The sequence below is a fragment of the Pseudoalteromonas sp. NH0006-46 genome (genome assembly GCF_057547735.1).
This window is the reverse complement of record NZ_BAAJML010000005.1, coordinates 1-57,671: the sequence shown is the minus strand read 5'-3', so window position 1 is coordinate 57,671 and position 57,671 is coordinate 1. Positions and strand designations below refer to the sequence as shown.

Here is a 57,671-nt window from a genome sequence, read left to right as displayed (position 1 = left end):
AAGAAAGCTTTCTCTGGTGAACTGGTAGCACAAGACCCCAATGATGAACCAGCTAGCGAGTTATTAAAGAGAATAGCGATTGAAAAATCGGAACTCGCAGAGAAAGAGAAAGCAGAAAAGGCAGCCGCCCGAAAAAGTAAAAGCCAAGCAAAAGCTGCGGCCAAGAAAGCAAAAGCATAATATTACGATAGGTCACGCTAAGTATGATTATTCATAAGTAAGTGACTTTCCCAAAAAAGAATTAAGTGAAAAAAATGAACGCACAAAGCATAGTATCTAAAGTTTGGAGTTTTTGTACCACCTTGCGTGATGATGGTGTCGGCTACGGTGACTACCTTACCCAACTAACTTACCTGATTTTCCTAAAAATGGCAGATGAGTATAGTAAACCACCTTATAACCGAGATGTCGGTATACCTGAAGAGTTTAACTGGCAGAGTCTTAAAAATGAAACAGGCTCAGATCTTGAAGTGCACTATGTAACTACACTAAGAGAGCTAGCGAAAAAACCTGGCATGTTAGGGCAGATATTCACCAAGGCCCAAAATTACATTCAAGATCCTTCTAAATTAAAGCGCCTAGTTGAAATGGTTGATGATGTTAACTGGGTAATGATGGGGTCTGACACTAAAGGCACCATTTATGAAGGTCTATTAGAGAAGAATGCTGAAGACACTAAGTCCGGTGCAGGTCAATACTTTACGCCTCGCGATCTCATCAAAACGATAGTTTTATGTATGAGACCAGCGCCAAATCAAACTATAGCTGATCCGGCATGTGGTACGGGCGGATTTTTCTTACATGCATATGATTTCATTACTGATCCTAATAATTACAAATTAGATAAACAGCAAAAAGCATTTCTTAAAAATGAAACTTTCTTTGGCAACGAAATTGTCGCCAATACTCGCCGCCTATGTTTGATGAACATGTTTTTACATAACATTGGTGAAATTGACGGTGAAAGCTTGGTAAGTGGAGATGACTCACTAATATCTCAACCGTCTCGCACGGTAGATATGGTTCTTGCTAACCCACCATTTGGCAAGAAAAGTAGCATGACGTTTACCAATGAAGAAGGTGAACAAGAAAAAGACGACCTAACCTATAACCGTCAAGATTTCTGGGCGACTACCTCAAACAAACAAGTTAACTTCGTTCAGCATATACGCAGTATGTTAAACACAACTGGTCGCGCCGCAGTGGTTTTACCCGACAACGTTTTATTCGAAGGCGGTGCGGGTGAAACAGTCCGTAAAAGGTTGATGGAGAGCACTGAGCTTCATACCATTTTACGTCTGCCAACAGGTATCTTTTACGCAAATGGTGTAAAGGCGAACGTTTTGTTCTTCGACAACAAACCTGCACAAAAAGACGCATGGACAAAAGATATCTGGTTCTTCGATTATCGTACCAATGTTCATCACACGCTGAAGAAAAAGCCAATGACAATGGCTGACCTTCAGGAGTTTGTAGATTGTTATAACCCTGAAAATAGGCATGACCGAACAGAGACGTGGAACGAAGAAACAAACCCAGAAGGTCGATGGCGCAAATACACTCACGAAGAGATTTTAGCTCGTGACAAAACTAGTCTAGATATCTTCTGGTTAAAAGATAAATCGTTAACCGACTTAGAAAACCTGCCAGAGCCGGAAGAGTTAGCTGGTGAAATAATTGAAAACATGGAAGCTGGCTTAGACAGCTTTCGCCAAGTATTGGCCGCATTACAATAATAAGGATATAAGATGCAAATTGAGAACTTTTCAAACGACTGTGAAATAGTCATCGGGTTAGTTGCTCCCGTTGGTGTTAACTTAGATGATGTACATAACCGCTTCGTTTCATATTTCAATCAATTCAGATACGAAGTTAACTATATTCACCTTTCTCAAGTTGCAAAGGAATTTCAAGGTATTGCGACAGGCCCTTACACTGAGCAAAGCCGTCTAGACACTGCCATGAATACGGGTAACTCCCTAAGACAAGCAAGTGAACGTGGGGATTTATTTGCGCTATTAGCAATAAATGAAATTAATAAAAAGCGCTTGGGTGAAACACCTGAACCATTGCCAAGACACGTTCATATTATTAGATCACTTAAGCATCCTGATGAAGTTGAAACGTTGAGGCAAGTCTACGGCCCAGGCTTTATCCTTTTAGGCATATCTTCTAGTATAGAAAGCAGGAAGCGCTACTTAAAAGATGAAAAAGGAGTTCCTGAAGAAGAGCTGGAAAGGTTAATTGAAAGGGACGATAAAGAATCTGATTCATTTGGACAAAGTACAAGAGATGTATTCCAAATAGCTGATGCATTTGTGACATCAGATGACGCACATTCATTATCGACCCAAATAGGCAGAACGCTCGACTTATTATATTCCAAACCCGTAGTCCCACCGACTGCTGATGAATATGCGATGTTTATGGCATATGCTGCATCTCTTCGCTCTGCCGATTTATCTAGACAAGTGGGAGCTGTTTTAACTAATCAAGAGTCAGATATTTTAGCTACAGGTGCTAATGATGTGCCCAAATCAGGAGGTGGCTTATATTGGCCTGTTGATGGTGAAGATAATAGAGATTATGAATTAGGTAAAGATTCAAACGAAGAGCAAAAAAATAAAATCATATTAAACATCATGAAAAAGTTTAGTAACCCTGAAGAAACAACTGACGAGGAGTTATTAAAAGAAGGCAAAAAGAAGCTTAAAGACACGGGATTATTAGATATTACCGAGTATGGACGAGCTGTTCATGCTGAGATGGAAGCACTTTTATCCTCAGCAAGAAATGGAATTTCGACTAGAGATGCTAATTTATATACAACAACTTACCCTTGTCATAATTGTGCTAAACACATTGTAGCTTCCGGCGTGAAAAGAGTTTTATATATAGAACCGTATCCAAAGAGCTTTGCGACTATACTTCACAATGATTCTATCAATGCTGAAGGCAGCCCAGGTGAGTCAGAAAAAGTGATGTTTGAACCATTTGTTGGCATAGGGCCAAGAAGGTTTGTTGATTTATTTTCAATGAATTTAAGCAGTGGCAGGAAGTTGAAACGTAAGGAAAATGGTCTGTTAAAAGAATGGAACCGGAGAGACTCAGAGCTACGAGTTCCTATGACTCCCTTGTCTTATTTAGATGCAGAGGTTATGTTAATAGAGCAGCTTGATGAAATTAAAGAATCAGCGAAGGAAAATAAAAATGACTAGCACAGAGAAAAACATTACAAGAGCAAAACAAGTCGTTGATGGTTGGCCTACATGGAAGAAAAACATACAGCTAACCAAGTATAAATCTGCTTCAAAAGAAAACTCTCAAACCACTCACAAGCAACCAGAGCTTCAATGTGGTTAACTTTTTTAGCTAAATATTAGCGGCATACATTTTGCCGCTAATTAATAATAGTTTTTAAGATATATTTGAAAGCACAGGAGCCGCTTAGCTCCCGTGATGAATTAGTCTCTTTTTCAAAGTTCAAATCTCCACTTAACAGAGTTGGCAATACTCTGTTACTTTCTGATGTATCTTTTCTTTTTTTGTCATAAAAATAAAGGGAATTAGAGTTTTGTCAGAGATTGATCTAGAAGAGTTAAGGCCAACATCACATAGGAAAATTATAGAGCTTGTTGAAGAGGCAGGTATTGATGTTTCTGATTGGGAAAATTTCAAAGGTGGTGCAGAAAAAGCTTCAATGAACCCGAAATATTGTTATGAGTGGTCATTTGAAGAACGAGAAAACAATATTTTTGTATTAAACCTTTGGTTTGATAATTGTGAAATTATTGATGATTTTGTAGTTCAGCAACTTAATTTAATAAGTGAAGCCGAAGAGTTCAAAGGAATACAGAAACGCCGCGCTTTTAATATGGACTTTTCATTGCAAAATGCTGCAAGGTTGAATGCTCCAATAAGGGTTATCATGTGTGATGAAAACCCAAAACTTAAAAAGCTTGATACCAAATCTAATGCGGATAGGAGACTCCTAGATCCCATTAATTGGTATATAAAAAAGTATGGAGATAATGGCGACTGTCTTCTTCAGCGAGGGGAATTAGCCCCAGCCTTCATTGACCAGTTTTCACTTCGAGAACTAGAATCCATTCAACCCGAAAAGCAAGAGTCAACTACTACAAGTTACCCTAGAAGTAAAGCCGTTAGAGAGCAAGCGTTGGTTCGTGCTAATGGTCATTGTGAGTATTGCGGTGTAATAGGTTTCAAAACCAAAGCTGGTTCTCTTTACCTAGAAAGCCACCATATCATTCCTCTGTCTGAAGATGGTGTAGATCATCCTAGTAATGTTATTGCTTTGTGCCCTAATCACCATAGAGAAGCTCACTATAGTGAATCTTCACTGGGCCTTAGAAGCGTATTTTTGGAAAAAATTGGACAATAATACACTTATGGAAAAGTTACTTATTGGTTCAGCTGCTCTTCTTGATGAACTAAACCCGATAATTTCTCTTGGCCCAAACCAGAGTATTAAAAGGTGGACGGGCAGTTGGGTGATGTGTGATATTGCAATTGAACATGCTCACTCTCTACAAAACTTAATGAAGATTGGTAACTGCACTTCAGCAATATCGTTGTTACGGCTTCAATTTGATGCTTTGACAAGATCTGTATGGCTACTCTGGGGAGCTTCTGAGAAAAAAGTTGATCGGATTATGCAAGACTTATCTATAGATACGGCTAATGCTGATAATGGCCTACCATCGCATGTCGAAATGATTAAGCAGATTGATGGCAAAGCACCAGCTGAAGCTACTCGAATGCTGACTGAGTTTAGAGATGTTACTTGGAAAGCTTCAAGCTCTTACGTACACGGTGGAATTCATGCGATGAAACGACACGGTGAAGGCTATCCGTTGCAGTTGTTGGAACAAATACTGATTAATTCAAATGGATTAGTAATGTTATCAGCAGTCCACCTAGCAACGATGACGAGTAACATGCATGTAGTAAATGACATTAGCCGTATCAGAGAAACTTACCGAAATATCCTACCAAAGCTAAATTTGGAGTAAGAGGTATCTAGGGCCTATTTCTCAACTGGCTGAGAATCTCATTTCGAATGACAGATACCAGTTGTGTAAGTTAATACGCCCAAACGGACATGAGTCCGTGCGATATATCTTACATTGACGTGAGAGTAATCAGTTAAAGGTGACTATTCAGTCGCCTTTTTTAATTTAACTTATTGTTTTTCATTGGTTTATAAATTTGTTCTTTTTTATGACAAAGAATTATTTTATCTCACATACTACTTCCTCCTCCCGTTTGCTCTAAACTTTACCTTGTCAAGAAGACATAGCTTAACGAATAAGCTACTGCCACGGATAAGGAATAGGCAAAACAGCAGATGCTAGCAGGATGCAAAAAGGACAAGTTAACAAGGACAGCAAGGATGAACAGGAAGTGCAAGATGCACTAAGTGGCAGGAGCTACTTTAGGGATATAAAGGATAAAGTTGCAGGACGCAGCCGCGTATTAGATTGTACGTGAATGCCGGGAAAGCGAAGGGACGCCGCAGGATGCACAAAGTGGCAGGGCGCTACTTTAAAGGATTAACATGGATGACGCTATAGATTTAGCCAAGTGTTAGTTTACGTGGGTTTGCCAAGGTGGCGATGGATATTGCATGATGCAATGTGAGGGTAAACAGGGTTGTTTACTCGTTCAGGGGATGAAAAAACGGATTATAGATAGTGGATATCTAGCAGGAAGCAGTCCAATTGGGGCGTAACTTTAGTTACGCCTTAGTTTTTTGTGCTATACAATTGTAATAATTTTATACATTAAATGCATAAGATCACTCAGATTTTGTGTGGTGGAACGACAACACTTTTTAAAAACTCATTTTCCATAATAAGCATTCCCTGATACGCATTTTCACCGTCACTTGAAAACTCAAATGAAAACTCACTTTTTATTCCAGGTTTACCACTTTTTAGAAAACCAAAACGACGCTTTGTGCAAGCAACACTCATAAGTTGCACATTTAATTGCTCACATTGACGTTTAGCATGAACATTAGCCGCTTCGGCAACTTTTCTATTTAGCCAAAACAAATAAATAACACTACCAATTAATATAAACGTCCATAAACTTGCCATTTAAGAGAATAACCTTCCAATTGCACGAGCGAGGGCTTCGCTTCGATCTTCTTTTCGTAATAAACCTAATAGGTGAGGTCGAATGGTCGGTATTGCAACTAAATCCGCAAAAATACTTGGAAAAAGCGCCTCTATTTTTTGATGTTGTGCACAGTTATCCATAAATATATGCAATCGTTCGGGGTCTTCTAACTGTATAAAACAACGCCCAGCAATAGTTAAAAGTACGTCCGAGTTGCTTTTAAGCGATGAGTTTAATGTTGCATCAACAAGTTGTGCGCATAGGCCTTGCGCCTGACCTTTAGAGATTGAGCGAAGAGCAGCGGTTAAAGCTACGGTATCATTTTTCTCAATCGCTGCTAGACCGTGCACCAGCAAAAGCTCGCTCAACGTTGGCGGTATTTCTACATGTTCAAGCATTGCGCTAAGTGGTTGCAATACTTCAAGGGGTAAATGCGTCCACGCTTTTTTCAAGTTACTTAAGTTTTGATCGTTATCAAGACGCAGAGCAAAATCAGCAATGCCTTGCAGTGCAACAGTTTGCCAATTATCAAAGCCCAACTTTGCGCTAAAGTATAGCTGCGCGTATTCGTAGTATTGAGAAGCGGGTTGTTTTAGTAACACTTTAACTTGCGCGTTAAATGCAGCCAGTTTATTTGCGTTAGGTGTAAATACATAAGGGTTATTATCAAGCTTCCCCTCTGCTTTTTCACCCGTAATTTCAGTGCCAATTGCTTGAATAACCATATCGGCAAAGTGATCACGACTTGCACTGACTAATTTACTCTGCTCATCAAGCGGAAATTTTAAAAACCACACATAAGGTTCTTTACTCGCTTTGGCATCCCAAAATTGAATTGCAAGCCATGCATGACCAGCAAGCGGGTAAGGGTAAGGTACTTGAGCTTGTTCAATAGCTAAAAATTGTTGTTTATCGAGTTTAGTAATGTGCCTGCCAATATCAAAAGCCCGCCATTGCGTGCCAGCACCATCTAAAAGTTGGCCTAAGGTTGCTATTTGATCACTCATTGTATTCCCGATTGTTTTTTTACTGCAAATTGGGCCGATTATACGCCATAGCGAGCTGTGTGGGAACAGGGTATAATTGCCGTATAACTTAAAAAGAGGGTGGTTATGTACCAACAAACCCAAGCTTTTTTAGTGCAATTGAAGGCACTATTACAAAAGCATCAACTTTGGCAATCTGAGCCAATTTCAGCAGAAGCACTAAATTCTAGTGTTCCTTTTTGTCACGATTCGATGGCGTTTGAACAGTGGTTGCAGTTTGTGTTTATTGAAAAAATGCAGCATTTAATCACTCATAATCAACCACTACCGCGAAACTTTGCTATTGCCCCCATGGCTCAAATGACCTTGATTAATAAATCAGGGAGTGATGAAATTATAGAGGTGCTGACACAGTTAGATACACTATTAGGGGAACCGCATGAGTGAGCGCCTAGCGCCAACTGAATACGGCGAACTCGACATTTTGTACCAAGACGAAAACTTTGTTGCCATTAATAAACCGTCAGGGCTATTGGTGCATCGTTCCTTTTTAGATAAACATGAAACTCAATTTGCGATGCAAATGTTGCGCGATCAGTTAGGTCAGCACGTTTTTCCTGTTCACAGGCTTGATAGGCCCACGTCAGGAGTTTTAATTTTTGCACTTAGCTCAGAATCTGCTCGCGATATAAATCAGCTTTTTATTGAGGGCACTATTTCTAAACGATATTTAGCTTTGGTTCGGGGATTTGCCCCTGAGTCGGTTTTTTTAGATAAACCTTTAAAAGAAGAGCTTGATAAAATTGCCGATAAATTTGCAGATCAAAACAAAGCGCCACAGGAGGCGCAAACCCAGTTTAATTGTTTGTATCAAGCTGCATTGCCCATTCCTATAGGCAAATACCCAACGGTGCGGTATTCATTAGTCGAGTGTTTTCCTAAAACAGGGCGCAAGCATCAGATTCGTCGGCATTTAAAGCATTTATCGTTACCTATAATTGGTGATGTTAATCATGGCGACAACCAACACAACCAATTTTTTAGGGATCACTTTGAATTACGGCGCTTAATGCTGTTTGCAACTGAGCTGAGTTTTGTGCACCCTTACACTAAAAAACCAACAACGATTAAAGCGCCACTAGGTCATGATATGCTACAAATTTGTGAGCAACTTGGTTGGCCGAACGAAGAAAAGGATTATTAATGGCACATATTAGTATTTTTGTAGGCACTGTAAATGGTGGTGCTGAACGTTTAAGCGGTGATATAGCAGCCTGTATTGAACAAGCAGGTCATAGCGCCACGCTCATCACAGAGGCTTCGCTTGATGATATTAAAAACGCATCAAACATATTAATTGTTACCTCAACGACAGGGCAGGGTGACGTGCCAAGTAACCTAGCTGGCTTATATTATGCGCTTAATAGTAGTTTTCCTATGCTTACAGATAAGCCATTTGGAGTGGTGGCTATGGGCGACAGAAGCTATGGTGATACTTTTTGTGGTGCAGGTCGAAGCTTTGATGAACTTTTACGTGATTTACAAGCAAAACCTGTCGGTAACCGTTTAGAGATTGATGCGTGTGAGGATTTTGAGCCTTGGCCAGTGACAGAGCCTTGGTTAAAAGCATGGCTTGAAAAGCTACCAAGTTAATTTTTATTGGTATACAAAAAGGAGCGCATGCGCTCCTTTTTGTTTGCTGTAGTTAACTACTTCTTACATCCACTTTAAGCTTTAATTTTTGCCCCGGTTGTAAGTACTTTTGACCAGCTAAATTATTCCATTTAATAATCTCGCTTACCGTTAAATTAAACTTAGACGCAATACGCGCAAGTGAATCGCCTCTTCGCACTTTGTACGTAATCGTGCGGTTAGTGCTTTTAGTTGCGCTGGCCGTTGTATTTTGTGATTTATACACTGTGAGCTTTTGATTTAAGCGCAGCACTGCATTTTTTTTAAGCTTATTCCACTTTGCCAATTCATCCATTGTGACATCGTATTCGCGGCTAATGTCCCATAAGGTATCGCCACTTTTTACGGTGTGAGAAAGCTTAGTGCGTGATGTTTTATTAGCAGCCATACGCATTTGCTTTGGTAGGTGCTCGCTATTTATTGCACCGTCGGTTAACGGCACTAATAGCTCTTGTCCAATGCGTATTGTATTCGAATCAAGCTTGTTTAGAGATCGAATCGCGCTGGTGCTAGTGGTAAACTTTTTAGCAATCACAGACAAGCTATCGCCGCTTTTTACCACGTATCGTTGCCAACGAAGCCTATTTTTAATATCAGTATTGGCAAGTTTTTCAGAAAACTGCTGTGCTTTATCAATGGGTAAAAGTAAAGAGTGCGGGCCATTTGGATCAGTAGCCCAACGATTAAACCCCGGGTTTAATCTGTAAAGCTCGGTTAATGTCATGTCTGCCATTTCGGCAGCAAGAGCAAGGTCTATTTGTGAGCCTACATCAACAACGTCTACCACTTGGGCGTTGATAATAGGTTTCCAGGTTACATTAAATTCATCCGAGCGTTTTAATAAGTCAGCAAGTGCCAGTAGCTTTGGTACATAAGCCGTGGTTTCTCTTGGTAAATCTAATGACCAAAAATCGGTAGGCAAATGCTTTTTACGATTTTTTTTAATTGCGCGCATCAAGCGCCCTTCACCGGAGTTATAAGCGGCTATGGCATTGAGCCAATCACCTTCAAGTGTTTTGTGAAGATAAGACAAATAATCTAATGCTGCACGGGTTGATTGCACAATATCTCTGCGACCGTCGTACCACCAATTTTGTTTTAAATCAAAACGTTCACCTGTTTGTGGCATAAATTGCCAAATACCGGAGGCCGTTCTATGAGAATAGCCAAAGGGATCAAATGCGCTTTCTACAATAGGAAGGAGCGCAATTTCGATTGGCATCTCGCGTTTTTCTACTTCTTCAACAATAAAATGAAGGTACGGCTCTGCACGCTTTGAAATACGGTCTAAATAACGTTGATGCTTTGCGTAATAGTTACGCTCGGTCACAACTGGGCGGTTTTGAGGAACATTAATCGATAGTTGGTAACGAATTCGCTCCCATACATCGTCAAACACAGGCGCTTCTAGTTCATCGCTATCTAGTTGTTGATATTGCGCGTTTACCATTAATGCATTGTTAATATCATTTGGGCTCGCACCTTCAAGCTGCTCACTGGCTTGATTTGCTTCTTGAGAGTTTGAGTCTAAGGTGGTCAATATTTGACAACCACTTAGCGCAAGCGCCAAGGTTATTATAAGAGGAGATTTATTCATAAATACCAATACATCGGGTAAAAAAACTCGGCAAATGTTACCTTTTATAAACTAACATTACCACTTTATGACAATTACAGCACTTAGTCGGAAGTGTTCATATATTTCAAGTTAATGATTTTAAATATTAAACGCATATGCGCTAAAAATTATCTTTGAACTTTCTAAGAGCTGCAAAGTTACGCCAAGGTTCATTGTTTTTTGTAACTAAGATAAATTCTTCAGGTACTTCTTCTGTAATAGTTGGAATGTCGCTACGCATAAACGGATTTATTTTAAGCTCTTTTCCGATTGTGGTTGGTAAGGAAATTTTATCTTCTTTCCTTAGCTCATCTACTAACTCACTATGCGCAATTAACGCAGGGTTGCGTGGCTCAACGGCTTTGGCAAAGGCTAAATTTGCTTGTGTGTATTCGTGAGTGCAAAATATTTTACACGCTGCAGGCAGTGCTTTTAGCTTGTTAAGAGAATGCCACATTTGTTCACTGGTTCCTTCGAATAAACGGCCACAGCCACCACTGAATAAGGTATCACCAGTAAATGCTATGTTGTTATTCACAAAACAAATATGATCCAGTGTGTGCCCTGGGGTGGTTAACACTTTGAAGCTAATACCTAAAACTTCAATATAATCGTCATCAACCAATGGGTGCGTTATGCCTTTAAATGGACTGTTTTTAGGTCCGTATACGTTAACTGTCGGGTTTTGCTTTATTAGTTGCGCAACTCCATCGGTATGATCGTAATGGTGGTGGGTAATTAAAATGCCACCCAATGTTAAATTTTGTGCTGCAAAATGCGCGAGCACAGGCTCAGCCTGCCCAGGGTCAACGACCCATGCTTGAGAGCTATTTTCAGTGGTTAAACACCAAATATAATTATCAGAAAAGGCTTTAATTGCTTTGACTTGCACCATGTTAAATTGCTCTATAAAGTGACACTTAACGCATAGTATAACGAGCTCATAAAATGAAACCAGCCCTTAGTTTTCAAGAAGGACCCAAACCACTGTCGTGGCAGCAGTTCCCTCACGGGGATTATTTGCAAGCTGATATTGAACGTAAAATGCAATATTGGCTACCACGTATGTTTGGTTACCATATGCTTAAGTTAGGTAATTTAAGCGGTGAGTTAAATACAAGTTTAAGTACCATTAAGCACCAAGTGTGTGTCGCAGAGCCGGGACCTTCTACGGGGGTTGTGGCAGACATAGACGAATTGCCTTTTTATGAGCATAGCGTTGATGCGTGTATTTTAAGCCATTGCTTAGAGTACCATTCAGATCCGCACCACATTTTACGAGAAGCTCATCGAACACTTATACCTGGCGGCTACGTTTTAATTACAGGGTTTAATCCGCTGAGTTTGTGTGGGCTAGCGCAAATGTTGCCGTTTAGCGGGCAAAAACTACCTTGGACAGGACGATTTTTTACCCCTGCAAGAGTAAAAGATTGGCTAAATTTATTGGGGTTTGAAATTGTAAGTGACGAGCGATTTATTTACTCATCGCTAGCGAGGGGGAACAGATTATCACGGTTTGAATTTTGGCGATCATTTGCCAAGCAATATTTAAAACCAATGGGCAGTGTTTATATGCTGGTGGCTCGAAAACGCGTTGCCCCACTTACACCGATAAAGCCTAAGTGGCATGCTCGACCACAGTTTGTGCCTGTGAAAGGGGCGGGGCTTAGGCAAACCTCCAAGCAGCATTATAAAACGTGTGACCAAAAAAGTGACAACCGCTAGCAGCAAATAAATTAAGGTTGGTAGCCTACATCTTCGAGTAAATCTTTGCTGCCAGCTGCATCGCGAGCTAAATCGTCAACTATTTCGTTGTACTTATGGCCGCTATGACCTTTAACCCACTTCCAATTTACTGTGTGTTGGCTGCAAGCTGCATCTAGGCGCTTCCACAAGTCTACATTTTTAACTGGCTTTTTAGCTGACGTTAACCAGCCACGTTTTTTCCAATTTGAAATCCATGACTCAATACCTTGTTTTACGTATTGACTATCTGTTGTTAGGTTTATAACACAAGCACGGTTAAGTGATTCAAGTGCCACTATAGCCGCGAGCATTTCCATGCGATTGTTAGTGGTGAGCTTATAGCCTTGGCTTAATTTTTTTTCATGGGCGTCATAAATCATAAAAATACCATAACCACCGGGGCCTGGATTACCTAAACATGAGCCATCGGTGTAAATCTCTACGGTTTTTTGCACTGTTTTACCTTGATCTTATGTACAATAAAGTGATTATAGAAAGATACCAGAGTCAGGCTTAATTCGATATGGCACGTAGACAAATAGTTTTAGATACAGAAACCACCGGCATCGACCCTAAACAAGGGCACCGGATTATAGAAATTGGTTGTGTAGAGTTAGTAAACCGTCGTTTAACAGGTAATAACTTTCATGTTTATATTAATCCGCAACGTAGCATAGAAGAAGAAGCGATTGACGTTCACGGTATTACTAATGAATTTTTACGCGACAAACCGCTTTATCGCGATATTGCACAAGAGTTTTTTGACTATATAAAAGGCGCTGAGCTTGTTATTCATAATGCCCCGTTCGATGTGGGCCACATGGATAATGAATTTGCATTGCTTAATCAAGGCTTTCCAAATACCCATGATTACTGTCAAGTTCTCGACACGCTTAAAATGGCGCGTGATTTGCATCCTGGTCAAAAGAATAACCTAGATGCGTTATGCCGACGTTACGACATAGACAACGCCAAACGGACCTTACACGGCGCGTTACTGGATTCTGAGATTTTAGCTGATGTTTATCTTGCCATGACAGGCGGACAAACAAAGTTAAACTTAAATCAAAACAAAGATGATGGTAGCGAGCAACAGCAAGGTGGTATAAGACGTTTAACCAGCGAAAGAGCGCCATTGGTTGTATTACACGCCACAGATGAAGAGCAAAGCGCACACGAAGCCAGATTGGATCTTGTAAATAAAGAAGGCGGCCAATGCCTATGGCGCGCTGAATAAGGCCTTATAATGAGAATAATGTATTTTGTAATCGTGTTATGTGCACTAAGCTTGTTACCAAGTAATGCTTACAGCGCAGAGCAAGTTGAAGTATTAAAACGGGATGGCCTGCAAAATGAAATCCCCTTACTCGACAACCGCTTTCGAATTGACAGCCAAATAGACGAAATCACATTACTCTTTTTCAGAAAACCAGGAACACCTGCCGTTATCTTAGTTAGGCCTGATGGCAGTAAGTATTTTGCCACCAACGCAGTTAGAGATACGAATATTGAATGGTTTGACGAGCTTAGCTATGACCTTGTCACTATAAAAAAACCAATGCCAGGTCCGTGGCAAGTTATAGGAAGTATTTCACCAGATAGCAGAATTGTTGTACTGGGTGAAATATCGCTTAAGGCAGAGCCGTTACCCCCCATGCTTTTTAGAGGCGAGACTATAAAAGTAACTGGCCAAATATTAAATGATGGTGAACCCATTAACGCAAATCTATTTAGAGACGTTGTGAGTCTTAATGTTGACTTTGTAAGTACGAATAACGATAGCTTTGCAAACTTTGGCGCAGGTGTTCAAGAGGTCGCCGAATTTAAAGACGACGGGCGTGGATTTGATGAACGGCCAAAAGATGGCGTATTTACCGGTGAGTTCAAACTTGTGTTTCCTGAAGGTGAGTGGATACCTGAACTTTACATTTCAACTCCTTTACTGCAACGCAGGGTCGTTCAAAACACCATCATTGTGCATGAACCACCGTTTGGTTTCGATATTGCACTTGCAGATGAAAATATTGATGAACATAAATTAACGATCGCAATAGACAATAAAATAGTTAAATCTGAGACCGTTATTTTTCAGGGTAAGATTTACTACCCAAATAACGAAGAGCAAATGTTTACAATTAACGCTACGCAAAGTGAAACCAGAGAGTTGATAATTAAAAACTATGATTGGGGTCGATACAGTGTAGAACTGTCTGTTTTTGGTACTAACAATAACGGCCGTGAATTTATGGCCACTTTACCAACCTATAAATTTGAAATAGCCCGGCCAATAGAAGCCGTGCCAGAAGTTGATCCTGCAACAGTTGTTGCAGCCGAACAAGCCACACCAATTGAGCCTGAAGAAGAAAAAATGGCCACATCAACTATTGTGAGCTTAATAATTGGCTGTAATATTTTAATTATATTACTTGGCTGGTTAGCTATTCGAATATTTGTACAAAAAAAACCGATTAAAATTAAACTATCGTTACCTTTTTTAAATAAAAAGAAACACGCGAATCAAGATGCAGACGACACAGAAAAAAATCAAGTTGACAAAAACGGTTCAAAAAATGACAAATCAGGTGAAATTTTAAACCTTTCGATGTCAGATGACTAAAAAACCTGTAAAAAAACAAAAAAGCCCTTGACGAAGTAGGGGCTGGTTCGTATTATTCACGCCGCTGTCAGGGAGACCTAAACAGCAACGAAAATGCGGAGTGGTAGTTCAGTTGGTTAGAATACCGGCCTGTCACGCCGGGGGTCGCGGGTTCGAGTCCCGTCCACTCCGCCAATTTTCGACAATTTGTAAGTAAAAGCTGGAGTGGTAGTTCAGTTGGTTAGAATACCGGCCTGTCACGCCGGGGGTCGCGGGTTCGAGTCCCGTCCACTCCGCCAACACTTACACAACATATGGTTGTAAAACATATTCTTATTATGGAGTGGTAGTTCAGTTGGTTAGAATACCGGCCTGTCACGCCGGGGGTCGCGGGTTCGAGTCCCGTCCACTCCGCCAATAAGAAAAAATAACAGTTTAAATACGCGCTGGAGTGGTAGTTCAGTTGGTTAGAATACCGGCCTGTCACGCCGGGGGTCGCGGGTTCGAGTCCCGTCCACTCCGCCAACTATTTAAACACTGTTATATTACAAAAATTTGTATGCTGGAGTGGTAGTTCAGTTGGTTAGAATACCGGCCTGTCACGCCGGGGGTCGCGGGTTCGAGTCCCGTCCACTCCGCCAACAAATTAAGTAATGGCAAGTAAAAAGATATCTCTGCGGAGTGGTAGTTCAGTTGGTTAGAATACCGGCCTGTCACGCCGGGGGTCGCGGGTTCGAGTCCCGTCCACTCCGCCATTTGATATCGTAACAAAGTTAGTAAGTGCATTACCCCATGCACATACCACTGCGGAGTGGTAGTTCAGTTGGTTAGAATACCGGCCTGTCACGCCGGGGGTCGCGGGTTCGAGTCCCGTCCACTCCGCCACTTGTTATTTCCTCAATAACAAGCAATAAATAATTTCCTTATTAATAGATCTAAACATAATTTTTTATAAGCTATAAGCTATAAGCTATAAGCTATAAGCTATAAGCTATAAGCTATCAGATCGACTCTTTTATACTAACCTGCTAATATTCCTTATTATTCTTCATTATTCAGCTTCATATATCTGCATGAATTACCAAGAATCTAACCTCACTTTTAAAAAGGAAGCATTAAGATGAGCACATTAGGTCAACAATTAAAGCAGCTACGAAATGATAAAAAACTGAGTCAACCAGAGTTCGCTCAGCAAGTGGGGATAGAGCAGAGTTATTTATCAAAACTTGAAAACGATAAATCAATTCCCTCGAATGAAATATTTAGAGCCTTATTAATAGCATTAAATCTTTCAATTGATGAGTTTATGAAGCCGCTTGTATCGAGCCTTGATAAAGCTAGGCTGATGCAAATACCCGATGTAGAAGTGTGGTTTAAAAGTAAAGCTGCAAAGAGTTCTGCTACACAGCGAAAAATTATATATCTCGCAATGTTTTTGATATCTATTGGTTGTGCATTGTTTTATGCAGGACATAAAAACTATGTTTTCAATGAACGCTTTTACGAATACAAATCTCTAGGTGTGATCAAAACAGAAGAACCTCTGAATATTTTTATTCATTGGAGAAATTATATCATTGAATCAAACCGAGAGAAAAGAGAGGGGAAAAATCGGGAAATGCTAGCCAGAAGAGTCCCAGTTTTTAAGTTAATGGATGAGTATGTTGGTGAGTCATTTGTCGAAGACGTTGAGGGCGGTAAACGTGTTTATAATGCAAATGAACTTCCAAGGACCTTGTCACATGCGGGTAATAGTTGGTTTGAATTTATCGGCATATTTGCTGCTGTGTTTGGCTTGGTTCTCGCTGTACTTGAGCCAAAATTAACACGCCACCTACACTAAGTATTTAAATTAAAATACGCAGTTTAACTTTCAGTTTAGCCCGCAGCTTCGTGTGACTTGGGTAATTTTATAAGTAACTATACAATCAGCTCGATAAGTCGCTAATACTTAAAATATTTAAGGATAATATTTAAATTACTTTAAAGAGTGTATGTGCTTTGTAACTGAGTCAAAGCACCTTATCTGTTTAAACTATCTTGATTATGAAAAAGCACAAGGGTAGTCGCTGTTAACGGTATAGGTGGTTTTAGGGCTCCTAATGCCGTTAGTGTTATCTGTAGCTGTTGTGATGGGCTTTGTTTCTCATTAAAATTTTATACTATAACGCTAATTTAAAAGGATATTTTATGATTGAAGTCGTTGGCTTAAATAAACAGTTTTTCAACAATGTAGTTTTCAAAAATTATAATCAGGTTTTTTCAGATCAAAAACTCTGTATAGAAGCGCCTAATGGCCACGGTAAAACTACATTACTTATGATGTTAGCAGGGCTTGATAAACCACAAAGTGGCTCATTTTTATTTGCCGGCAGTACTTTAAGTGAGCCTACAAAAACAGTAGCGATTGCCAGTGACCGAATTACGTTACCTGATTTTTTAACAGCTAAGCAAATCATTGATTTGTCTGTTCGCACAGTCGATTGCCAGTGGCCACATGAATTAGTTAAAGGGTTTAGCTTTACTGAATTTTTAAATACTCGATTTAGTGCCTTGTCTTCGGGCAATCAAAAAAAGTGTCAGCTTATTTTAACGCTAATGCGAAAGTCACCTTACTTATTTCTTGATGAGCCAAGTGCTGCACTTGATCAAATGAGTATTCAGTACCTTTTAAACTTACTCGATGTTTATTTGATTGATAAGCCGAATGGGCAAATTATTATTACTTGTCATGAGCCTGCAGTGTTTACCACACATGGTTTCAGATGTGTGCCGTTATGAGTTTTGTGAGCGTAAAAAGCAGGCTTGAGCAGTACCATGCGTTTATAAGCTATCGGTACTTAGCGTACACGCTTGAGCTTAAGCAGCTGCTAGTGCAGTTAAAGAGCTTTGGTTTGATATTTTTAGTGGTGTTGGGTTCATCCATTTTGGGCTTGGTGCTGTTGCTCTTTTTAGGTTTAGGGAAAATTATAGACAGTACAGATGCGCCTTTAAGTGGTGCTCAAATGGCGCTGTTTTATTTGTTATTGCAAAGCGTGATGTTAAGCGCAATGAAACCGGCAATTAAGAATAGCAATCAACGGTTATTTCAGTGCACAATCGCTCGTCCAAGCTGGTTAAATTTAGCAGATATAAAATTGCTACTTATTAGCAATGGCTGGCTTATAGCGAGTCTGCTGGTAGCACTTGATTTAACCTTAGTACAGTGGATAAAAGTACCGCACTTTATCGTTTTTATATGCCTTCAGTTAGGTTTAGGCATTATCTGTTTATACAAACCTAGTGCACTCGTTTATGGGTTTGTTTTTAGCACTTTATTTTTATTAACTTCTGTTGAGTTATCACCGCTTATTTATCATCTGGGTTTTGCAATTATCTTTTTCTTTAGCATTTTTATACCGGTAATTAATATAAATAGGATGGTGAGTGTGCGGTCTTTGTTTGGTTTTTGGTTTTGTTACTTCATAAACCATAGCTGGACGTTGGTATGGCGTATATCGTTACTTTTATGTGTATTTATGGCATCGGCTGCTTTATTAGAAAAGCGTCCAGATCTTGTAAATATACTAGACACTGTGGCAATTGCTTTTATTGTACTTTTTAGCAGCTCATTACAATTTGATTGCACGAAGGTTTATGAACAATACCGCTTGTTTTTCAAAATGACTCATAAGGCGCGAGCGTTTAATATCAGCCAGTTTATACCCAGTATACTGTTGCTTTTAGGAGCCTTTATAACCTATAGCATTACGTTTGAGAGATTAAACAGTATGTTATTAAGCTTGGGTTTTATGTGGTGTTTATTGCAGGTTTATTTTGCACAAAAAAAACCAGCGCATTATGCGCTGGTTTGGATTATTTCTACCGTTGGGCTGCTTGCTTTACTAAATTAGTTAAGCAGCATCCACTTTTGTAATAACACTATCTCGAGCGGCTTTGCCTGCAAGCAAATCAGCAGGGTCAAAGTCATCTACGTTAATTACGTCTAAACGAGCCTGTTCTACAGCGGCTAACTTATCCGCTTCGGCTTGGCTTAAAATGCCCGCTTCAAGACCCATTTGCGCTACTTTATCAAGTTGGAAGAACGGTAGTTTCACACCTTTCTCTTTACATACTCTTTCAAATAAAGGCTCAACTTCTAGCACGTCTTTCAGCGTTTGCTCCTGACGGCCTACAAGGTTAAGTGGCTCATTTGTTAAGTAAACATAACTTGCTAAGCGGTTACGCGTTTCGCTAGGCACTTGTAAGATTTGAGCTAGTTTATGCTCTAACTTATCAGTAGGCTTGCGCACCGGGCGACCAAACGGGAACAATAACACTTTCAATACGCCACGAAGTGGTGCAGAAGGCATGTTGTTAATCAAGTCAGCAAGCGCACGTTGACAGTGGTAAAGGTGATCCTGACAGCTCCATTGAACTAACGCAAAATCTTCTTTCTTACGGCCTTCGTCGTTGTAACGTTTAAGCGTTGCAGATACTAAGTATAGGTAGCTTAATAAATCACCTAAACGTGCAGAAATACGCTCTTTACGTTTAAGAGAGCCGCCAAATACAGCCATGCTAATATCTGACATAAGTGCTAAAGAAGCACTAAAGCGCGACGCTATACGGTAAAACTCAGCTGTTTCGTCATGGTAAGGCACACTTGTAAAGCGAGCACCTGTAAGGGCAAGCCACTTAGTACGCACTAGGTTCGACATAGTAAAGCCAATATGACCCATTAGCGCTTTATCAAATACGTTAAGCGCTTCTTCGCGGTCTTCAATTTCGCACGCACCTAGCTCGGTTAGTACAAATGGATGACAGCGAATGGCACCCTGGCCGTAAATAATCATATTACGGGTCAGGATGTTTGCACCTTCAACGGTGATGGCAATAGGTGCACCTTGATAGCCACGGCCTAAATAGTTATTTGGACCAAGCATGATCCCTTTACCGCCAAGAACGTCCATTGCATGGATTGTTGCATCGCGCATTTGTTCGGTTAAGTGGTATTTAATAATCGCTGATACAACAGATGGTTTTTCACCTAAATCAACCGCACCAGTCGACATACTTACTGCGGCGTCTGAACTGTATGCGTAACCGGCTAGTTTAGCCATTGATTCTTCAACACCTTCCATTTTACCAATTGGCAAACGGAACTGACGACGAATACGGCTGTATGCACCCGTAGCGGTTGCAATCATTTTAATGCCGCCGGCAGAGTTAGACGGTAATGTAATTGCACGGCCTACCGATAAACACTCAACTAGCATGCGCCAGCCTTGGCCAGCCATATCAGGGCCACCAATAATGTAATCAAGAGGTACAAAAATGTCTTTACCGCGAGTAGGACCATTTTGGAATGGTACGTTAAGCGGGAAGTGACGACGACCAATCTCTACTCCAGGAGTATCTGTTGGGATCAACGCACAGGTAATACCTGGCTCTTTCACATCACTTAATAAGCCATCTGGATCTTGTAATTTAAATGCAAGCCCAAGTACCGTAGCTACAGGCGCAAGCGTGATATAGCGCTTATTCCACGTTAGGCTTATACCTACAACTTCTTCACCGTTCCATTGTCCTTTACACACAACACCGTAATCAGGGATTGAACTTGCGTCAGAGCCTGCTTCTGGTGATGTTAATGCAAAACATGGAATTTCATGGCCGCTAGCTAAGCGCGGTAAGTAATGGTCTTTTTGCTCTTTTGTACCATAGTGTTGTAATAATTCACCTGGACCTAATGAGTTTGGAACACCAACAATTGACGAAAGTAATGTTGATTTACTCGTTAGTTTTTGAAGTACACAAGACTGAGCAAACGCAGAAAACTCTAAACCGCCGTATTCTTTTTTAATGATCATGGCAAAAAATTTATTATCTTTGAGGTATTGCCATACATCTTGCGGTAAATCAGTTAACTCGTGTGTTGCTTCCCAATCGTCTAGCATGCTACATACTACTTCAACAGGGCCGTCTATAAAGGCTTGTTCTTCAATAGTAAGTTTAGGCACAGGGTATTGATGTAGCTTTTTCCAATCTGGGTTACCGCAAAATAAATCAGCTTCCCACCAAGTTGTACCCGCATCGATTGCTGACTTTTCAGTGTCAGACATGCTCGGAGTTACTTTTTTGAATACCGTAAAGATAGGTTTGATGATGTATTGCTGGCGAATACCAGTAACTGAAAGAGGCACTGCGATGACCAAAAAGATCAACCAGCTAATTAAACCAAAAGCACCCGCAAAGGTACCAATTAATAACGTTGCAGCAGAAACACCAAGTGCTGTGTTCCAACTCGCTCTGTGGTAAATCGCAGTGCACAGCAGTACGATTAAACCGAGTGTAAATATGAGTGTCATTTTAATTCCTTAATAGAGGTCAGACCACCTCATTTAGAGTAGCGCTAGTCAGCTCAAGTTTCAAGTAAATTAGCGTGTAAAATTATAGTAAAAAGTCAGAAGTTTTGCTTTACAAAATACCTTTTAAGGGGACGAATAGTGCTTTTTGCCATACACATTATGTTTTTTATTAATTCAGAGCGTTAAAAATTTATAATTCAGGTAGTCATAATGATTTTTTTAAGTAAATATGCAACTAATCTAGCAAAATTTTTTTTGTAAAATGTACTGCTATTTATCCGTATTTTTTAAGGGCTATTTATAAATGTGTGAATTACTTGGCATGTCAGCCAATGTACCTACTGATATCTGTTTTAGTTTTTCTGGTCTTTTGGAGCGAGGCGGTAATACAGGTCCGCATAAAGATGGCTGGGGTATTACTTTTTATGAAGGTAAGGGCTGTAGAACATTTAAAGATCCTGAGCCCAGCTATAAATCTGAAATTGCTAAGCTTGTTAAAGCTTATCCTATAAAAAGCGTTTCGGTTATCAGCCATATACGCCAAGGTAATCGAGGTCGGGTATGCCTAGAAAATACTCATCCGTTTACGCGTGAGCTGTGGGAGCGCGAAATAACCTACGCACACAATGGCCAGCTTTCTAATTATCACGATTTAAAACCCGAATATTATCGCCCAGTGGGCAACACCGACAGTGAACTCGCTTTTTGTTGGTTGCTGGATAAAATTCGTGAAAAATACCCAAAGCGACCTTCTAACATGGCGTCAGTATTTAGATACGCAGCAAAGCTTTCGCATACGTTACGTGAAAAAGGTGTATTTAATATGCTGATGACCGATGGTGTATTTGTTTTAGCGTATTGCACAAATAACTTACATTACATAACGCGCCGTGCGCCGTTTGGTAAAGCTACATTAATTGATGCTGATATGGTGGTTGATTTTCAAAAAGAGACAACCCCAAACGATGTGGTCACTGTCATTGCAACAAGGCCGCTCACAAACGATGAACGTTGGAAAAAAATGGAGCCAGGAGAGTTTTCGTTATTTAAAATGGGTGAGCTTATATAGCCCACCTATTTTACAAATAAAACTTCAGCTAATTAGCTTGAAGGTTTTTAGTGTGGTCAACCGTTGCGGTTGGGGCAGTCACAGTAAATGAATTCATTTGAACTTCAAACTGTTCAGTGCCTTTTTCACCTTTCCACATGCGCACAAGCATGTAATCCATTTCAGGTGCAAACCAAGCGAGGGCTTGTCGTTTGTCGGTATCATATAAGCGTTTAACTTTAATTGCTTCAACGTTACCTATAGGCAAAGAAATCATCTCTGTGCCGACCACTTCAAAATTATAATCTCGACGGTTGCCTTTTTTATCAACAAGGGGAAACGAGAAATTTGTTTCTCCTTTTTTTAACCCTTCACGAACCTGAACTTGATACGAGATAGCATCCTGAAAATCATCAGTCCACTCGCACTTTAATGGGTACTCACTTGTACTGCTGGTAACAACCTCATTTTTTTTGTCAAAATCAATTTTGTAGTTTTTATCTGGTCCTGTGCCTTTACGCACCATTGAATAATGATCAGGCGAAACCTTGCCGTCTTTAAACGTAAATTTTGAGGTTTCTTTTCGTGAGTCAGAAAAAATCATCCACTCAATATCACTGTGGTAGGTTAATTCATAGCTTTCATTATCAAGCTTTTTCAGAGAACGGACCGCCGTACCATGATTACTGCCTTTACGCAAAATATCATAGCTGGCTTCGTATTGAGTCAATTCGCCTGCAATAAGGCTTGTTGGAAGTAAAGCGCCCGCACATAGCATTAGGGCGCTTATTTTTTTATTGTGGGTAGTGCGCGCCGTGTGCAGGAAGTTGTTTTTTGTCAAGAACCGCATAATCTGCTTCCATAGTAAGTCTTTGTTCACTGAACCATTTGACCACCAAAGGATAAATTATATGCTCTTGTTCGTGCACGCGTTTTGCTAATGTGTCTGCTGTATCATCCTTGAGTACAGGTATTTGTGCTTGAAGAATAACCGGACCACCGTCTAATTCTTCAGTTACAAAGTGAACACTTACGCCATGAACATCGTCTTTTGCATCAATTGCTCTTTGGTGGGTATTCAGCCCCTGGTACTTAGGCAACAAAGATGGATGAATGTTCAACATTTTTCCAATATATTTTTGCACTAAGCTAGGTGTAAGAATACGCATAAACCCAGCTAATACAACTAGATTTGGTTCAAAAGAGTCGATAACGTTCATTAACTGCGCATCGTAGGCCTCGCGCGAGTCAAAATCTTTATGACTAAGGACTTGCGTTGCAATGCCTGCATTTTTAGCACGCTCTAGGCCATACGCGTCTGCTTTATTACTAATAACAGCCGCAATATGTCCGTTTATCTCGCCACGTTCACAGGCATCTATAATGGCTTGTAAATTAGAGCCACTGCCTGAAATTAAAACTACTAGACGAGTGGGTGCCATTACTTAGCACCACCTACAATGTCTACTTGCTCTTCGCCTGGAGCTGCATCTTGGATTTCGCCAAGGTGCCAAGCGTTTTCACCTAAGTCTTTAAGCATAGTTAAGCTTTGCTCAAGTTTATCGGCAGGAACAACCAAAACCATGCCTACGCCACAGTTAAATGTGCGGTACATTTCATGCGTAGTAATATTACCGTTTTCTTGTAACCAGTTAAAAACACTTGGCCACTGCCAGCTATCGCCTTTAACCACTGCCTTAGCAGATGCAGGTAGTACGCGTGGAATGTTTTCCCAAAAGCCACCACCCGTAATATGCGAAAGGGCATGTACGTCAACGTGCTTAAATAACTCAAGTAACGGTTTAACGTAAATACGTGTAGGCTCTAATAAATGCTCGCCTAGTGTTTTACCGTCTATAACTTGATTAGTGTCGGCGTTGGATACTTCAAGTACTTTACGAATTAAAGAAAAACCGTTTGAATGAGGGCCGCTAGATGCAAGCGCAATAAGCTGATCGCCTGCGGCTACTTTAGTGCCATCAATAATTTTAGATTTTTCAACCACACCAGTACAAAAACCTGCCATGTCGTAGTCTTCACCATCATACATACCTGGCATTTCTGCTGTTTCGCCACCAATTAGGGCACAACCTGAAATTTCACACCCTTTACCAATACCGGTTACTACGTCGGCTGCTGTGTCTATGTCTAGTTTACCTGTAGCATAGTAATCAAGAAAAAACAGGGGTTCAGCACCTTGAACAATTAAATCGTTTACACACATAGCAACTAAGTCAATACCTACGGTATCGTGCTTTTTAAGGTCAATTGCCATACGCAATTTAGTACCTACACCATCAGTACCCGCTACTAATACTGGTTGTTTATAACCTTCAGGAATTTCGCACAGTGCGCCAAAACCACCAATTCCGCCCATCACTTCAGGACGACGGGTTTTTTTAACTACGCCTTTAATACGCTCAACAAGTGCATTACCAGCGTCGATATCTACGCCCGCGTCTTTATAGCTAAGAGACTGTTTTTGTTCGCTCACAGGTTTTCCTCAAAATAGTTGTTTTGGGTTGCTTAGAAACGCGCGTATTTTACAACAATTGCACCTGCGCGGCTAGCGTAAATATAGCTTTGAAATAATTAACAAGGACACTTGTCCGCTAGTTGCTGTATTAGTAAACAAAAAAGCGCCCAACGGCGCTTTTTAATAACAAAATAAAACTTAATATTGTAATTAGGCTTTAGCTGTGAGTATTGCTCTGAGTGGGGCAGGGTAACCTTCAATGGTTTTACTTGTATCGTTTGGGTCTAAAAAGTCGACTAACGATTCGTTTTCCATCCAATCAGTTTTACGTTGTTCGTCGAGCGTGGTAATTGCGCAATCTTTTATTTGTACATCTTTAAAGCCGACGCGCTCCATCCACAGTTTTAATGCAGCAGTACTTGGAATAAACCATACATTGCGCATTTTTGCGTAGCGGTCGGTAGGCACGAGTACTGTGTTTTCGTCGCCTTCAATTACTAGCGTTTCAAGCACCAATTCGCCACCCGGGCGAAGCTGGGCTTTCAATTGTGCTAGAAAGTCGATAGGTGAGCGACGGTGATAAAGCACCCCCATCGAAAATACCGTATCAAAGGCTTTAAGTTCTGGTAGGGCTTCAACACCTAGCGGAAGTAAATGTACGTTCTCGTCTGGGTTATAATGTTTAATAGCCTGAAACTGACATAAAAATAAGTCAGATGGATCAATACCGACTACAAACTCAGCGCCTTCTCCGCGCATGCGCCACAAGTGATATCCCGAGCCACAACCAATATCTAACACGGTACGGCCTTTTAACGGCTCAATATGAGGAAGGAGCCTGTCCCACTTCCAATCACTGCGCCATTCGGTGTTTATTTCAATACCGTGCACACTAAATGGGCCTTTGCGCCAAGGCATCATGCGTTTTAATAAATGTGTAGCTTGCTTTTGCTCGCCTTCGCTCATCTCCCCTGGTGCGCCAATTTCTACTTTAGTGGCGATATCAACGTGAGTTGTTTTTACTACTGGTAAATTTTTAAGTACTTTTTGCCATTTTGGTAAATCACCATGGCTTGCCTCTAACTGCCAATGTTTTAATTGAGCGGGTAGAGTTTCTAGCCAGTGGCTAAGTGAGCTTTGTGCAATAGCAGCGTAAAATTGATTAAACCATTGAGACATAAATTACTCTTTATTATTTAATTGCTACCATTGAGCAAAAATTAAAACATTGGTACCACACTTGTGTTTGGCTAAAGCCAATATCACTTAACCTGTTAAGGTGCGTGCTGAGTGTATCGGGGCGCATTACGTTTTCTATTGCGGTACGTTTTTGACTTATTTCAAGCTCAGAGTAGCCATTATGACGTTTAAAGTCGTGATGCAAATCAATCAATAAATTATCGCATTGCTCGTTTTCAGCTTTAATTTTTTCGCTTAGTAGTAACACACCGCCAGGCTTTAAATTAGCGTATATTTTTTCAATAACAGCTTGGCGCTGCGCATGAGGGATAAACTGCAGTGTAAAGTTCATTGCCACAACCGATGCATTTTTGATATCAAGCTCGTTAATATCCCCTAAAGTAACGGTTACAGGTACCTCAGATTTAAAACCCTGTAAATGCAGTTTGCAACGCTCAACCATGGCTTGTGAGTTATCCACTGCAATAATATGGCAATTATCGGTGCGAATATTACGGCGCATACTCAGCGTTACTGCACCAAGCGAGCAGCCTAAGTCATACAAGTTAGAATTACTTTGTGCATATTGTCCCGCTAATTTGCCCATAGTGCTAACAATAGTGGCATAGCCAGGCACAGAGCGCTGAATCATATCGGGGAATACTTCAACCACATTTTGGTCAAAGCTAAAATCTTTTACTTGTTGCTCAGAGGCGTAAATACTGTCTTTTATGGTCACGAAGGCAGTCTCTTTAAAAATAATAAGGTTATTTTAACATTTTATGCTGGATAGTCAGTGATAAATTCAGTAGGTTGGCTAGAATTATGAATAATAAGTACAAAAGAGAACGTTAAATGAGCAAAAGTAAAGTTATTAGCACCGACGATATACTAGCAACACTTTGTCACTCAGTGACAGGGGTACTTTCATCAGCAAGTGGTAACGAAATAAGTTACTCAGCCATGGTGCAAAAAATAACACGCACCTGCATGCGACCAGACATTGGTTGCTTTGTATTATTTGATGGCGGATTTACAGGGCTTGTTGTCACCAACTTCACATCGCAAGCAGCAATGGAAATATACGGCGACTACATGCGTAACATGGGGATGCCGGAAGAAGAAATAGCACATAGTCATTTGTCAGACGATGTTTCAAACGTAATGGGCGAGTTAATGAACCAAATTGTAGGCGACTTTACCTCTAAAGTGCGCGAACAACTGCATACTTCTATTACGCAAAATCAGCCGAAAATGATGGCGATTAATAAACAAGTGCAAATTTCGGTCGATACCACAATGGATCGCCCACAAGCGCGCCGCGTTACTTTTACTACCCGCAATCAAAATATTTTCTACTTAGAACTGGCAATGGATAAAACAGAGTTTATAAAACTACACGACTTTGACATTATTGAAGCCATTGACCCAGATGACATTATCGAAAACGAAGCTAAACAAAAGGCACAAAAAGAAAAGGCAAGCGAGACAAAGCAAGACGATGCCGATGACGACTTTATGGCTGAGCTAGGGCTGTAACACCTCAAAGTTAATAGCTTATAGCTATCAGCTGAAAAGTTATTCAAAAAACGCGATTTGATATCGCGTTTTTATTTATGAATACTTTGATAATTGATTAGGTTGTATTTATATTTTAGGCTGACCGCTGACCGCTGACCGCTGACCGCTGACCGCTGACCGCTGACTGCTGACTGCTGACCGCTGACTGCTGACCGCTGACTGCTGACCGCTCATGTATACGGGTTCTCTCCCATCGCTACCACCACACAAAATATCCGTAAATCCAGCTCCAATTGGTGATAACTCGGCTCCATGTGGCAGCACAGTTTATAAAAGCTTTTATTGTGATCTTTTTCTTTAAAGTGTGCGAGCTCGTGTACAACTAAGGCTTTTAATAATGGCTCGGGGGCACGTAGTAAATCGCTGTTTATGGCTAAATCGTGTTTACGGGTTTTGCCTTGCATACGATAGGTGTGCGTACCCAATGCGTTGGTGACCATGTCGCCTTGTTTTTTAAATGCTGCGCGGCCAAATGGTGGGGCGTTTTTTAAATACTGTTTTTTAAGCTCAGTGGCGTAGCTATACAGTAACTTATCACTGGTAATACGATGCGCCTGCGGGTACTTTTTAAGTAAATACTCACTTACCTTTCCTGCTTTTATTAGTCCTAATACTTGCTCAACGATATTGGCAGGGTAGCCTGTAAAGTAACGGGCGTATTCACTCATTTTTATGTCTCTATATTCTTGTTTTATTTTTAAAAAAGGGCATGTTGCTGCGCTTCTTTCTCGCCGCTAAACGGATTGAGTACACTATGGTTATACCCAAGATCTTTACAAAATTGGCGTGCAAGTAATGGCGACTCACGATTATCAGCAGTATGAAAAAACAGATAAGGGGATTTACCCTCATCAAGCCATTGTTTTACTTTACTAAGCCACGGCTTGTAAAAGGTTTGGTAGTCGTTTTTTAAATCAGCAATCACAAACCGTGTCATAGGCTCTGACCCCGTGGCAATTGCATGCACCGGCAAGTGAGGCTTTTTTTGCTGCGCATCTATTAACGCTTCGGTGGTTGGCTTTACTGCAAAAAGCGCTCGCGTATCCATAGAAATACGATTTATGTTGTTTGCCATTAATAACTGATTAAGCGCTATTTCGGATTCACCTTTTTTAAAAAAATCAGCATGGCGTACTTCTACACCATAGGTAAGCTCTTTAGGCAGTAAGCTAATAAAGTGTGCCAATTTGGGTAAATCGTTTGGGCCAAATGCTTTGGGTAATTGCAGCATTATTTGCCCTGTTTTTTCAAGTAAAGGAGCAAATAGGGTTAGCCAATCGGTAAGCTCTTTTTGCACATTGGTCAGCTGTAGTTCGTGGCTAAAACGACGATGAAATTTAAAGGTAAATTTAAAATCGTCAGGTACGCTTTGTGCCCAGCGCAAAGCAGTACTGGGTGATGGGTCGGCGTAAAAACTGGTGTTACCTTCTACCGAATTAAAATGCTGCGCGTACTGGCTTAGCATGTCGGCGTTTTTACATTGGCTTGAAAATAAATTGCCCTTCCATGAAGTGCTAGACCACTGAGGGCATCCAATATATAACATAAAAAATAGCTAATAAATTACATCGTGCCGCCAGTGTAGCAAATACCAACAGTGCCTGCTTTAAATTAACAGCAACACACCAAACACGCCTAGCATCTTCAACCTACTTGGGTATAATGCAGGGCTTAATTTGAATATTCTTAGATTGCTTACGGCTTTATTTGAAGTGTGGTGGCTCTTTTTTAAATTATGCGCCTATAAAAACAAATAATTTTTACCGTTGAAGCCTTTTATCTGACAGGAAAACTATGCGCTCTATATACTGCGGACAGCTAAATAAAACTCACGTAGATCAAGAAGTTGAACTATGTGGCTGGATCAACAAACGACGTGACCTTGGTGGACTTATCTTTGTCGATTTACGCGATAGAGAAGGTTTAGTACAAGTTGTATTCGATCCAGAAGTTGAAGGACTAATGGATACAGCGAACAAGCTTCGTCAAGAATTTTGTGTTCAGTTAAAAGGGGTTGTACGTGCTCGCCCAGAAAGCCAAGTAAATAAAGACATGGCAACTGGCGAAGTAGAAATTTTAGGCACCGAGCTTACAATTATTAACCGTTCAGAGCCTTTACCGCTTGACTTTAACCAAACAAACTCTGAAGAGCGTCGTTTAAAGTACCGCTATTTAGACCTTCGTCGCTTAGAGATGAGTGACCGTATTAAATTACGCGCTAAAGCTAGCAGCTTTGTTCGCCGCTTTTTAGATGAAAACGGCTTTTTAGACATTGAAACACCGGTGCTTACAAAAGCAACGCCAGAAGGCGCGCGTGATTATTTAGTACCAAGTCGTGTCCACAAAGGTAGTTTTTACGCTTTACCGCAATCGCCACAGTTGTTTAAGCAATTGTTGATGATGTCGGGTTTTGACCGCTACTACCAAATTGTTAAATGTTTCCGTGATGAAGATTTACGTGCCGATCGCCAGCCTGAATTTACGCAAATAGATTTAGAAACCTCGTTTATGAGCTCGGATCAAGTACGTGGTATGACTGAAAAAATGATCCGTGAGATGTGGCAATCATTACTAAACGTTGATTTAGGCGACTTCCCAATTATGCCTTACAGCGAGGCAATGAGCCTTTACGGTTCTGATAAGCCAGATTTACGTAACCCAATGAAATTAGTTGATGTTGCAGATTTAGTAAAAGATGTAGAGTTTAACGTTTTTTCAGGCCCAGCTAATGACGAAAAAGGCCGCGTAGCTGTATTAACAGTACCAGGTGGCGCTAAGCTTTCGCGTAAGCAACTTGACGATTACACTAAATTTATTGGTATTTATGGCGCTAAAGGCATGGCGTGGATGAAAGTAAACGACCGTGATGCGGGCGTTGAAGGCGTGCAATCGCCAATTGCTAAGTTTTTAAACGAAGAGGTAATTACCCAGTTACTTGAGCGTACTAACGCACAAACGGGCGATATTATTTTATTCGGTGCAGATAAGCGCAACACAGTAAATGAAGCAATGGGCGCGCTTCGCCTTAAAATTGGTGTTGATTTAGAAATCACTAACCTTAACAGTTGGGCACCACTTTGGGTTGTTGATTTCCCAATGTTTGAAGAAGACGATGAAGGTACGCTTCACGCAGTACACCATCCGTTCACAGCACCAAAAGATATTAGTGCAAGTGAGCTTGAAGCAAACCCAGCAGCGGCTATTTCAGATGCCTACGATATGGTATTAAACGGCTACGAAGTAGGTGGTGGTTCGGTACGTATTCATAATGCAGATATGCAAGAAGCCGCATTTAGAATTTTAGGTATTGAGGCACAAGAGCAGCAAGATAAGTTTGGCTTTTTACTTGATGCCCTTAAATACGGCACACCACCACATGCTGGTTTAGCATTTGGCCTTGACCGTTTAGTTATGCTTTTATGCGGAACAGATAACATTCGTGACGTTATTGCTTTCCCTAAAACTACACAAGCGTCTTGTTTATTAACAAACGCACCTAGCAAAGCGAATAGTGATTCGTTAACTGAACTGGCAATCAGTGTGGTAGAAAAAGCAGCCCCTAGCGAAGAGTAATTTGCGCTGAGTTTAAAGCGTTGAATTTAAAAACCCTTAAGTTGTTTGCTTAAGGGTTTTTTTGTGGTTAAATTTAGCGCAGATTGTAATTTAACCACTATAAAAAGGAATTTCCATGTCAATTAATGTCACTTTTTTTGGCGAGTTTTTAGCTTTTCTTATTGTGCTGTGTATCCCTGTTTTTGCTGTAATTAGCTACAAAATAGGTAAGCGAAAAAGCACCAGCCCCGGTGTTTTAGCCTTTGTAGGCGGGTGCTTAGGATTGTTTCCACTATTCGGGCTAATTTATATTGCGGTACTTGCGCTTAGAAAAGATTTACCAGAGAGAGGCGACTATAGCCATTGATAATTGTGAAGAGGAAAGGGTTAAGTATAAAGGTTAGCTAAAACAAAAGAAGCAAAGGCGATACCTAAGCTTCTAAACGTTACATGCGTTGTTTAATTATCGGCTAGGGCCATTTTTATTGCGTGCACTGGCTAGTTGCCTAGCAATCGCTAGTAACGCCGGTGAAATATCGTCAGCGCCATTTTTAATTAAAGCAGTAACATCACCCGATGAAAACAGTCCATCACGCGGTGATTTAATTCCTAATTCACGAACAAAGTCCTTTGTTTTACCTGTACTGCCGGTTTCAATAAACTTAAATATAATGCGTTCATTGTTGTTTTTAGCGGGGGTTTTTAATGTGCTAATTTCATCATTAATTAATGCTAACTTTTCTTCTAGAATTTCAATGCGCTGTTCAATGGTGCTGTATGATTTCATGTGTCGGATCTTTCACTGAGTATATTGGAACAATTGCGCCTATTATCGCACAATTTTGCGGATGCGGCTGTTAGTCTTTTTCAACATTTATTAATCTGCAGTTTAAATGTAATAAATTTGGTATAACCACACAGACTATTATTACTTTAAAGGCTGTTATTAAGATTATAAAACGCCTAAACTAACTGGTATTAATTATAATAAACAATATGTTAAGTAATATGCATCAAACACTTTTTTATCTCACACTTCTTTTTATAAGTGTAAGTTCCTATGCAAGCGAAGCGTTTATTACAGACATCAGCCGTGATCGCGAGATCCCAGTTAGCATTTCGTTACCAACAAATAACGTTAAATGCAGTAAACAAAATAAATGCCCCGTTTTCTTTATAAATGCAGGGTATGGTATGAGCCATAATCGCTATACTTTTGCCAGTGATGAGTTTAATAAACAAGGTTATCTAGTAATTGCAGTGGCCCACGAATTGAAAACCGACCCTACGTTAAATGTACATCCCCCTTACATGACTACCCGCATGGAGAACTGGCATCGCGGTGTGGTCACTCTTAAGTTTTTAGTCAATGAATTAGCAGCCAAATACGCAGAGTATGATTTCTCAAAGCTCACTTTATTTGGTCATTCTAATGGTGGAGATATTTCAGCCTTGTATGCCGCAATGTACCCTGATGAAGTAAGCGTTGTAATTACGCTTGATCATCGTCGTATGTTATTGCCTCGTAATAAAAATATTCGTGTACTAACACTCAGAGCCAGTGATTACCCAGCTGATGCAGATGTGCTTTTAAGCGATAAAGAGTTGGACGAATTTCCGGTTACTCAAATTCGTATTGAAAAATCTCGCCATAACGGTATGTATGATGGTGGCCCCAACTGGCTGGTTAAGAGAATGAGTAAAGAAATTGCTAAGTTTATGAATTAGTAGGTTAACGCGCCGTTTTAGCAGCGCGTAATGGCAAGTTCTTCTTATGCGAAATTTACGTAGCGGTTTGCCCAATGTGCAATGATTTTTGCAGCGTAGTCGGCATCGCTTTTATTAGTCAGTAAATGATCGGCGTTATCTAGACTTATAAAGCTTTTTGGGTGCTTAGCGGATGCGTAAATTTTTTCAGCTTCAGTAATGTTTACGGTTGTATCAACCGGTGAGTGCATTACTAATAAAGCGCGTTTAAGTTTACTTATGTGGCTTTTATCGTATTTAGCTATATCGTCGATAAATTGCTTTTTAATGGTAAATTCGCGCCCAGCTAAACTCACTTTTGCTTCGCCATCTGCGTTTATTTCATCTAAATGGGCTTCAAAATTATGTGCTACATGTTGCGCATCTGACGGTGCGCCAATTGTTGTGATAGCTGTAACTTCAGGAATATATTGTGCAGCAGCAAGCACGGCAGCTCCCCCTAAACTATGACCAATGAGCAATTGCGGGGCTTTAAAGTGCTCTCTTAAATGATCAGCAGCAGATACTAAGTCTTGAATATTTGATGAAAAGTTACTGTTAGCAAAATCACCATCGCTGTTACCGAGGCCTGTAAAATCAAAACGCAGTACAGCAATTCCTTGTTGAGTTAAAGCAAGACTAATGCGCGTTGCTGCGGCAATGTCTTTACCGCAGGTAAAGCAATGGGCAAATAGGGCATAAAATTTTATGTTGCCATCGGGGAGTTCAAGTTGTCCGGCAAGTTCTAAGTTATTACTTTTAAAAGATACTTTTTGTCGCATGGGGCGCCTTTTTGAACCAATAAAATACGTTGTAATACTAGACCAGATATAAGTACTAATGAATGCAAATTCAATGGCTTTTATTTATTGATCTTGATCAACGCACGCTTTGATGGTGGCACTTTACGGACATATGTCCTTATGTTTTTGGGGCTGTTTGTCTATCCTCGCATGGCGCTATAATGAAGTCCTTGCTACTTTATATACTTAAAAGTATTTGAAGTACTTCACTTCAAACAACCTATTCACTGGAACGTACAATGCAATTACCTACTGTTGATTATAAAGCTCCCGATGCGGCTGCACAATTTGTTGAATCGTTAAGAAATACTGGATTTGGTGTTTTAAAAAATCACCCAATTCCACAGTCTTTAGTTGAGTCTATTTACAAAAACTGGCAAGACTTTTTTAACTCAGAGCAAAAGCACGACTTTTTATACTCTAAAGAAACACAAGACGGTTACTTTCCGCCTTCAGTGTCTGAAGTAGCTAAAGGCTTTACCATTAAAGACATTAAAGAATACTTTCATGTTTACCCAAATGGGCGTGTACCTGCTGAGCTTGAAGCCGACGTACGTGAGTACTACCGCTTAGCAAATGAGTTTGCTGCAACACTTTTAAGCTGGGTTCAAGCTGAGGCGCCTGCTGATGTGCGTGCTAAGTTTTCGATTGATCTTAAAGATATGATTGCAGACTCGGATCAAACATTGCTACGTATTTTACATTATCCACCTATGACGGGTGATGAAGAGCCTGGTGCTATTCGTGCTGCTGCTCATGGAGATATTAACTTATTAACCGTATTACCAGCATCAAACGAGCCAGGCTTACAAGTTCAAAAGACAGACGGCGGTTGGTTAGATGTACCCTGTGATTTTGGTAGCCTAATTATTAACATTGGCGATATGCTGCAAGAAGCATCTGGCGGTTACTTCCCGTCTACGATTCACCGTGTTATTAATCCAACGGGTAAAGCGTCTACTAAGTCGCGTATTTCATTACCGTTATTTTTACACCCGCGCCCAGACGTTGTACTTTCAGAGCGTTACACCGCGGATAGCTACTTGCAAGAACGCTTACGCGAGCTAGGTGTTAAGTAATGCATAAGCTTAATTAAGCCTTACTGTTAGGTTTAAGCATTACCAAAAAACGGCTTTTAGCCGTTTTTTGCGTTTTAAGCCTAGTAATATAGGGCTTCAATTGGGCGCAAAGTAAATAATGTCATGCATTCTAGCCCACGACAGGTATAATGCGCGCAACTGGCCGTTTTGGCCTTATTTAAAAGAGAGTTTATATGAGTTTTGAAGGTCTAGGTTTATCACAGTCTTTAGTTAATGCGGTTTTAGAAAAGGGCTATGAAACGCCAACGCCAATTCAGGCTCAAGCAATTCCTGCAATTATTGAACGTCGTGATGTAATGGCGGCGGCACAAACTGGTACAGGTAAAACAGCGGGTTTTACGCTGCCACTTATCGAACGATTATCAACAGGCCCAAAAGCAAAAAGTAACCATGTACGTGCGCTTATTTTAGCACCTACGCGTGAGCTTGCACTGCAAGTAAGTGAAAACGTTGAAGAGTACGCCAAGCATTCAAATGTGAGTTCGTTTGTTGTGTATGGTGGCGTTAAAATTAACCCGCAAATGCAGCGCTTGCGCAAAGGTGTTGATATTTTAGTGGCAACGCCTGGGCGTTTAATTGATTTACATAATCAAAATGCCGTTAAGTTTGATAGCGTAGAAGTGCTCGTTTTAGATGAAGCTGACCGCATGCTTGATATGGGATTTATTCACGATATTAAACGCCTTATTGCTAAAATGCCTGCTAAGCGTCAAAACCTCATGTTTTCGGCTACGTTTTCAGATGATATTCGAGCGTTAGCTAAAGGATTAATAAACGATCCGGTTGAAATTTCAGTTGCTGCAAAAAACACCACAGCTAAAAGTGTAACGCAAAGTGTTTACGCGGTAGATAAAGGCCGAAAAACAGCCTTACTCAGCCATTTAATCCGTAGCAACGATTGGCAGCAAGTGTTAGTTTTTAGCCGAACTAAACACGGTGCCAACCGATTAGTTAAGCAACTTGAACGCGACGATATTGTAGGCGCAGCGATTCATGGTAATAAATCACAGGGTGCCCGTGTAAAAGCGCTAGATGGTTTTAAAAGCGGCGAAGTGCGTGTGCTAGTAGCGACTGATATTGTGGCTCGTGGTCTTGATATTGTTGAGCTTCCGCATGTAGTAAACTACGACTTACCTAATGTATATGAAGATTATGTACACCGTATTGGCCGTACAGGGCGTGCTGGTGCATCGGGCCATGCAATTTCGTTTGTAACGGTCGATGATGCAGTCGATTTATACGGTATTGAACGCTTTATTGGTGAACTTATTCCTCGTGCAGAAGAAGAGGGCTTTGAGCCAGTAAACCCAGTAGCAGAACGCGCATTAAACGCACGACCATTACCTGCTAAAAAGCCGAAGAAAAAACAGCCTTTTAATAAACCTAAATCGGACAGCAGTAAGCCAAATAGTAAAAAGCCAAATAATGGCGGCAACGGTACGGGTCCTCGTCGTGGGGGTTCTAAAAAACCTGCTGCTAAAACAGATGACAACACACAAAACCCTTGGTCAAAGCGCCAGTCGGTAGGCGGAAACGGCCAGCGCCGTCGTCGTCCAAATAATAACGATTAATACCAATTTGCAACAATACTTAATTACCTAGCTTTAATTAGTTAGCTCTAATAAAAAACGCGCTTACTTTTAACGGTAGCGCGTTTTTTGTTAGTGTATTAAATACTTTACCATTAAACCAACAAACAAAGTCACACTTACGCTTAGTAGTGTGCCAAGCATGACGTATTCAGTAAGCTTTTTATCTTTACTAGCGCTTAAGTCGCCAAATCTAAAGACCGACTTAGCTGCTAATAAAAAGCCAACACCAGCAAATTGATCAAGCAAAATAAAGCTTAGCATTAACACGCGCTCTAACATGCCAATACTTTGCCCAGCAAGTACCAAGCTACCATTACTACTAAAGTTACCCGTTAAACGCTCTAGCATCATTCTAATAAATACTGCACTTGGACTTAAAATAATTAAATATCCACACACAACCCACAGCACATTTGGGTTAGTGACAAGTGAATATAGGGTTTCTAAAAATTGCGTGTTATCGCTCAACCACACGCTTAAATAGATTATTACGGCTATATGGGCGAGCTGATCCAATAAAAAGGGCACGACACCTTTGCTTGAGTAAGATTTAGCTATATCAATAGCGTAATGACTAAGCATAATAACGGCCGTTGCAATTACAACACTGCTAATTTGTTGCCAGCCATAAGTGTATTCCCATGCGCTGATAATTATTGCGCTAGTGACTCCATGGACCAATACATGAAAATACAGTTTAGTTGCCTTGAAGTGGCGGGTATTTCTGTCGTTAACCCAGCTCATAGGTTGCCAGTAAAAATCAGCCAATAAATGGCCAATAATTAGGGCTACGAGTAAAAGCGAAAAAGCCATTAGCATCTTCCTTGATTTATATTTTTTATAATGTTGCTCGCATGATCTAAAAATCGTTCGATAAGTTGGTAATGGGCTAAATTAAGTAGCTTAGTTACGTTTTCTCTGCTGGTTTTAAGATCTTTTGCTAAAGCTGCATGGCTGTTATCGGTACTCGTTAAATAGGCGTACAAAGCATTGGCTTGTTTTTGCGTTATTTTAGTAAGGAGTACATCAGCAAAGGCTAGATTAAGGTTTAAGCTTTCATGGATGTTTTCAAGGGGAGTACTAAATAAAAACCGTTGATTGGCTATTTGATCAAGGCCATGACCCGAAAGAGTAAATGCTGACCCCGTGGCTGTTTTTATATCATTACGCGGGTTATCTATTTGCCCAATAGCCATACTTTGCCTAACTTCGTACCCCGATGCCTTTAAATATAAATAAATCAAAACAGCATGCTTAAACAAATACTCAGGGTTATTAATTTGTAGTTGAAAAGAATCGCCTCGGTAAATATTCCACAGTGTACTCTTGCCCGATACACTACGTAAACTTTGCTCTAGCTCATAAAGCATGGCATCGTACTGCTGTTTAGGAATAGTTTGCGATTTAATAATATCGCCGCTGATCACACCAATCATAACAATCCAAAATAGTTACTTTTTAAAATGTAACCAAAAATGGTTACATTACGTTATGTAACTAATTTAGGTTACTTGTAAGCAAATAGCAAGGTACACTGAACTTTAAATTATTAGGCTATGGCTATTATTCTGACTAGGGAATTACATGACTTCATTAAACCCGCAGCAAAACATTAAACCGCGTGTAGGCATATTTGTTGACGTACAAAATATTTATTATACGTGTAGAGAAAGCTATAGAAAAAACTTTGATTACAATGCTTTTTGGCGAGTTATGCAGGAGCAATATGAAATCGACTGTGCTTTTGCCTACGCTATTTATCGTGGAGATGAAAAGCAAAGTCAGTTTCAAAATATTTTGAGAGCGATTGGGTTTGAGGTAAAGCTTAAACCCTTTATCCAACGCCGTGACGGCAGTGCTAAAGGCGACTGGGACGTAGGTATAACTATCGATATGCTAGAGCAAGGAAAGAACCTCGATAAGGTGATTTTACTCTCTGGCGACGGTGATTTTGCACTGTTACTTGGGCATTTAAAAAATCAATATAATGTGCCGTGTGATGTATACGGGGCAGATAAGTTAACCGCCGAAGTGCTTAAGCAAAGTGCAGAGCAGTTTCATTTGATTGATGATAGTTTATTACTTTAAAGCTTTAAAAAGAGAGGCTAAGTGCTTGCAACATGAGAGTTTTTAATACACAGCCTATATAGTTCATTTAAACCTAATATAGGCTTTTTTTATTGGTGTAATCAATTGGGTTTGCTAGGTGGTTATGTTAATTTTAAGCGATAACGAGTAATTAAGGATTTACATGCTCAACTACAGTGATATGCCGCTTGATAGATGCTCCAATGTGCGAAAAGACCCAACGTGGCTTAAAGGTCAGATGTCGTCGCAAAGCGTGTGGCTTTTGGTAAAAAACAACGAGACATTATTTATTAAAAATACGCCTCAAATAATGTTTTTACCGTACGAGCAGATTACACAGCTAAACTTAACCAATGCCCTATTTTTAGGCTTAAACACCACAAAAAAGGGAGTATTTGCCCTCGATGTATCTGATATTGACGACACAACCCTTGCCCCGATAATAAGTGGCGCAGAGTTTATGGATATTCGTAAACAGGGGCCGCTTGTTGATATAAAAGAGGGGTCTATTGCTGCGCTTGCCCGTGGGCTATGTTATTGGCATGCAACTCATCGTTTTTGTGGGCGTTGTGGCAGTAAAAACCACTTAGTTGAAGCGGGGCATTCTCGTTTATGTGAAAACGAGCGCTGTAAACACCCCACGTTTCCTCGTACCGATCCTGCGGTAATCATGGTTGTAACTAAAACGTTTGCCGATGGCATTGAGCGTTGTTTGCTTGGCCGCCAAGCAGTTTGGCCTAGGGGAATGTATTCTTCATTAGCTGGCTTTGTAGACCCTGGTGAAACTTTAGAGCAAGCTGTTGCCCGTGAGGTAAAAGAAGAGGCAGGGGTTGAGGTTAATGACGTCACTTATGTAGCGTCTCAGCCTTGGCCATTTCCTTCATCTATCATGCTTGGCTTTTTTGCCAAGGCAACGTCTGAGCAAATTAACGTAGATAAAGACGAGCTTGACGATGCTAAGTGGTTTAGCCGTGAAGATTTGGCAAATTTTGGTAACTGGCATGACGAAGGCGAGCATTTAAAACTTCCTCGTACTGATTCTATTTCTCGCTATTTAATTGAACATTGGCGTACTAATCCATAAGGAATAACCATGTCGAGTAACAGTAATAAAAATACTCAGCTTGTGTCGTCTGGACGCAAAAAAGCTTACACCCATGGTGTAGTAAACCCCGTAGTGCAGCGCGCATCAACTGTGGTATTTGATTCAGTTGCAGAACTTAAAGAGGCGGCAAAAAAACGTGGCGATAAAACCCTCTTTTATGGGCGTCGTGGCACAACCACACACTTTGCATTGCAAGAGGCTATTACCGAGTTAGAAGGCGGTGAAGGGTGTGCACTTTATCCATGTGGGGCTGCTGCAATTAGCCAAGCGTTATTGTCGTTTTTAAAAACGGGTGACCATATTTTAATGGTTGATAACGCTTATGAGCCTACTCGCGATTTTTGCGATAAAATTTTAGCAGGGCTTGGAATTACCACGACTTATTACCCGCCAACAATTGGTGCAGGCATAAAAGAGTACTTTAAGCCAAACACCAAGGTGCTATTTTTAGAATCTCCTGGCTCCATAACTATGGAAATTCAAGACGTACCAGCCATGGTAAACGTAGCCAAAGAACATAACGTAATGACCATGCTGGATAACACGTATGGAAACGGCCTTCATTACCGACCGTTAGAGCATGGTGTCGATATTAGTATTCAAGCGGCAACAAAGTACATTGTTGGTCATTCAGATGTAATGATGGGGGTTGCAGTGGCTAATAAAAAATATTGGCCAACGCTTCGTGAACATTCTTATTTACTCGGTCAGTGTACGAGTGCTGACGATGCATATTTGGCACTGCGCGGTTTACGCACGATGAGTGTGCGTTTAAATCAGCATGAAAAGGCGGCGATAGAGGTGGCAAAATGGCTTGAGCAACATGAGTTAGTTGATCACATTCGCCATCCAGCATTTGAAAGCTGCCCTGGGCATGAATTTTTTAAACGCGACTTTGATGGTAGTAATGGCTTGTTTTCAATTGTTATGAAAACAGGGAATCAAAAAGCCATAGATGCATTTTTAGATAGCCTTCATCATTTTAAAATGGGTTTTTCGTGGGGGGGCTTTGAAAGTTTAGTTACCGCTAACTTAACAATGAAAGGGCTGCGTTCAACCACAAGCTGGGATTTAGGACCGGTTATTAGATTGCATATAGGCCTTGAAGATATCGATGACTTAATAGCTGATTTAACCCAAGCGCTTGAGGTATACAAGCAGCATTTATAATTACGCGCCTGTTACATTTAAATGGTTTGTTACAAAGCTCACTCTTCGTGGGCTTTTTTTTGCTGGTAATTCAAGGTGTTTACACTTAGTGTTGTTACATTAAGCTTTAATTTGCAGCATTAACAACGTCATTAAGGATAGTCAATGGCAACACCATTACCAATAAACGTAGGACGCTTAACCCAAATTGCGGGATTTGAGCTTGTACGTATGTTTTTAACTAAACGTGGGCTTATTGCACTTGCCGCATTTGCACTTGTTTGGTTAATTATTTTGCGCTACCCGATAGGACAAGCCGTAAGCATTATTAGCTCGCCAAATTTTGAACAAATAGCCCGTGATATTTCAGGTTCAATTGGCTTGAGCAAACTTCTTGATTGGCCTGAAGCCGAGTTTGCTATGTATTGGCTTATTGCTTTGTACAGTTTTCCTGTGTTTAGTTTATTTATTTGTAGTGACCAAACAGTGGGTGACAGAGAGCGCGGCACGCTTAGATTCTTATCGTTGCGCTCAACCCGATTTGAAATATTGTTTGGCCGGTTTATAGGGCAATTAGCCGTATTAACGTGTTTGGTAGCAATTACTCTAGTGGCCACGTTAGCGGTATTAGGCTATCGCGATCCGAGTTTGCTAGTGGGGGGCGTTGGCCGTGCATTGTCGATATTTTTAATTCTTATCGTTACATTTACACCGTTTGTGGCGTTAATGACTTTAATTAATACTTTTGCACGCTCGTCGCGATTATCAATTGTACTCGCTATTTTATACTTTACAGCAGGCGGTATTGTAGTCGGTTTATTACAGTGGCAAATACCGGTATTGAGCGTGCTTGATTATTTATTTCCGGGTGTACAAATAGAGCAACTTGCGGGGCAAAACCTGCCATTATTAAGTGCTTTGGTAATCCCACTTGTACAAACCGCAGTGCTACTTGCCGTGGCTCAACGTATTTTTGCAAGGAGCTCACTATGAGTACACTAATTACAGGGCGTAACTTGAGTAAGTCGTACGGCTCTAAACTTGCGCTTAACAATGTGAACTTTGAAATTGAGCAAGGTGCGCCCGTTGCACTTGTTGGTCCAAATGGTGCGGGTAAAACGACGTTATTTAGTTTGTTGTGCGGTTATATATCGCCAACCAAAGGTGAGCTTGAAATACTCGGGCATAAACCAGGCAGTGCTGCGTTATTTAATAAAGTAAGTGCTTTACCGCAAGATGCGCAGCTCGATCCGCGTTTTAATATAGATAAACAACTTGCTTTTTACGCCAAATTACAAGGTATGAGTACCAAGCAAAGTCACACAGAAGCATTGCGCGTGCTTGATTTAGTTGGGCTGCGTGAAATTGCTAAAAACCGTGCAGGTGATTTATCGCATGGTATGCGCAAACGTGTAACCATAGCGCAGGCTCTTATTGGTTCGCCGCAAATTGTTATGCTAGATGAGGCAACCGCAGGACTTGACCCTATTCATGCTAGAGAAGTGCGTGAGTTGGTGTCAACGTTGAGCTCTGAGGCAACCTTTATTTTAAGCTCGCACGATTTAACCGAGCTTGAGCGGCTATGTTCCCAAGTGCTGCATTTAGATAAAGGCGTATTGAGTGAGCATCAAACAAAAGTAAATCAAACCGACAAACACTTTTACACATTAATGCTAAACGAGATGTATGAAAACGTTGAGCAAAAGTTACAGTTACTCAATGGTGTAAGCTCTGTTTATATGAGCCAACACAAAGAGTATGTTATTGAGTACAACCAATCTGAGCATGCCTTAGATATTGCACTATTACAGTTTTGCCACCAACATAATTGGCAATACAGACAGTTGGTAAATGGCCACACATTAGAAAATCAAATTTTTAAACAGGAGAAAGCATAATGGGTTTATTAAGCGGATTAATGGGTAACGCAAGCGAAGTTGATGATTCTGATTTAGAAAAAGTACTCGCTAATACATTAATTGAGGGTGAGCACGTCGAAAAAGCCTATAAAGTTATTCGCGATATGTTCATTTTTACAAACAAGCGCTTAATTTTAATTGATAAGCAAGGTGTAACTGGTTCTAAAATGGAAATGGTGAGTATTGCTTACTCAAAAATCACCAAGTTTAGCAAAGAGAGTGCAGGGCACTTTGATTTGGATGCTGAACTTAAAATTTGGATTGGCTCTGACCCAACGCCACTTACAAAAGAGTTTAAAGCGGGCGATAACATTAATGAAGTTTATAGAGTAATTAGCCAACACGCTCTATAATTGTACATATATTTTAAGTAGTTGTTGACTAAATGTTGCAACTACTTTAATTTTACAGTTTCTTACACCTCCTTACAATTAACTTAACAAATACAAAGGTTTAATTAAGTTTTCATTCAGTTTCCCGGCGTTAGCATGTGCCCACTTTAGTAATTTAGCTAAAGCATAAAACGCAATGTACATAGGGAAGTCTTACAATGAAAAAATTAGCAGTTATTATTTCAAGCATTTTATTATCTAGCACTGCGGCTGCTGCAGACAGCTATCAATCAATTAGTAATCTAAGCTACAAAGACAGCGACAACAACGATACCGTTGCTGTAGATTCTATTTATTACCTATCGCCTAAAAAAACGTTAGGCCCGTACGACCAATTTGAATACATTAATAAACAAAGCAACATTTACGGCGCATACGCTGATGACGACTTTAGCGATACAACATCAGTGGGTGGTGAGTATTTTATTAATGAGTTTGTGATTGGTGCGTCATACACAAACCTTGATGTTGGTAATCATAACGAAGCATATACAATTTCAGGCGGTTACTTTTTTAACCCAGACCTGCTTGCAAAAGTGACGTTAGTTGAAAATAAAGATGGCGAAGACTTCGCTTTATTCGATTTAGCGTATAACCATATGCTAAACACTACCGATTACATTGGCGTAACGGTAACATCTGATGACGACTTTGATTACCGCGCCGTCGCAGCTAAATACTTTATTGATTTACAGCAAGGTAACTATCTAACGTTTGAAGGTAAATACGAAAGTATTGATGACGCTGAGAACCAATGGGTGGCAGAAACGAATTACTATTTTTCAAAAGCGACCTCTGTATTTGCAAGCTACGATAAACAAGATACGTACAGTTTTGGCGCTCAGCACTTTATTAACAAAAATATTGGTCTTAAAGTAGGTTACGAGAACAATGCTGATGATTCTGATAACGATGCGTACTTTGCTAATATGCGTTTTCAGTTTTAATTAAGCGTTTAATCGCATAAATTAAATCAGTTAAGTAACAAAAAGCCCACATTTGTGGGCTTTTTGTTGTGTGTAATAAACGTGTAATCCTACTTATCGTTATATTTTAAAGTGCAATTAGCTAGGCTCATCATTTTAGTGGCACTCGACTGGCTACCCATTGTATTTAAACTAAGATGGGCCATACTTAGGTTATTATTTTTTAATGTGAAAGGAATGTACGCATGTCGGTATTTATCATTTTACTGGTTGTAATAGTGGTTATTTTTGCTGTTAAAGATATTCGCCTAAACCTGATCAGTAGACCCACGTTTAAAATGTTTAAAAAAGTACTTCCACCGCTTTCGCAAACAGAGCGAGAAGCAATGGAAGCGGGTGATGTTTGGTGGGATGGAGAACTATTTAGTGGTAACCCTGATTGGAAAAAATTACACAGCTTTCCAAAGCCTGAATTAAGTGAAAAAGAAAATGCATTTATGGCTAATCAGGTAGAAACCTTAATGGCCATGCTTGATGATTACCAAATAGTGCAAAAAGATAAAGACTTGCCAAAAGAGGTATGGGAATACTTAAAAACAGAAGGTTTTTTTGCGCTGATCATTCCAGAAAAATTTGGAGGTCGAGAGTTTTCTGCCATTGCTAATTCGACCATAGTGTCAAAAATTTCAACAAAAAGTTTAACTGCGGCTGTGACTGTTATGGTGCCAAATAGTTTGGGGCCGGGTGAGTTATTGCTACATTATGGAACTAAAGAGCAACAAGACCGCTGGTTACCCACCCTTGCCAATGGCGAAGATGTACCATGTTTTGCACTTACCGGCCCTGAGGCGGGGTCTGATGCCGGTAGCATTCCAGATTCTGGCGTTGTATGCAAAGGGCAGCACAACGGCGAAGACGTAATTGGCCTGCGTTTAAACTGGTCAAAACGTTACATTACGCTTGCACCGGTGGCCACAGTATTAGGGCTTGCCTTTAAAATGTACGACCCAGATGGTTTACTAGGAGACGAAAAAGAGCTTGGTATCACGTGTGCGCTTATTCCAACCGATCATCCCGGTGTGAAAACAGGTGAGCGCCATTATCCACTGAACATGGCATTTATGAACGGTACAACCTATGGTGAGGACGTGTTCATCCCGCTTGATTGGATTATTGGGGGTCAAGAATGCGCAGGACGTGGTTGGCGCATGCTGGTGGAATGTTTAAGTGCAGGTCGAGGTATTTCGCTTCCGGCGTTGAGTGCTGCAACCGGTCATTTAGCAGCTAAAATGACTTCAGCATATGCCATGGTACGCCAACAATTTGGTGTGTCTATTGGGCAATTTGAAGGTGTGCAAGAGGCCCTTGCACGCATTGGCGGTTTAACTTACACCCTAGAGTCATGCCGATTAATGACGGCAGGCGCAATAGATTTAAAACTCAGCCCTTCGGTTGTCACTGCAATTGCAAAATATCATATGACTGAGATGGGCCGTACTGTTATGAACGATGCAATGGATATTCATTCGGGCAAAGGTATCCAGGTCGGGCCTAACAACTATTTAGCACATGGTTATATGGGAATACCGGTTTCAATTACGGTAGAGGGCGCAAATATTTTAACCAGAAATTTAATGATATTTGGCCAAGGAGCTACCCGCTGTCATCCATTTGTTTTAAAAGAAATGGAAGCCGCTGCTCTTGAAGATGACGATGCTGCTCTGAATCAATTTGATGGTTTATTAATGAACCATATATTATTTGCAGTAAGTAATGCCAGCATGGCATTTATACATGGTTTAACACGCAGTTATTTTGCAAAAGCGCCAGTTGGCGGCGAAACTGCCATTTATTACAAGCATTTAAGTAGAATGAGCAGAAGCTTGGCTATTTGTACGGACGTGGCAATGTTAATGTTAGGCGGTGAGCTAAAACGCAAAGAGATGATATCAGCCCGATTAGGTGATGTATTGAGCCACTTGTATTTAGCCTCTACGGTTCTAAAGCGCTACGAAGACGAGGGCCGTCAACAAGCCGACTTACCTTTTGTTAAATATGCGATTGAAACATCATTATTTGAAATAGGCCAAGCGTTTGATGGCTTTTTTAAAAATTTCTCAAACCCAGTTATTAATTTTGTGCTTAAACGTATTGTATTTCCAATTGGTAATCATTATGAAAAACCGAGTGATGAAATTGCACAACGTATTTGTGAACATATGACTCAACCCGGTGTGTTTAGAAATCGTTTAACGCATTTGTGCTATGTAGATGAAAACGCGGGTACTGGAGTAATGGAAAGTGCATTTTTAGCTATGCACGATATGCAAGCCCAGTTTAAAGATTTAAAACAATGGCAGCGCAAAGGCAATATTCCTGCAACACTCGATATTGAGGGGGCAATTAATTTTGCATTAAATAATGACTTAGTAACGCAAACCGATGCTGATGCTATGCACCATGCCAATAAGCTACGCAAACAAGCAATAGCTGTTGATAATTTTCAGCAAGGTGAGTTGTAATCTCCGTTCGCTTAATTAAATGATCTACTTTAGCTCCGCAAAATGATTAAGTATTATTTCGGAGTTGGTATAACTAATTAATTATTGAGCAAATAAAAAGGCCTTACATGTGTAAGGCCTTTTTATTAATTACTTTAACGTGCGTATGGGTCGGCGACTATTTTATCGATATACCATTTACCTTTTTTACGTAGCATTTTTACGCTTCGCATATCATCTATTTTGTTACCGTTTAAATAACCAGTAAAAATAAGATTTATTTTAGCATTATCGCCATATTGCTCGCGCACACTCATGTTGGTCATATCAACTTCAATAACAACCTCATCGTACTGCATGTTAACTAAGTTACGCGTAAATTGTTTGGCTGTACCGTACGACTTCATAATTCGCGTAAGGTTAGGTGTAGCCATGGTTGTTGCTTTTTGAAGATCTTGCTGATTGTACAAGGCGTCAAAGTAAGCTGTTGCGGTGTCGCCGGGTGAATCACCAAGTTTTTTCACATCATCGCTACAGGCAACTAAAAACAAACACAGAATAAGGCTGACTAAATAGGTTATTTTTTTCATGTTAATTTTTGTTAGTTAGTTTTATTTAAGTGTGTGGTGAATTAGCTAATATGTAAAGACATGGAAGGTAAATAAAAAGATATTACAGAGTAAATAATAAAAAAGGATGCCTAGGCATCCTTTTAAAAAGTGGTTAGTAATGCTTATTGAACAAGCTCTTGGTCACTAAACTCTTCATCAAAGAGTGGGCTTGATAAGTAACGTTCAGTAGCACTTGGCAAAATAACGACAATGTTTTTGTCAGCATTTTCAGGTTTTTCAGCAATTCGTTTTGCTGCTACTACTGCAGCGCCTGAAGATATACCTACTAGTATGCCTTCTTTTTTCATTAGCTCGTGTGCCATTGAAATCGCATCTTCGTTAGATACTTGCTCTGCAGCATCAATTAAGCTCAGATCTAGGTTGCCAGGAATAAATCCTGCACCAATACCTTGTATTTTGTGTGGCCCTGGCTTAACTTCTTCACCGGCAAGTGTTTGGCTGATTACTGGAGAGTTAGTTGGCTCAACAGCAATAGACTTAACGTTTAAACCTTTTTCTGTTTTAAGGTAACGACTAACACCTGTGATAGTTCCACCAGTACCTACACCCGCTACAAAGTAATCTACTTTGCCGTCAAGCGCGTCAAAAATTTCAGGACCTGTAGTCTCAAAGTGTATTTTTGGGTTTGCTGGGTTTTCGAACTGCTGTAGCAAAATGTATTTTTCTGGGTCTGTTGCTTGAATTTCTTTTGCTTTTTGTATTGCACCATTCATGCCTTTAGCACCGTCTGTAAGTACAAGGTTTGCACCCAGTGCTTTAAGTAGTTTACGACGTTCTAAACTCATTGTATTTGGCATTGTAAGCGTTAGTTTATAACCACGTGCTGCGGCAACGAAAGCCAGTGCAATACCTGTGTTACCAGATGTAGGCTCGATAAGTTCTTTACCTTCAGTTAGCTGACCTGCTTTTTCAGCCTCCCAAATCATCGATGCACCAATACGGCATTTTATACTAAAGCTTGGGTTACGCGCTTCCACTTTAGCGAATACATTCCCACCTGTAACACGTTTAAGTTTTACCAGCGGTGTATTACCGATACTTAGTGAGTTATCTTCAAAAATAGTAGACATAATGTTCCTTTGGATACAATCTGATCAACGTGCTAATAGCCTTTGCTACTAACTATATGTTGACACTTTACTGAGAGTTTAAAAAAATAAAAGTAAAGTTTGGCTATAAGATATATCGATTGAGCTTATAACTAAGTGAAATAAAAATCTATATTAGCAGTGCCTTTTGTTATTAGGTGCGCATATTAACTTTAATGATAAGACGCTTTTATTAGTCATGGCGATTTTTTACTCATAAATAAACTAAAGAAAAGTGTAAATACTAAAGGCGCAGCCTTTATATACCAACACAGTCATACGCAATACTTTACGCGATTTAATTGGCTTAATAGGTTAAAAGCTGTATGCACTAACAACCAATAAATTGAATGAATTTGGCGTTCGATAATTTACTGAGCGCAGATGTACTTTTATATTGATGATTATTTATGCAAATAAACCTTAGTTCAGCGGTTTTATGACACAAGCTAATCAAAACATGATAAAAACGTTTATCTAATAATAATTGAGTAATAAAAATGAAGTTAATCTTAAAGTTAATTGCCGGTATTGTGGCTGGTATATTGGTAGGCTTTTACGTGCCTTTAACAGGTGTTGAACTCTTATTCACGGTTAAAGAGTTAATTGGTCAAATTATTTCCTTCACTATTCCTCTTATTATTTTATTTTTTATTGCTTCGGGTATTGCCGGGCTTCCTAAAGGGTCTGGCCACTTACTTGGTAAAACGGTTGGGTTTGCTTATAGCTCTACCGTTATTGCCGGCACGCTTGCCTTTTTGTTAGTCAGTGCTGTTATTCCATTTTTAAGTGGCGGTATTACTTTTGAAGCCGAAGTGGCCACCGAGATAGGCAGTTTTATTGATATAGAGATCCCACCACTAATGGGTGTGATGACTGCCCTTGCGACGGCTTTTATATTTGGCATTGGTATGAGCCAGCTTGAATTAGACACACTTAAAAAGGTATCAGATCAGGGACGTGATGTAATAGATGCCTTATTGTCAAAAGTGATTATTCCTGCATTACCATTTTATATTGCAGGTGTGTTTGCTGAAATGACTGTAGCGGGCACAGTGATTGATACGCTGCAAACATTTGGAGTGGTATTAATTGCGGCTCTTGTTATGCACTGGTTATGGTTAAGCGTTTTATATATTGCTACGGGAATTTTGTTAAAGCGTAATCCACTTGAGCTAGTTAAAAATATGTTACCTGCTTACTTTACTGCATTAGGTACTATGTCGAGCGCGGCAACAATCCCAGTATCTCTGCAATCAAGTAAAGCAAATAATGTAAAAGAAGATGTTGCAAACTTTACAGTACCTTTATGTGCCACCATTCATTTGTCGGGTTCAACTATTACCATTGTTACGTGTGCTATGGCTGTTATGTTTTTATCGCCAGGTATGGAAGTTCCATCGTTAATGGGTATGTTGCCATTTATTTTCATGTTAGGTGTTGTGATGATAGCTGCTCCAGGCGCACCGGGGGGCGCGGTAATGTCGGCTCTTGGTCTTTTAACCAGCATGCTTGGATTTAATGAAGGGGCAGTAGCGTTAATGATTGCATTGTACTTAGCACAAGACAGCTTTGGTACGGCATGTAATGTAACAGGCGATGGCATTATTGCACTGTGGGTTGACCGTTTTAGTGAAAAATCAGCGTCTTAAAGTGCTGGGCACATTGACTCCAGTAGTTATAACTTTAGTTAATGTGCCAAAATGAGAGCGATAATATTAGTTATTGTTTCGCTTTAACTGTGTTAATGTGACAAATTGAATTATTTAGACGCGTATTGTTGAGTTAATGAGGGTATTGCATTGATTAATGTACTTTTAGTTGATGATCATGAACTAGTACGAACCGGGATCAGGCGCATTTTAGATGATGTGCGTGGGTTTAAAGTTGTAGGTGAAGCAAAAGACGGTGAGGCAGCCGTTCAGTTTTGTCGACAGCACACACCTAACATCGTACTTATGGATATGAATATGCCTGGCATGGGTGGATTGGAGGCAACTAAAAAGATTTGTCGCTATTGCCCTGATGTAAAAATTATTGTTCTTACCGTTAATTGCGAAGATCCATTTCCGTCTAAAGTAATGCAAATTGGTGCACATGGTTTTCTTACCAAAGGAGCCGGCTCTGATGAAATGGTTCGTGCCATTCGTTCAGTCCATGCAGGTCAGCGCTACATTGCGCCTGAAATTGCACAACAAATAGCACTTGCACAGGTTACTGGTCGCACAGACGAAAATCCGTTTCAGAGTTTATCAGAGCGCGAACTTCAAATAATGCTTATGATCACCAAAGGTGAAAAAGCACAAGATATTGCAGAACGCTTAAATCTAAGCTCTAAAACAGTTAATAGTTATCGTTACCGTATGTTTGAAAAATTAAACGTAGGTGGCGACGTTGAACTTACACATTTAGCTATTCGTCATAAGATGATTGACATAGACATTTCGTACTAATCCTTTTATATGTCTGAATTTGATCACGTACACTTTTTAAAAACGCTATCAAGCGAGCCTGGTGTATACCGCATGCTTGATAGTGACAATCAAGTTATTTATGTTGGCAAGGCTAAACAACTAAAAAAACGCGTAAGCAGTTACTTTAGATCCAATATCACTGATAGCAAAACCCGTGTTTTAGTCAGTAACATCAGTGATATTGAAGTTACACTGACTAATACCGAAACCGAAGCGCTACTGCTCGAAAATAACCTCATAAAAAAATATCAACCTCGTTACAATATTTTATTGCGAGACGATAAGTCGTACCCTTATATTTTATTAACGCACCACAAACATCCTCGTTTAGCGTTTCATAGGGGTAGCCGCAAGATAAAAGGCGAGTACTTTGGTCCATTTCCGAGTGCAGGTGCTGTTTCGGAAAGTTTGCGTTTAATGCAAAAGATATTTCCAGTTCGCCAGTGTGAGGATGCCTATTATCGCGCCCGAAGCCGCCCTTGTTTGCAGTATCAGCTCAAGCGATGTTCTGCACCGTGTGTTAATAAAGTTACCGAAGACGATTACAGCGAACAAGTTGATTATGTCCGTAAATTTTTAACGGGTAAATCGGATGAAGTGATTGCTGAGCTAATAAAAAAAATGGAAGCGGCTAGCATGGAACTCAATTTTGAGCTTGCAGCAAAGGTACGTGACCAAATAATGCTACTACGAAAAATGCAGGAGCAACAGTCTATTTCGGGTAATTTCGCAGAAATGGATGTGGTGGGCTTCGCACATTTAAATGGGTTAAACGGCATACATTTACTCATGATCCGCGATCACAAAGTATTAGGCAGTAAAACGTATTTTCCTAAAGTACCGAAAGATTCAAGCGAGCAAGAGATTTTAACCTCATTTTTAGGGCAGTATTATTTAGCGCCAGGTGCAACAGGGCGTATTGCTAAAGAAATTATACTTCCGTTTGAAATAGAAGAAAGTAGCGCGCTAAGCGAAGCACTTACGCAAATCAGTGATCGCAAAGTGGCGCTTAAAGTGGTTACGCGTGGAGAGCGGGCGCAATATCTTCAACTAGCAAATAAAAATGCGTTAAACAGTATTGCTGTCAAACAAAGTACACAAGACTCTATTAATAAACGCTATGCCCAATTAAAAGCAACATTACGTTTAGATGATATAGCACGGATGGAATGTTTTGATATCAGTCACACCATGGGAGAAAACACGGTAGCAAGTTGTGTTGTGTTCGATTCGCAAGGACCAAATACAAAAGAATACCGACGCTACAATGTAACCGGTATAACTGGTGGTGATGATTATGCAGCCATGGAGTTTGCTTTAAATAAACGTTACAACAAACTCGTTGATGAAGACAAAATTCCCGATGTTATATTTATAGATGGTGGTAAAGGACAGTTAGGACGGGCAGAGCAATATTTTGCTAATTGGTCTCATACTAAAATGCCTCTTTTAGTAGGGGTTGCAAAAGGCACAAGTCGTAAACCTGGTCTTGAAACCTTACTTATAGATGGAGGGCGTAAAACAATCCCGATGGATTCTGATGCACCTGCACTTCATCTTATCCAACATATCCGTGATGAGTCTCACCGTTTTGCAATAGCAGGGCATCGAAATAAGCGTCAAAAACAACGCACTCAATCCTTGCTAGAAGAAATAAATGGAGTAGGTTCTAAGCGTCGCCAAACATTATTAAAATATTTAGGGGGCATGCAGGGGGTAAAAGCTGCTAATATAGAACAATTAAAGAAAGTTCCCGGGATCAGCCCTGACATGGCTGAGAAGATATTTAACCATTTACATGACAAGGGCTAGCCCTTCATGCGAATATAAAAGAAAAGACATATCCAAGTAGTTATGTGGAATATTCCAAACACACTCACAACATTTAGACTTTTTCTTATCCCCATTTTTTTGGTGATATTTTATTTGCCTTATAGCTGGGCTTTTTTTGCTGCCGCTTTTATTTTTTGGCTAGCATCAATTACCGACATACTTGACGGTTACCTTGCAAGAAAACTAGAACAATCAACACCATTTGGCGCTTTTTTAGATCCTGTTGCTGACAAAGTAATGGTGTGTGCGGCACTTGTGGCTCTCTCAGATCAATATCAGTCAATGTACATGACTATTCCTGCACTTATTATTATTAGTCGTGAAATTGTTATATCAGCATTAAGAGAATGGATGGCTGAGCAGGGCAAGCGTGGCAACGTGGCTGTATCAAATATGGGTAAAATAAAAACTGCTGCGCAAATGTTAGCCATCATTGGATTGATTTGGCAATATGATACATGGATGAATTATTTAAGTTTTGGACTACTCTATATAGCAACGTTTTTGACCTTGAGTTCTATGCTGCAATATTTGAACGCAGCATGGAGTGAATTGACCAAAAATTAACTGTAAATGTATAATAACGCACCGTTTTAGATAAAAAACAAGCAAACAGTTCAAAACTAGCATTTTTTGTATTGACGCGTTTAATAATCTCTGTAGAATGCGTCCGTGTTGAGAGGGCATAGCCCCCAAGATAACGAAATGCGGCACTAGCTCAGTTGGTAGAGCGCGACCTTGCCAAGGTCGAGGTCACGAGTTCGAGCCTCGTGTGCCGCTCCACTTTATCTAAGGTTGTACCCCAGTACTGGGGCGGAATGGCAGAGTGGCCATGCACCGGATTGCAAATCCGTTTACCCCGGTTCGACTCCGGGTTCCGCCTCCAATCAACGCTCCACATGCTTTAAATAGCAAACTCGATGCCCGAGTGGTGGAATTGGTAGACACAAGGGATTTAAAATCCCTCGCTCTTAGAGTGTGCCGGTTCAAGTCCGGCCTCGGGCACCACTTTGTGGTTTAGTTATATGCACCAACATATACCTTTTAAAAAGAAACTTTAGAATTAATATGATGCGGCACTAGCTCAGTTGGTAGAGCGCGACCTTGCCAAGGTCGAGGTCACGAGTTCGAGCCTCGTGTGCCGCTCCATATTAGTTTTATCCACTTGCTTTAAGTAGCAAACTCGATGCCCGAGTGGTGGAATTGGTAGACACAAGGGATTTAAAATCCCTCGACTAACAAGTCGTGCCGGTTCAAGTCCGGCCTCGGGCACCACTTTTAATTACTGACCAATTTAATTAAAAGTTTGATAAAATGTATTATATGCGGCACTAGCTCAGTTGGTAGAGCGCGACCTTGCCAAGGTCGAGGTCACGAGTTCGAGCCTCGTGTGCCGCTCCAAATTATTTGGAAGGTTAAGGCGGAATGGCAGAGTGGCCATGCACCGGATTGCAAATCCGTTTACCCCGGTTCGACTCCGGGTTCCGCCTCCACATAATTTACTCCACACGCTTTAATTAGCAAACTCGATGCCCGAGTGGTGGAATTGGTAGACACAAGGGATTTAAAATCCCTCGACTAACAAGTCGTGCCGGTTCAAGTCCGGCCTCGGGCACCATCTTTACTAAAAACTAAATTAAATAGTCTTAATTTAAAGCCACCCCTCACTTTAAAACACCTAAAGTTTGCTAGTTTAAGTTCCCACATTTTATTTTTAACACCAACTTACCTCTAATATATTTTTTACTGTGACTTAAAAATAAGAACGATGATGATTTAATTACTCTTGGCAATTACACCTGCATCTACACTTAAGTAAATCAGATATTTTTAACGGTGTGCGCGAAAAATTTGCCCTATCTAAATGATGAAGTAACATTGGGATCTGATGTTAATGAATATGAATATATGTAAGGCGTGTCTAAGGTAAATTTTAAAGTCGATGTGTAAGCGACCCATCAGGGCCACTTACAAAAGATGAACTCTTATTGCAGTTTACTTTGGGCTTTGTAAAACGGGTATTCACTTAGTAAGCCCTGTATAAGCGCAACGCACATTAAAATTAGTATTATTGAAAACGGTAGGGCAGTTGTAACGACTCCTGATTGAAGTGCTTCTAATGCTTGCGAGCCTCCAACCCAAAGTAATACTGCTGCTATCATACCTTCTACAGTTGCCCAAAATATACGTTGTGGCACTGGTGCATCTATTTTACCGCCAGCAGTTATACCGTCTATTACAAGCGATCCCGAGTCAGATGAAGTAATAAAAAAGACTAAAACCAAAGCGATAGAAATAATAGAGATAAAGCTAGAAAACGGAAGCTGTTCGTAAACTTGAAATAAAGTAACTGAAATATCAGTTAAACCATTTTGACCAAGTGGCCCAACTTTCTCTATAACTTGTGTAATTGCCATATTACCAAATACACCCATCCATACTAAGCTAAGCAGAGTTGGTAGGCCTATTACAACAAGTAAGAATTCTCGTACAGTTCGCCCTTTAGAAACCCTAGCTATAAACATTCCTACAAATGGTGACCAAGATATCCACCACGCCCAATAAAATACAGTCCAAGAATGCATCCAGTCTTCATCGGGTCTATTAAAAGGATTACTCAATGGCACGAAGTGTTTTTAAGGGTAAACCACACGGCAGGAATTGAATCAGAGACTGTAAGTACGATAACAGCTAACAATAAAATAAACGCGCAGATTAAATTAACATTGCTTAGTACTTTTACACCGCCTTCAATACCTCTAATAACAGAAAAAATAGCAATACAAGTTACTAATCCAATAACTGATATTTGAAAAGCTGTGCCGAAATCTGTACCTAATAGGTAATTTATTCCACTGGTTGCTTGTTGTGCACCAAGCCCTAACGATGTAGCTAAACCGAATAAGGTAGACAGTACCGCAAGTATATCTATGATATGTCCAAGCCAACCCCAAGCACGATCACCAAATAAAGGGTAAAAAACAGAACGTATAGATAAAGGAAGACCTTTGTTGAATGCAACAAAAGCCAGACTTAGCCCAACCACGGCGTAAATCGCCCATCCGTGTAAGCCCCAGTGGTACATAGTTGCACCTAAAGCTAATGAATGTGCTTGTGCTGAATTTGCCTCAACTCCCATGGGCATATGATACCAACCGGTATAATAGGCTGTTGGCTCTGCAACTCCCCAAAATAGTAAGCCAATTCCCATTCCTGCTGCAAAGAGCATGGAAAGCCACGACATGTAACCATGTTCTGGACGAGCTTTTATACCTCCTAAACGAATTTTACCTAAAGGGGAAAATGCTAAAACACCGCAAAAAATCACAAAGGCGTTGGCTAATAGCATAAAGTAACTATCGAATTGATTAATAATAGCGTCTTTAGTTGAAGTTAGTGCATCACGGGTAAGTGTGGGGTCAAAAACTAAGGTAAGTATTACAAATAAAACAACTAAAAATGCGCTTATTCCAAATACAGGGTTATGGATGTCGAACCCCCATTTTTGCACATTATCTTGTCCAACTTGATAATCAGTCGTGTCGATACTGTACTTTTTTGTTACGTCATCCATTAGGTCTCCTTTTTTTACAGATAACTTTTTAATGCATTCCTATACGTCAATAAATATAAAGTAGTAGTAAAAATAAATCTAAAAAAGCGAGCTGGAGCTCGCGATTTAATTTTTATTTCCAGGCCAGAGGGTCGACCTCTTTATTTAGCTTTGGGTGTTTGCTCTTATCAAATGTAGGAGTTAGGCCTCTTTTGCGTTGTTCGTTGTAATCTTTTGAAAGCCATATCACAACACCTGACAACATAAAAAGTGCAATAACATTAACAATAGCCATTAAACCCATTGATATATCGGCTAATGTCCAAATTAACCCAAGCTCACCTACTGCCCCGAACATAACCATTCCTAAAACAATCAAGCGAAATATAAACATTCCTTTCTTAGAGTTGTGTTCTAAAAACATAAGATTGGTTTCTGCATAAGAGTAATTCGCAACAATAGATGTGAAAGCAAAAAATAAAATTGCGATAGCAATAAAGTAGGTGCCCCAACTTCCAACATGCTCTGTTAATGCGGCCTGAGTAAGTTCTATACCCAACACTCCTGATTCAGGTATTAATTGTTGAGATAATAAAATAAGTGCAGCAGTCGCAGTACAAATTACAATTGTATCAATAAAAACCCCAAGCATTTGCACATACCCCTGTGATGCTGGGTGAGGGGGATAAGGGGTTGCAGTTGCTGCAGCATTAGCAGCACTACCCATACCCGCTTCATTAGAAAACAATCCCCGTTTAATTCCTTGGATCATGGCTTGTATTACACCATAACCTATTGCGCCAGCACCGGCTTGTTCTATTCCAAAAGCACTATCTATTACCAGCATAAATACATCAGGAAGTGCGCTTAAGTTAACAGCACAAACATAAAGCGCAACACACAAATAGGCTAGAGCCATAAAAGGAACAACCATTTCAGCAAATCGAGAAATTGTTTTAAGGCCGCCAAAAATTATGATCCCAGAGCCAATAACTAAACAAAGACCCACAATATATTTTGGAATATCAAATGCTACTTCAAAAGCGGCTGCAATAGAGTTTGATTGCACAGCATTAAATACCAGACCAAAAGCTAAAATTAAACACAGTGAGAACAAAACTCCCATCCAACGCTTACCTAAGCCGGTTTGCATATAGTACGCAGGACCACCTCTAAAATTACCATCACTATCTTTAGTCTTGTATGCCTGAGCAAGTGTACTTTCAGCAAAACTTGTTGCCATACCAATCAAAGCAATTAACCACATCCAAAAAATAGCACCTGGGCCACCAAGGTATAATGCAACAGCGACACCTGCCATATTGCCAGTGCCCACTCGGGCTGCTAGTGAAGTACAAAAAGCCTGAAATGAAGAGATCTCGTTATTACCGCACTTTCGAGAGCCAAACATAACCTTGAACATATGTGGAAATTGTACGAATTGAATAAAACCCAATTTAAAGGTAAAGAATAAACCCGCTGCTATTAATAAGTATACGAGAACGTGACCCCATAAAAGGCCACTAATACTATTTATTATATCTGCCATAACTACTACCCAAAGACATGTGTTAAAAAAGTGACCGCAACTTACCATAGGAATGACCAAGTGTTTAGGATAAACGGCCATAAAAGTAGAGTTATCAACAGTGGGTTGTGGGTAACTTGTGTTTAGGGTGTGCGCTTGCTTGGGGTGTAATTTAAATAAGTTTTTTAGTAAAAAAAGGCTTGCGTTAAATTCGCGGCTCCCTATAATGCGACCCCACTGAGACGGCAGAGCAGGCAACGCTTAAGCTGCAGGA

53 protein-coding genes, 15 tRNA genes and 2 pseudogenes (1 of these 70 running past the window's edge) are annotated in these 57,671 nt (G+C 40.3%); 49 read left to right on the top strand and 21 right to left on the bottom strand.

The window, feature by feature from the left end:
• The 6 genes from AC27I2_RS11535 to AC27I2_RS11510 all read left to right on the top strand — a co-directional run.
• Nucleotides 1–180, top strand: the 3' end of a protein-coding gene (locus AC27I2_RS11535; RefSeq protein ID WP_487204371.1) for a restriction endonuclease subunit S. The gene continues 1,461 nt to the left of window position 1, outside the view; 180 of the gene's 1,641 nt are visible here — the last part of the coding sequence; the start codon falls outside the window, past its left edge; its stop codon occupies nt 178–180.
• A gap of 74 nt (nt 181–254) precedes the next feature.
• Nucleotides 255–1,736: a type I restriction-modification system subunit M gene (locus tag AC27I2_RS11530; protein ID WP_487204370.1), complete on the top strand. Its 1,482-nt coding sequence runs from the start codon at nt 255–257 to the stop codon at nt 1,734–1,736.
• Nucleotides 1,737–1,748: 12 nt separating this feature from the next.
• On the top strand, nt 1,749–3,218 hold the full coding sequence (locus AC27I2_RS11525; RefSeq protein ID WP_058154965.1) for an anti-phage dCTP deaminase: 1,470 nt from the start codon (nt 1,749–1,751) through the stop codon (nt 3,216–3,218).
• Nucleotides 3,211–3,363: a hypothetical protein gene (locus tag AC27I2_RS11520; RefSeq protein WP_487204369.1), complete on the top strand. Its 153-nt coding sequence runs from the start codon at nt 3,211–3,213 to the stop codon at nt 3,361–3,363. Before AC27I2_RS11525 ends, AC27I2_RS11520 begins: the two co-directional genes overlap by 8 nt.
• Before the next feature lie 211 nt (nt 3,364–3,574).
• Nucleotides 3,575–4,402: an HNH endonuclease gene (locus AC27I2_RS11515; protein ID WP_487204368.1), complete on the top strand. Its 828-nt coding sequence runs from the start codon at nt 3,575–3,577 to the stop codon at nt 4,400–4,402.
• The gene (locus tag AC27I2_RS11510; protein ID WP_487204367.1) at nt 4,392–5,033 is read left to right on the top strand and encodes a DUF6988 family protein; all 642 of its coding nucleotides are present in this window, start codon (nt 4,392–4,394) and stop codon (nt 5,031–5,033) included. The genes AC27I2_RS11515 and AC27I2_RS11510 overlap by 11 nt, the downstream gene beginning before the upstream one ends.
• A gap of 789 nt (nt 5,034–5,822) precedes the next feature.
• Here AC27I2_RS11510 and AC27I2_RS11505 read toward each other — a convergent pair.
• Entirely contained in the window at nt 5,823–6,122 is a 300-nt protein-coding gene (locus AC27I2_RS11505) for a DUF3301 domain-containing protein (protein WP_010557125.1), read from the bottom strand.
• Entirely contained in the window at nt 6,123–7,151 is a 1,029-nt protein-coding gene (locus AC27I2_RS11500; protein WP_058405650.1) for a DUF3549 family protein, read from the bottom strand. It abuts the gene before it with no gap.
• Between the two features lie 105 nt (nt 7,152–7,256).
• On the opposite strand from AC27I2_RS11500, the gene AC27I2_RS11495 reads away from it, so the two are divergent.
• Genes AC27I2_RS11495 through AC27I2_RS11485 form a run of 3 tightly spaced genes read left to right on the top strand, consistent with a single transcriptional unit; the run spans nt 7,257 to nt 8,783 of the window.
• On the top strand, nt 7,257–7,577 hold the full coding sequence (locus AC27I2_RS11495) for a YqcC family protein (protein ID WP_058405649.1): 321 nt from the start codon (nt 7,257–7,259) through the stop codon (nt 7,575–7,577).
• Complete coding sequence (truC, locus tag AC27I2_RS11490) at nt 7,570–8,334, top strand: tRNA pseudouridine(65) synthase TruC (RefSeq protein WP_487204366.1); 765 nt, start codon at nt 7,570–7,572, stop codon at nt 8,332–8,334. Before AC27I2_RS11495 ends, truC begins: the two co-directional genes overlap by 8 nt.
• Nucleotides 8,334–8,783 (top strand): flavodoxin, encoded by a 450-nt coding sequence (locus tag AC27I2_RS11485; protein ID WP_487204365.1) that lies wholly within the window; start codon nt 8,334–8,336, stop codon nt 8,781–8,783. The genes truC and AC27I2_RS11485 overlap by 1 nt, the downstream gene beginning before the upstream one ends.
• Nucleotides 8,784–8,835: 52 nt before the next feature.
• On the opposite strand, the gene AC27I2_RS11480 is transcribed toward AC27I2_RS11485, so the two are convergent.
• Nucleotides 8,836–10,419, bottom strand: a complete 1,584-nt coding sequence (locus AC27I2_RS11480; RefSeq protein ID WP_487204364.1) for a lytic transglycosylase — start codon at nt 10,417–10,419, stop codon at nt 8,836–8,838.
• A 142-nt stretch (nt 10,420–10,561) separates the two neighbouring features.
• Complete coding sequence (gene gloB / locus AC27I2_RS11475; protein ID WP_487204363.1) at nt 10,562–11,335, bottom strand: hydroxyacylglutathione hydrolase; 774 nt, start codon at nt 11,333–11,335, stop codon at nt 10,562–10,564.
• Nucleotides 11,336–11,388: 53 nt separating this feature from the next.
• Here gloB and AC27I2_RS11470 point away from each other — a divergent pair, with 53 nt between their 5' ends.
• Nucleotides 11,389–12,165, top strand: coding sequence for a methyltransferase domain-containing protein (locus tag AC27I2_RS11470; protein WP_487204362.1), 777 nt, complete (start codon nt 11,389–11,391; stop codon nt 12,163–12,165).
• An 11-nt stretch (nt 12,166–12,176) separates the two neighbouring features.
• Here the strand turns inward: AC27I2_RS11470 and rnhA are convergent, their stop codons facing one another.
• Nucleotides 12,177–12,641 (bottom strand): ribonuclease HI, encoded by a 465-nt coding sequence (gene rnhA, locus AC27I2_RS11465; protein ID WP_058405644.1) that lies wholly within the window; start codon nt 12,639–12,641, stop codon nt 12,177–12,179.
• A gap of 68 nt (nt 12,642–12,709) precedes the next feature.
• Here rnhA and dnaQ point away from each other — a divergent pair, with 68 nt between their 5' ends.
• The 12 genes from dnaQ (at nt 12,710) to AC27I2_RS11405 (ending at nt 18,675) form a co-directional block, all read left to right on the top strand.
• Nucleotides 12,710–13,423, top strand: coding sequence for a DNA polymerase III subunit epsilon (gene dnaQ, locus AC27I2_RS11460; RefSeq protein ID WP_487204361.1), 714 nt, complete (start codon nt 12,710–12,712; stop codon nt 13,421–13,423).
• A gap of 9 nt (nt 13,424–13,432) precedes the next feature.
• The gene (locus AC27I2_RS11455) at nt 13,433–14,803 is read left to right on the top strand and encodes a TIGR03503 family protein (RefSeq protein ID WP_487204360.1); all 1,371 of its coding nucleotides are present in this window, start codon (nt 13,433–13,435) and stop codon (nt 14,801–14,803) included.
• A gap of 97 nt (nt 14,804–14,900) precedes the next feature.
• Nucleotides 14,901–14,977, top strand: a tRNA-Asp gene (locus AC27I2_RS11450).
• 27 nt (nt 14,978–15,004) lie between these two features.
• Nucleotides 15,005–15,081 (top strand) — tRNA-Asp (locus tag AC27I2_RS11445).
• 41 nt (nt 15,082–15,122) lie between these two features.
• A tRNA-Asp gene (locus AC27I2_RS11440) sits at nt 15,123–15,199 on the top strand.
• Nucleotides 15,200–15,230: 31 nt separating this feature from the next.
• Nucleotides 15,231–15,307: transfer RNA gene (locus AC27I2_RS11435), tRNA-Asp, on the top strand.
• Nucleotides 15,308–15,346: 39 nt separating this feature from the next.
• Nucleotides 15,347–15,423, top strand: a tRNA-Asp gene (locus AC27I2_RS11430).
• A gap of 37 nt (nt 15,424–15,460) precedes the next feature.
• Nucleotides 15,461–15,537: transfer RNA gene (locus AC27I2_RS11425), tRNA-Asp, on the top strand.
• Nucleotides 15,538–15,590: 53 nt separating this feature from the next.
• Nucleotides 15,591–15,667, top strand: a tRNA-Asp gene (locus tag AC27I2_RS11420).
• Between the two features lie 235 nt (nt 15,668–15,902).
• Nucleotides 15,903–16,625: a helix-turn-helix domain-containing protein gene (locus AC27I2_RS11415; RefSeq protein WP_487204359.1), complete on the top strand. Its 723-nt coding sequence runs from the start codon at nt 15,903–15,905 to the stop codon at nt 16,623–16,625.
• A gap of 347 nt (nt 16,626–16,972) precedes the next feature.
• Nucleotides 16,973–17,563 carry an ATP-binding cassette domain-containing protein gene (locus AC27I2_RS11410; protein ID WP_487204358.1) on the top strand — a complete coding sequence of 197 codons (591 nt, stop codon included), beginning with the start codon at nt 16,973–16,975 and terminating at the stop codon, nt 17,561–17,563.
• Nucleotides 17,560–18,675, top strand: a complete 1,116-nt coding sequence (locus tag AC27I2_RS11405; RefSeq protein ID WP_487204357.1) for a DUF6136 family protein — start codon at nt 17,560–17,562, stop codon at nt 18,673–18,675. The genes AC27I2_RS11410 and AC27I2_RS11405 overlap by 4 nt, the downstream gene beginning before the upstream one ends.
• Here AC27I2_RS11405 and fadE read toward each other — a convergent pair whose 3' ends face one another.
• On the bottom strand, nt 18,676–21,132 hold the full coding sequence (fadE, locus tag AC27I2_RS11400; RefSeq protein ID WP_058405639.1) for an acyl-CoA dehydrogenase FadE: 2,457 nt from the start codon (nt 21,130–21,132) through the stop codon (nt 18,676–18,678).
• A gap of 304 nt (nt 21,133–21,436) precedes the next feature.
• Between fadE and AC27I2_RS11395 the strand changes: the two genes are divergently transcribed.
• Nucleotides 21,437–22,201 carry a class II glutamine amidotransferase gene (locus tag AC27I2_RS11395; RefSeq protein WP_487204356.1) on the top strand — a complete coding sequence of 255 codons (765 nt, stop codon included), beginning with the start codon at nt 21,437–21,439 and terminating at the stop codon, nt 22,199–22,201.
• Between the two features lie 28 nt (nt 22,202–22,229).
• Here AC27I2_RS11395 and AC27I2_RS11390 read toward each other — a convergent pair whose 3' ends face one another.
• The 5 genes from AC27I2_RS11390 to cmoA all read right to left on the bottom strand — a co-directional run bounded on the left by AC27I2_RS11390 (nt 22,230) and on the right by cmoA (nt 26,574).
• Nucleotides 22,230–22,958, bottom strand: a complete 729-nt coding sequence (locus AC27I2_RS11390) for a DUF3108 domain-containing protein (protein ID WP_058405637.1) — start codon at nt 22,956–22,958, stop codon at nt 22,230–22,232.
• A gap of 16 nt (nt 22,959–22,974) precedes the next feature.
• A complete protein-coding gene (gene purN, locus AC27I2_RS11385; protein ID WP_006794043.1) occupies nt 22,975–23,622 on the bottom strand; it encodes a phosphoribosylglycinamide formyltransferase in 648 nt (215 codons plus the stop codon).
• Nucleotides 23,622–24,674, bottom strand: coding sequence for a phosphoribosylformylglycinamidine cyclo-ligase (purM, locus tag AC27I2_RS11380; protein ID WP_006794042.1), 1,053 nt, complete (start codon nt 24,672–24,674; stop codon nt 23,622–23,624). The genes purN and purM overlap by 1 nt, the downstream gene beginning before the upstream one ends.
• Before the next feature lie 192 nt (nt 24,675–24,866).
• Nucleotides 24,867–25,835 carry a tRNA 5-methoxyuridine(34)/uridine 5-oxyacetic acid(34) synthase CmoB gene (gene cmoB / locus AC27I2_RS11375; RefSeq protein WP_487204355.1) on the bottom strand — a complete coding sequence of 323 codons (969 nt, stop codon included), beginning with the start codon at nt 25,833–25,835 and terminating at the stop codon, nt 24,867–24,869.
• Between the two features lie 13 nt (nt 25,836–25,848).
• Entirely contained in the window at nt 25,849–26,574 is a 726-nt protein-coding gene (cmoA, locus tag AC27I2_RS11370; RefSeq protein WP_058552814.1) for a carboxy-S-adenosyl-L-methionine synthase CmoA, read from the bottom strand.
• Between the two features lie 116 nt (nt 26,575–26,690).
• Here cmoA and AC27I2_RS11365 point away from each other — a divergent pair, with 116 nt between their 5' ends.
• Entirely contained in the window at nt 26,691–27,374 is a 684-nt protein-coding gene (locus AC27I2_RS11365; protein WP_487204354.1) for a DUF3334 family protein, read from the top strand.
• Nucleotides 27,375–27,586: 212 nt separating this feature from the next.
• Here AC27I2_RS11365 and AC27I2_RS11360 read toward each other — a convergent pair whose 3' ends face one another.
• Complete coding sequence (locus AC27I2_RS11360) at nt 27,587–28,084, bottom strand: M48 metallopeptidase family protein (RefSeq protein WP_487204353.1); 498 nt, start codon at nt 28,082–28,084, stop codon at nt 27,587–27,589.
• 29 nt (nt 28,085–28,113) lie between these two features.
• On the bottom strand, nt 28,114–28,962 hold the full coding sequence (locus AC27I2_RS11355) for a DUF72 domain-containing protein (protein WP_487204352.1): 849 nt from the start codon (nt 28,960–28,962) through the stop codon (nt 28,114–28,116).
• A 248-nt stretch (nt 28,963–29,210) separates the two neighbouring features.
• Here AC27I2_RS11355 and aspS point away from each other — a divergent pair, with 248 nt between their 5' ends.
• Nucleotides 29,211–30,989 (top strand): aspartate--tRNA ligase, encoded by a 1,779-nt coding sequence (gene aspS / locus AC27I2_RS11350; RefSeq protein WP_487204351.1) that lies wholly within the window; start codon nt 29,211–29,213, stop codon nt 30,987–30,989.
• Nucleotides 30,990–31,104: 115 nt separating this feature from the next.
• A complete protein-coding gene (locus AC27I2_RS11345) occupies nt 31,105–31,335 on the top strand; it encodes a hypothetical protein (protein WP_058552809.1) in 231 nt (76 codons plus the stop codon).
• Between the two features lie 96 nt (nt 31,336–31,431).
• Here AC27I2_RS11345 and AC27I2_RS11340 read toward each other — a convergent pair whose 3' ends face one another.
• A complete protein-coding gene (locus AC27I2_RS11340; protein ID WP_006794033.1) occupies nt 31,432–31,755 on the bottom strand; it encodes a hypothetical protein in 324 nt (107 codons plus the stop codon).
• Nucleotides 31,756–31,976: 221 nt separating this feature from the next.
• Here AC27I2_RS11340 and AC27I2_RS11335 point away from each other — a divergent pair, with 221 nt between their 5' ends.
• A complete protein-coding gene (locus tag AC27I2_RS11335) occupies nt 31,977–32,696 on the top strand; it encodes an alpha/beta fold hydrolase (protein WP_487204350.1) in 720 nt (239 codons plus the stop codon).
• 50 nt (nt 32,697–32,746) lie between these two features.
• Here AC27I2_RS11335 and AC27I2_RS11330 read toward each other — a convergent pair.
• Nucleotides 32,747–33,496, bottom strand: a pseudogene (locus tag AC27I2_RS11330) (alpha/beta hydrolase family protein); the annotation flags it as partial.
• Between the two features lie 260 nt (nt 33,497–33,756).
• Here AC27I2_RS11330 and AC27I2_RS11325 point away from each other — a divergent pair.
• Together AC27I2_RS11325 and AC27I2_RS11320 are read left to right on the top strand one after the other, a co-directional pair.
• Complete coding sequence (locus AC27I2_RS11325; RefSeq protein ID WP_058552807.1) at nt 33,757–34,596, top strand: isopenicillin N synthase family dioxygenase; 840 nt, start codon at nt 33,757–33,759, stop codon at nt 34,594–34,596.
• A 194-nt stretch (nt 34,597–34,790) separates the two neighbouring features.
• Nucleotides 34,791–36,188, top strand: a complete 1,398-nt coding sequence (locus tag AC27I2_RS11320; RefSeq protein WP_487204349.1) for a DEAD/DEAH box helicase — start codon at nt 34,791–34,793, stop codon at nt 36,186–36,188.
• A 90-nt stretch (nt 36,189–36,278) separates the two neighbouring features.
• Here AC27I2_RS11320 and AC27I2_RS11315 read toward each other — a convergent pair whose 3' ends face one another.
• Nucleotides 36,279–37,022, bottom strand: coding sequence for a DUF3307 domain-containing protein (locus tag AC27I2_RS11315; RefSeq protein ID WP_219423467.1), 744 nt, complete (start codon nt 37,020–37,022; stop codon nt 36,279–36,281).
• A complete protein-coding gene (locus AC27I2_RS11310; protein WP_219423469.1) occupies nt 37,022–37,645 on the bottom strand; it encodes a hypothetical protein in 624 nt (207 codons plus the stop codon). Before AC27I2_RS11310 ends, AC27I2_RS11315 begins: the two co-directional genes overlap by 1 nt.
• Nucleotides 37,646–37,793: 148 nt before the next feature.
• Between AC27I2_RS11310 and AC27I2_RS11305 the strand changes: the two genes are divergently transcribed.
• The 8 genes from AC27I2_RS11305 (at nt 37,794) to AC27I2_RS11270 (ending at nt 46,310) form a co-directional block, all read left to right on the top strand.
• On the top strand, nt 37,794–38,297 hold the full coding sequence (locus AC27I2_RS11305; RefSeq protein ID WP_138530421.1) for a LabA-like NYN domain-containing protein: 504 nt from the start codon (nt 37,794–37,796) through the stop codon (nt 38,295–38,297).
• Between the two features lie 163 nt (nt 38,298–38,460).
• A complete protein-coding gene (gene nudC, locus AC27I2_RS11300) occupies nt 38,461–39,381 on the top strand; it encodes an NAD(+) diphosphatase (RefSeq protein ID WP_219423472.1) in 921 nt (306 codons plus the stop codon).
• Nucleotides 39,382–39,390: 9 nt separating this feature from the next.
• Complete coding sequence (locus AC27I2_RS11295) at nt 39,391–40,572, top strand: cystathionine beta-lyase (protein WP_487204348.1); 1,182 nt, start codon at nt 39,391–39,393, stop codon at nt 40,570–40,572.
• Nucleotides 40,573–40,716: 144 nt separating this feature from the next.
• Entirely contained in the window at nt 40,717–41,544 is an 828-nt protein-coding gene (locus AC27I2_RS11290) for a DUF2705 family protein (RefSeq protein WP_219423475.1), read from the top strand.
• Complete coding sequence (locus AC27I2_RS11285; RefSeq protein WP_487204347.1) at nt 41,541–42,449, top strand: ABC transporter ATP-binding protein; 909 nt, start codon at nt 41,541–41,543, stop codon at nt 42,447–42,449. Before AC27I2_RS11290 ends, AC27I2_RS11285 begins: the two co-directional genes overlap by 4 nt.
• A complete protein-coding gene (locus AC27I2_RS11280) occupies nt 42,449–42,823 on the top strand; it encodes a PH domain-containing protein (RefSeq protein ID WP_006794021.1) in 375 nt (124 codons plus the stop codon). Before AC27I2_RS11285 ends, AC27I2_RS11280 begins: the two co-directional genes overlap by 1 nt.
• Before the next feature lie 197 nt (nt 42,824–43,020).
• The gene (locus AC27I2_RS11275; RefSeq protein ID WP_058552798.1) at nt 43,021–43,809 is read left to right on the top strand and encodes a putative porin; all 789 of its coding nucleotides are present in this window, start codon (nt 43,021–43,023) and stop codon (nt 43,807–43,809) included.
• A gap of 224 nt (nt 43,810–44,033) precedes the next feature.
• A complete protein-coding gene (locus AC27I2_RS11270; protein WP_058405617.1) occupies nt 44,034–46,310 on the top strand; it encodes an acyl-CoA dehydrogenase in 2,277 nt (758 codons plus the stop codon).
• 134 nt (nt 46,311–46,444) lie between these two features.
• On the opposite strand, the gene AC27I2_RS11265 is transcribed toward AC27I2_RS11270, so the two are convergent.
• A complete protein-coding gene (locus AC27I2_RS11265; RefSeq protein WP_058405616.1) occupies nt 46,445–46,879 on the bottom strand; it encodes a hypothetical protein in 435 nt (144 codons plus the stop codon).
• Between the two features lie 143 nt (nt 46,880–47,022).
• Nucleotides 47,023–47,991, bottom strand: a complete 969-nt coding sequence (gene cysK, locus AC27I2_RS11260) for a cysteine synthase A (RefSeq protein WP_058405615.1) — start codon at nt 47,989–47,991, stop codon at nt 47,023–47,025.
• A gap of 518 nt (nt 47,992–48,509) precedes the next feature.
• Between cysK and AC27I2_RS11255 the strand changes: the two genes are divergently transcribed.
• From AC27I2_RS11255 to AC27I2_RS11200, 12 genes are all read left to right on the top strand, one after another.
• A complete protein-coding gene (locus AC27I2_RS11255) occupies nt 48,510–49,661 on the top strand; it encodes a dicarboxylate/amino acid:cation symporter (RefSeq protein WP_058405614.1) in 1,152 nt (383 codons plus the stop codon).
• Nucleotides 49,662–49,811: 150 nt separating this feature from the next.
• A complete protein-coding gene (uvrY, locus tag AC27I2_RS11250) occupies nt 49,812–50,462 on the top strand; it encodes a UvrY/SirA/GacA family response regulator transcription factor (protein WP_058552795.1) in 651 nt (216 codons plus the stop codon).
• A 9-nt stretch (nt 50,463–50,471) separates the two neighbouring features.
• Nucleotides 50,472–52,295, top strand: a complete 1,824-nt coding sequence (gene uvrC, locus AC27I2_RS11245; protein ID WP_058405612.1) for an excinuclease ABC subunit UvrC — start codon at nt 50,472–50,474, stop codon at nt 52,293–52,295.
• A gap of 42 nt (nt 52,296–52,337) precedes the next feature.
• A complete protein-coding gene (gene pgsA, locus AC27I2_RS11240; protein WP_006794013.1) occupies nt 52,338–52,883 on the top strand; it encodes a CDP-diacylglycerol--glycerol-3-phosphate 3-phosphatidyltransferase in 546 nt (181 codons plus the stop codon).
• A 140-nt stretch (nt 52,884–53,023) separates the two neighbouring features.
• A tRNA-Gly gene (locus AC27I2_RS11235) sits at nt 53,024–53,099 on the top strand.
• Between the two features lie 29 nt (nt 53,100–53,128).
• A tRNA-Cys gene (locus tag AC27I2_RS11230) sits at nt 53,129–53,202 on the top strand.
• Nucleotides 53,203–53,238: 36 nt separating this feature from the next.
• Nucleotides 53,239–53,324: transfer RNA gene (locus AC27I2_RS11225), tRNA-Leu, on the top strand.
• Nucleotides 53,325–53,389: 65 nt separating this feature from the next.
• A tRNA-Gly gene (locus AC27I2_RS11220) sits at nt 53,390–53,465 on the top strand.
• Nucleotides 53,466–53,504: 39 nt separating this feature from the next.
• Nucleotides 53,505–53,591, top strand: a tRNA-Leu gene (locus AC27I2_RS11215).
• Nucleotides 53,592–53,641: 50 nt separating this feature from the next.
• A tRNA-Gly gene (locus AC27I2_RS11210) sits at nt 53,642–53,717 on the top strand.
• Nucleotides 53,718–53,735: 18 nt separating this feature from the next.
• Nucleotides 53,736–53,809, top strand: a tRNA-Cys gene (locus tag AC27I2_RS11205).
• Between the two features lie 38 nt (nt 53,810–53,847).
• Nucleotides 53,848–53,934: transfer RNA gene (locus AC27I2_RS11200), tRNA-Leu, on the top strand.
• A gap of 367 nt (nt 53,935–54,301) precedes the next feature.
• On the opposite strand, the pseudogene AC27I2_RS11195 reads toward AC27I2_RS11200, so the two are convergent.
• Both AC27I2_RS11195 and AC27I2_RS11190 read right to left on the bottom strand, forming a co-directional pair.
• Nucleotides 54,302–55,890, bottom strand: a pseudogene (locus AC27I2_RS11195) (BCCT family transporter).
• Between the two features lie 112 nt (nt 55,891–56,002).
• Complete coding sequence (locus AC27I2_RS11190; protein WP_058405610.1) at nt 56,003–57,418, bottom strand: alanine/glycine:cation symporter family protein; 1,416 nt, start codon at nt 57,416–57,418, stop codon at nt 56,003–56,005.
• Nucleotides 57,419–57,671: the final 253 nt, after the last annotated feature.

What these genes read in the sequence shown, in the direction of transcription:
- AC27I2_RS11530 (WP_487204370.1), top strand. Translation starts at nt 255, where the DNA reads ATGAACGCACAAAGCATAGTATCTAAAGTTTGGAGTTTTTGTACCACC.
- AC27I2_RS11525 (WP_058154965.1), top strand. Translation starts at nt 1,749, where the DNA reads ATGCAAATTGAGAACTTTTCAAACGACTGTGAAATAGTCATCGGGTTA.
- AC27I2_RS11520 (WP_487204369.1), top strand. Translation starts at nt 3,211, where the DNA reads ATGACTAGCACAGAGAAAAACATTACAAGAGCAAAACAAGTCGTTGAT.
- AC27I2_RS11505 (WP_010557125.1), bottom strand. Translation starts at nt 6,122, where the DNA reads ATGGCAAGTTTATGGACGTTTATATTAATTGGTAGTGTTATTTATTTG.
- AC27I2_RS11500 (WP_058405650.1), bottom strand. Translation starts at nt 7,151, where the DNA reads ATGAGTGATCAAATAGCAACCTTAGGCCAACTTTTAGATGGTGCTGGC.
- AC27I2_RS11495 (WP_058405649.1), top strand. Translation starts at nt 7,257, where the DNA reads ATGTACCAACAAACCCAAGCTTTTTTAGTGCAATTGAAGGCACTATTA.
- truC (WP_487204366.1), top strand. Translation starts at nt 7,570, where the DNA reads ATGAGTGAGCGCCTAGCGCCAACTGAATACGGCGAACTCGACATTTTG.
- AC27I2_RS11485 (WP_487204365.1), top strand. Translation starts at nt 8,334, where the DNA reads ATGGCACATATTAGTATTTTTGTAGGCACTGTAAATGGTGGTGCTGAA.
- AC27I2_RS11480 (WP_487204364.1), bottom strand. Translation starts at nt 10,419, where the DNA reads ATGAATAAATCTCCTCTTATAATAACCTTGGCGCTTGCGCTAAGTGGT.
- gloB (WP_487204363.1), bottom strand. Translation starts at nt 11,335, where the DNA reads ATGGTGCAAGTCAAAGCAATTAAAGCCTTTTCTGATAATTATATTTGG.
- AC27I2_RS11470 (WP_487204362.1), top strand. Translation starts at nt 11,389, where the DNA reads ATGAAACCAGCCCTTAGTTTTCAAGAAGGACCCAAACCACTGTCGTGG.
- dnaQ (WP_487204361.1), top strand. Translation starts at nt 12,710, where the DNA reads ATGGCACGTAGACAAATAGTTTTAGATACAGAAACCACCGGCATCGAC.
- AC27I2_RS11455 (WP_487204360.1), top strand. Translation starts at nt 13,433, where the DNA reads ATGAGAATAATGTATTTTGTAATCGTGTTATGTGCACTAAGCTTGTTA.
- AC27I2_RS11415 (WP_487204359.1), top strand. Translation starts at nt 15,903, where the DNA reads ATGAGCACATTAGGTCAACAATTAAAGCAGCTACGAAATGATAAAAAA.
- AC27I2_RS11410 (WP_487204358.1), top strand. Translation starts at nt 16,973, where the DNA reads ATGATTGAAGTCGTTGGCTTAAATAAACAGTTTTTCAACAATGTAGTT.
- AC27I2_RS11405 (WP_487204357.1), top strand. Translation starts at nt 17,560, where the DNA reads ATGAGTTTTGTGAGCGTAAAAAGCAGGCTTGAGCAGTACCATGCGTTT.
- fadE (WP_058405639.1), bottom strand. Translation starts at nt 21,132, where the DNA reads ATGACACTCATATTTACACTCGGTTTAATCGTACTGCTGTGCACTGCG.
- AC27I2_RS11395 (WP_487204356.1), top strand. Translation starts at nt 21,437, where the DNA reads ATGTGTGAATTACTTGGCATGTCAGCCAATGTACCTACTGATATCTGT.
- AC27I2_RS11390 (WP_058405637.1), bottom strand. Translation starts at nt 22,958, where the DNA reads ATGCTATGTGCGGGCGCTTTACTTCCAACAAGCCTTATTGCAGGCGAA.
- purN (WP_006794043.1), bottom strand. Translation starts at nt 23,622, where the DNA reads ATGGCACCCACTCGTCTAGTAGTTTTAATTTCAGGCAGTGGCTCTAAT.
- cmoB (WP_487204355.1), bottom strand. Translation starts at nt 25,835, where the DNA reads ATGTCTCAATGGTTTAATCAATTTTACGCTGCTATTGCACAAAGCTCA.
- AC27I2_RS11365 (WP_487204354.1), top strand. Translation starts at nt 26,691, where the DNA reads ATGAGCAAAAGTAAAGTTATTAGCACCGACGATATACTAGCAACACTT.
- AC27I2_RS11360 (WP_487204353.1), bottom strand. Translation starts at nt 28,084, where the DNA reads ATGAGTGAATACGCCCGTTACTTTACAGGCTACCCTGCCAATATCGTT.
- AC27I2_RS11355 (WP_487204352.1), bottom strand. Translation starts at nt 28,962, where the DNA reads ATGTTATATATTGGATGCCCTCAGTGGTCTAGCACTTCATGGAAGGGC.
- aspS (WP_487204351.1), top strand. Translation starts at nt 29,211, where the DNA reads ATGCGCTCTATATACTGCGGACAGCTAAATAAAACTCACGTAGATCAA.
- AC27I2_RS11345 (WP_058552809.1), top strand. Translation starts at nt 31,105, where the DNA reads ATGTCAATTAATGTCACTTTTTTTGGCGAGTTTTTAGCTTTTCTTATT.
- AC27I2_RS11340 (WP_006794033.1), bottom strand. Translation starts at nt 31,755, where the DNA reads ATGAAATCATACAGCACCATTGAACAGCGCATTGAAATTCTAGAAGAA.
- AC27I2_RS11335 (WP_487204350.1), top strand. Translation starts at nt 31,977, where the DNA reads ATGCATCAAACACTTTTTTATCTCACACTTCTTTTTATAAGTGTAAGT.
- AC27I2_RS11325 (WP_058552807.1), top strand. Translation starts at nt 33,757, where the DNA reads ATGCAATTACCTACTGTTGATTATAAAGCTCCCGATGCGGCTGCACAA.
- AC27I2_RS11320 (WP_487204349.1), top strand. Translation starts at nt 34,791, where the DNA reads ATGAGTTTTGAAGGTCTAGGTTTATCACAGTCTTTAGTTAATGCGGTT.
- AC27I2_RS11315 (WP_219423467.1), bottom strand. Translation starts at nt 37,022, where the DNA reads ATGGCTTTTTCGCTTTTACTCGTAGCCCTAATTATTGGCCATTTATTG.
- AC27I2_RS11310 (WP_219423469.1), bottom strand. Translation starts at nt 37,645, where the DNA reads ATGATTGGTGTGATCAGCGGCGATATTATTAAATCGCAAACTATTCCT.
- AC27I2_RS11305 (WP_138530421.1), top strand. Translation starts at nt 37,794, where the DNA reads ATGACTTCATTAAACCCGCAGCAAAACATTAAACCGCGTGTAGGCATA.
- nudC (WP_219423472.1), top strand. Translation starts at nt 38,461, where the DNA reads ATGCTCAACTACAGTGATATGCCGCTTGATAGATGCTCCAATGTGCGA.
- AC27I2_RS11295 (WP_487204348.1), top strand. Translation starts at nt 39,391, where the DNA reads ATGTCGAGTAACAGTAATAAAAATACTCAGCTTGTGTCGTCTGGACGC.
- AC27I2_RS11290 (WP_219423475.1), top strand. Translation starts at nt 40,717, where the DNA reads ATGGCAACACCATTACCAATAAACGTAGGACGCTTAACCCAAATTGCG.
- AC27I2_RS11285 (WP_487204347.1), top strand. Translation starts at nt 41,541, where the DNA reads ATGAGTACACTAATTACAGGGCGTAACTTGAGTAAGTCGTACGGCTCT.
- AC27I2_RS11280 (WP_006794021.1), top strand. Translation starts at nt 42,449, where the DNA reads ATGGGTTTATTAAGCGGATTAATGGGTAACGCAAGCGAAGTTGATGAT.
- AC27I2_RS11275 (WP_058552798.1), top strand. Translation starts at nt 43,021, where the DNA reads ATGAAAAAATTAGCAGTTATTATTTCAAGCATTTTATTATCTAGCACT.
- AC27I2_RS11270 (WP_058405617.1), top strand. Translation starts at nt 44,034, where the DNA reads ATGTCGGTATTTATCATTTTACTGGTTGTAATAGTGGTTATTTTTGCT.
- AC27I2_RS11265 (WP_058405616.1), bottom strand. Translation starts at nt 46,879, where the DNA reads ATGAAAAAAATAACCTATTTAGTCAGCCTTATTCTGTGTTTGTTTTTA.
- cysK (WP_058405615.1), bottom strand. Translation starts at nt 47,991, where the DNA reads ATGTCTACTATTTTTGAAGATAACTCACTAAGTATCGGTAATACACCG.
- AC27I2_RS11255 (WP_058405614.1), top strand. Translation starts at nt 48,510, where the DNA reads ATGAAGTTAATCTTAAAGTTAATTGCCGGTATTGTGGCTGGTATATTG.
- uvrC (WP_058405612.1), top strand. Translation starts at nt 50,472, where the DNA reads ATGTCTGAATTTGATCACGTACACTTTTTAAAAACGCTATCAAGCGAG.
- pgsA (WP_006794013.1), top strand. Translation starts at nt 52,338, where the DNA reads ATGTGGAATATTCCAAACACACTCACAACATTTAGACTTTTTCTTATC.
- AC27I2_RS11190 (WP_058405610.1), bottom strand. Translation starts at nt 57,418, where the DNA reads ATGGCAGATATAATAAATAGTATTAGTGGCCTTTTATGGGGTCACGTT.